This window comes from Pseudobutyrivibrio sp. (genome assembly GCF_017471675.1).
GTDB lineage: Bacteria > Bacillota > Clostridia > Lachnospirales > Lachnospiraceae > Pseudobutyrivibrio.
In genome coordinates, this window is record NZ_JAFUSK010000049.1 from 1 (window position 1) to 45,587 (window position 45,587).

30 protein-coding genes and 4 tRNA genes are annotated in these 45,587 nt (G+C 40.6%); 5 read left to right on the forward strand and 29 right to left on the reverse strand.

Annotated features, from left to right (window positions below; genetic code table 11):
• Positions 1-10 precede the first annotated feature (10 nt).
• The 22 genes from IJ535_RS08275 to IJ535_RS08380 all read right to left on the reverse strand — a co-directional run bounded on the left by IJ535_RS08275 (position 11) and on the right by IJ535_RS08380 (position 23,495).
• Positions 11-84: transfer RNA gene (locus tag IJ535_RS08275), tRNA-His, on the reverse strand.
• An 11-nt stretch (positions 85-95) separates the two neighbouring features.
• Positions 96-169, reverse strand: a tRNA-Arg gene (locus tag IJ535_RS08280).
• A gap of 25 nt (positions 170-194) precedes the next feature.
• Positions 195-265: transfer RNA gene (locus tag IJ535_RS08285), tRNA-Gly, on the reverse strand.
• 22 nt (positions 266-287) lie between these two features.
• Positions 288-362: transfer RNA gene (locus IJ535_RS08290), tRNA-Pro, on the reverse strand.
• A 306-nt stretch (positions 363-668) separates the two neighbouring features.
• Positions 669-1,100, reverse strand: a complete 432-nt coding sequence (locus IJ535_RS08295) for a flavodoxin (RefSeq protein WP_294301189.1) — start codon at positions 1,098-1,100, stop codon at positions 669-671.
• A gap of 24 nt (positions 1,101-1,124) precedes the next feature.
• Entirely contained in the window at positions 1,125-1,739 is a 615-nt protein-coding gene (locus tag IJ535_RS08300; protein WP_294301192.1) for a DUF3793 family protein, read from the reverse strand.
• A gap of 130 nt (positions 1,740-1,869) precedes the next feature.
• Positions 1,870-2,226, reverse strand: coding sequence for an ArsR/SmtB family transcription factor (locus tag IJ535_RS08305; RefSeq protein ID WP_294301195.1), 357 nt, complete (start codon positions 2,224-2,226; stop codon positions 1,870-1,872).
• A 362-nt stretch (positions 2,227-2,588) separates the two neighbouring features.
• Positions 2,589-4,460, reverse strand: a complete 1,872-nt coding sequence (locus tag IJ535_RS08310) for a heavy metal translocating P-type ATPase (RefSeq protein WP_294301198.1) — start codon at positions 4,458-4,460, stop codon at positions 2,589-2,591.
• 238 nt (positions 4,461-4,698) lie between these two features.
• Complete coding sequence (locus IJ535_RS08315; RefSeq protein ID WP_294301201.1) at positions 4,699-4,917, reverse strand: cation transporter; 219 nt, start codon at positions 4,915-4,917, stop codon at positions 4,699-4,701.
• Between the two features lie 894 nt (positions 4,918-5,811).
• Positions 5,812-6,513 (reverse strand): GDSL-type esterase/lipase family protein, encoded by a 702-nt coding sequence (locus IJ535_RS08320; protein ID WP_294301203.1) that lies wholly within the window; start codon positions 6,511-6,513, stop codon positions 5,812-5,814.
• Between the two features lie 96 nt (positions 6,514-6,609).
• A complete protein-coding gene (locus IJ535_RS08325; protein ID WP_294301268.1) occupies positions 6,610-7,797 on the reverse strand; it encodes an ABC transporter permease subunit in 1,188 nt (395 codons plus the stop codon).
• Positions 7,798-7,809: 12 nt separating this feature from the next.
• Positions 7,810-8,979 carry a multiple monosaccharide ABC transporter permease gene (gene mmsB / locus IJ535_RS08330; RefSeq protein WP_294301206.1) on the reverse strand — a complete coding sequence of 390 codons (1,170 nt, stop codon included), beginning with the start codon at positions 8,977-8,979 and terminating at the stop codon, positions 7,810-7,812.
• Between the two features lie 14 nt (positions 8,980-8,993).
• A complete protein-coding gene (gene mmsA, locus IJ535_RS08335; RefSeq protein ID WP_294301209.1) occupies positions 8,994-10,520 on the reverse strand; it encodes a multiple monosaccharide ABC transporter ATP-binding protein in 1,527 nt (508 codons plus the stop codon).
• 103 nt (positions 10,521-10,623) lie between these two features.
• Positions 10,624-11,757, reverse strand: coding sequence for a multiple monosaccharide ABC transporter substrate-binding protein (gene chvE / locus IJ535_RS08340; RefSeq protein WP_294301213.1), 1,134 nt, complete (start codon positions 11,755-11,757; stop codon positions 10,624-10,626).
• 286 nt (positions 11,758-12,043) lie between these two features.
• Positions 12,044-13,072, reverse strand: coding sequence for a sugar ABC transporter substrate-binding protein (locus IJ535_RS08345; RefSeq protein WP_294301215.1), 1,029 nt, complete (start codon positions 13,070-13,072; stop codon positions 12,044-12,046).
• Between the two features lie 19 nt (positions 13,073-13,091).
• Positions 13,092-14,681 carry a response regulator transcription factor gene (locus IJ535_RS08350; protein ID WP_294301218.1) on the reverse strand — a complete coding sequence of 530 codons (1,590 nt, stop codon included), beginning with the start codon at positions 14,679-14,681 and terminating at the stop codon, positions 13,092-13,094.
• Between the two features lie 70 nt (positions 14,682-14,751).
• A complete protein-coding gene (locus IJ535_RS08355; RefSeq protein ID WP_442961387.1) occupies positions 14,752-16,227 on the reverse strand; it encodes a histidine kinase in 1,476 nt (491 codons plus the stop codon).
• On the reverse strand, positions 16,217-17,263 hold the full coding sequence (locus IJ535_RS08360) for a sugar ABC transporter substrate-binding protein (protein WP_294301225.1): 1,047 nt from the start codon (positions 17,261-17,263) through the stop codon (positions 16,217-16,219). The genes IJ535_RS08355 and IJ535_RS08360 overlap by 11 nt, the downstream gene beginning before the upstream one ends.
• Before the next feature lie 20 nt (positions 17,264-17,283).
• Complete coding sequence (gene hisS, locus IJ535_RS08365) at positions 17,284-18,543, reverse strand: histidine--tRNA ligase (protein WP_294301228.1); 1,260 nt, start codon at positions 18,541-18,543, stop codon at positions 17,284-17,286.
• A complete protein-coding gene (gene hemZ / locus IJ535_RS08370) occupies positions 18,534-19,973 on the reverse strand; it encodes a coproporphyrinogen dehydrogenase HemZ (protein ID WP_294301231.1) in 1,440 nt (479 codons plus the stop codon). The genes hisS and hemZ overlap by 10 nt, the downstream gene beginning before the upstream one ends.
• A 515-nt stretch (positions 19,974-20,488) precedes the next feature.
• Positions 20,489-21,115 (reverse strand): MBL fold metallo-hydrolase, encoded by a 627-nt coding sequence (locus tag IJ535_RS08375; RefSeq protein WP_294301235.1) that lies wholly within the window; start codon positions 21,113-21,115, stop codon positions 20,489-20,491.
• A gap of 76 nt (positions 21,116-21,191) precedes the next feature.
• Positions 21,192-23,495, reverse strand: a complete 2,304-nt coding sequence (locus IJ535_RS08380; protein WP_294301238.1) for a RelA/SpoT family protein — start codon at positions 23,493-23,495, stop codon at positions 21,192-21,194.
• Positions 23,496-23,661: 166 nt separating this feature from the next.
• Here IJ535_RS08380 and IJ535_RS08385 point away from each other — a divergent pair, with 166 nt between their 5' ends.
• Entirely contained in the window at positions 23,662-25,299 is a 1,638-nt protein-coding gene (locus IJ535_RS08385) for an ABC-F family ATP-binding cassette domain-containing protein (protein ID WP_294293505.1), read from the forward strand.
• A 33-nt stretch (positions 25,300-25,332) separates the two neighbouring features.
• Here the strand turns inward: IJ535_RS08385 and IJ535_RS08390 are convergent, their stop codons facing one another.
• Together IJ535_RS08390 and IJ535_RS08395 are read right to left on the reverse strand one after the other, a co-directional pair.
• On the reverse strand, positions 25,333-25,464 hold the full coding sequence (locus IJ535_RS08390) for a hypothetical protein (RefSeq protein WP_294293502.1): 132 nt from the start codon (positions 25,462-25,464) through the stop codon (positions 25,333-25,335).
• Between the two features lie 130 nt (positions 25,465-25,594).
• Positions 25,595-26,050 carry an NUDIX hydrolase gene (locus tag IJ535_RS08395; protein ID WP_294301240.1) on the reverse strand — a complete coding sequence of 152 codons (456 nt, stop codon included), beginning with the start codon at positions 26,048-26,050 and terminating at the stop codon, positions 25,595-25,597.
• A 587-nt stretch (positions 26,051-26,637) separates the two neighbouring features.
• Between IJ535_RS08395 and IJ535_RS08400 the strand changes: the two genes are divergently transcribed.
• Positions 26,638-26,892: a DUF4160 domain-containing protein gene (locus tag IJ535_RS08400; RefSeq protein WP_028242787.1), complete on the forward strand. Its 255-nt coding sequence runs from the start codon at positions 26,638-26,640 to the stop codon at positions 26,890-26,892.
• 9 nt (positions 26,893-26,901) lie between these two features.
• Positions 26,902-27,339, forward strand: coding sequence for a DUF2442 domain-containing protein (locus IJ535_RS08405; protein ID WP_294301248.1), 438 nt, complete (start codon positions 26,902-26,904; stop codon positions 27,337-27,339).
• Positions 27,340-28,307: 968 nt separating this feature from the next.
• Here IJ535_RS08405 and IJ535_RS08410 read toward each other — a convergent pair.
• The gene (locus IJ535_RS08410; protein WP_294301251.1) at positions 28,308-30,836 is read right to left on the reverse strand and encodes a hypothetical protein; all 2,529 of its coding nucleotides are present in this window, start codon (positions 30,834-30,836) and stop codon (positions 28,308-28,310) included.
• A 250-nt stretch (positions 30,837-31,086) separates the two neighbouring features.
• On the opposite strand from IJ535_RS08410, the gene IJ535_RS08415 reads away from it, so the two are divergent.
• Together IJ535_RS08415 and IJ535_RS08420 are read left to right on the forward strand one after the other, a co-directional pair.
• The gene (locus tag IJ535_RS08415; RefSeq protein ID WP_294301254.1) at positions 31,087-31,293 is read left to right on the forward strand and encodes a helix-turn-helix domain-containing protein; all 207 of its coding nucleotides are present in this window, start codon (positions 31,087-31,089) and stop codon (positions 31,291-31,293) included.
• A gap of 188 nt (positions 31,294-31,481) precedes the next feature.
• Positions 31,482-34,037 (forward strand): RICIN domain-containing protein, encoded by a 2,556-nt coding sequence (locus IJ535_RS08420; protein ID WP_294301258.1) that lies wholly within the window; start codon positions 31,482-31,484, stop codon positions 34,035-34,037.
• Positions 34,038-34,144: 107 nt separating this feature from the next.
• Here the strand turns inward: IJ535_RS08420 and IJ535_RS08425 are convergent, their stop codons facing one another.
• The 4 genes from IJ535_RS08425 to IJ535_RS08440 all read right to left on the reverse strand — a co-directional run bounded on the left by IJ535_RS08425 (position 34,145) and on the right by IJ535_RS08440 (position 45,525).
• A complete protein-coding gene (locus IJ535_RS08425) occupies positions 34,145-35,878 on the reverse strand; it encodes a methyl-accepting chemotaxis protein (RefSeq protein WP_294301261.1) in 1,734 nt (577 codons plus the stop codon).
• Between the two features lie 507 nt (positions 35,879-36,385).
• On the reverse strand, positions 36,386-37,801 hold the full coding sequence (gene pyk / locus IJ535_RS08430; RefSeq protein ID WP_294301263.1) for a pyruvate kinase: 1,416 nt from the start codon (positions 37,799-37,801) through the stop codon (positions 36,386-36,388).
• A 270-nt stretch (positions 37,802-38,071) separates the two neighbouring features.
• A complete protein-coding gene (locus IJ535_RS08435; RefSeq protein ID WP_294301265.1) occupies positions 38,072-40,009 on the reverse strand; it encodes a LamG domain-containing protein in 1,938 nt (645 codons plus the stop codon).
• Positions 40,010-40,026: 17 nt separating this feature from the next.
• Positions 40,027-45,525, reverse strand: a complete 5,499-nt coding sequence (locus IJ535_RS08440; RefSeq protein WP_294301267.1) for a family 43 glycosylhydrolase — start codon at positions 45,523-45,525, stop codon at positions 40,027-40,029.
• Between the last annotated feature and the right edge of the window lie 62 nt (positions 45,526-45,587).

Genomic DNA, 45,587 nt, shown 5'->3' on the forward strand with positions numbered 1-45,587 from the left:
ATCGCAACAGGGTGGGTAGAGGGGTTCGAACCCTCGACCTTCGGAACCACAATCCGACGCGCTAACCAGCTGTGCCACACCCACCATAAAATACATGTGCCAGAAGGGATTCGAACCCCCGACCCACGGCTTAGAAGGCCGTTGCTCTATCCAGCTGAGCTACTGACACATATTCAACAACTTGGCAAATAAAAAGCGGGTGATGGGAATCGAACCCACGTATTCAGCTTGGAAGGCTGATGTTCTACCATTGAACCACACCCGCATATTAATTATTTATTTCTAAGTCGGGGTGACAGGATTCGAACCTGCGACCCCCTGGTCCCAAACCAGGTGCTCTAGCCAAACTGAGCCACACCCCGCTAAGTGCTGTCCTGCGTTTCGTATCTGTCCCGCGAACAAAAAGAAGTATATATTAGAACCGGCTTAATGTCAACAACTTTTTTGAAATTTAATTGTTAGAATTTAACATGAAATATCTGACATTCTAACAAATCACTATATGCCCAATTCAACAGGGCTCACAGCTATATAATACACACTTAAATATACTAAAAATTCCTCCAGGCACTGGCATACCTGGAGGCTGTAAAAGGAGTCTAATAACTTCCCCAAGAAACCCGGTTAGAAACTCAGGGAAAGGAAATAAGCAAATTTAACAATAACAATTAAATTGCAGCAAGAGCTTTACCTAATTCTTTGCACTCTGCCTCTGCTGCTCCATCTGGAGCATCCTGGCAAATAACGCCCTCACCATTTACTACTGTTGCGCCTGCAGCTGTCATACGATCAACCCAATCGCGCATCCACTGTCCATCTCCCCAGCCGTAAGAACCGAAAAGACCGATAGTCTTACCTGAAACAAAGCCCTCTAAATCTGCAACAAATGGCTCCATTTCACCTTCTTCGAGCACCTCTGCACCCATTGCAGGGCATCCTAAAGCAAAAGCCTTAGCAGATTTAAGCTCATCTATAGAAGCATCGCCAACATAAACTACGTTAGCCTCGCCGCCAGCCTCTGTTACACCAGCGCCGACTGCATTTGCCATACTCTCTGTATTTCCTGACTGTGACCAAAATACAACATTAACTTTACTCATGATTTTACTCTCCTTAAATAAAAATCAAACTGCTACATCTGTAGCGCCTGTTGCATAGTACGAAACTATACTTTTAATCGAGTATCCTTTTGATACCATGCGAACCATGTCATCCTTTACAACATCAAACTTTTCAAATAACCCCTGTGCCTCAGCCACATCAGAATATACTTTCCAGTAGCCGGACAACAAGAAATTATCTCCCCCATTTTTGATAAAGCCTTCCACATCACCAAGTGGGTATCCTAAGAACACACCCATTTCGTGAGGGAAATCCTTTCTACAATGAACATAGGCATCATAGCGCTTTTGAAAATGTCTTAGACAATAGCCAAAAGCATCTGTCCTATATCCATATTTAACAAGAAAATCTCTAACCTCATCCTTTGAAAGATAACTCATAAGCATGTCCCTGTTAAAGACTAAAAAGATTACCCGTTTCTTGTCATACACCAGGCGGTACCCCAACAGCCCGGAGTGTCTTAAGACCATTCTGACTTTATCCTCTAAGTCTTTAGGAACAATGAGAAGATTGGATGTCTTAAGTCCCGCGATTGTAGGTGCACACTGCAACACCAGCTGCAACTCTATTTTTCGCCTGTCCATGGAGCAGATCATCTCAAATACTTCTTCGCACATGTTATCGTCCTCTTTCTAGGTTAGCTCTTGCTAACTGTGGTTATAATACTCTACCAAAAGTTCGATGTCAACACTTTTTTCACAAATTTTTATTTAATGAGAAATTGTTTCGATAACAGCTAATCTGAAGCTATTCCAATATATGATTTAATCCCTGGGCAATGATTGTTACTACATGTTCATCTGCAAGGCTATAGTATATCTGCTTGCCTTCACGGCGGCTTTTTACCAGCTTATTAGTACGAAGAATCTGAAGCTGATGTGATATGGCAGATTGAGTCATATCAAGAGCTTCAGAAAGGTCGCATACGCAAAGCTCAGATTCAAATAACGCAAATAATATTCTTACTCTTGTGCTATCCCCAAAGACTTTGAAAAGCTCCGCAAGATCATACAATGCATCCTCATCTGGAAGCTCATCAAGTACTTTGTTTACCAATTCTGTATGTACACATTGCTCATCGCAACACTGAGCATGTTTTTCCATGTCTACCTCCTGAGTATATCTCGCTTGTTACGCAAACAATAATAAATATTCTTTCGTCTACTGATGTCTCCTTCAGAAAATTTATTATTGTTTACTACAAGCTATCTTTACTCTTCTTAATCATTGCTTATTACGCCATCTAGCATCGCATGGGTGTTATCCAAGTGTTCCGTGCTCCCGCAAGCCATCTCCCATTTCAGTCAAGGTAACCTCCCTAAAGGGTCCCTCCTTAACTGAATGGGGGTCTCCGTTCCACTTCGGTCGTTGCTAAACAAAGGTCCACTGGACCTTTAGCAACCTCTTGCTCGCGCCTGCCATGGTTGAGTAAACACCCTTGTCCTAGCTATACAGCTGTGTCTATTTTACACGTTATGCACACGTAGGGCGCGGATTGCGTTTAATACGGCAAGTACCATAACGCCTACGTCTGCAAAGATTGCAAGCCACATATTAGCAATACCTATTGCACCTAAGATTAGGCAAGCTACCTTGATGCCTATTGCAAAATAGATGTTTTCGTATACTATGCGCATGCATTTCTTAGCGATATTTATGGCCTTGGCAATCTTCATTGGGTCGTCGTCCATAAGGACAACATCAGCTGCTTCTATGGCTGCATCAGAGCCTAATGCTCCCATGGCAATACCTATATCGGCCCTTGATAATACAGGGGCGTCGTTGATTCCATCCCCTACAAATATAAGCTGTTCATTTTCATTTTTGTCAGCAAGAAGCTCCTCCACCTTTGTAACCTTGTCAGCTGGAAGAAGCTGTGAATATACCTTATCTAAGCCTAAATCATTAGCAACGATTCCAGCTACCTTGTCACTGTCACCTGTAAGCATTACTGTTGCTCTTATTCCAGCCTGCTTCATGGCTTTTATGGCAGACTTTGATGTTGGTTTAAGCTCATCTGATATCAGGATATAGCCTACATATTTGTCATCAAATGCAACATGAATAACAGTTCCTGCGGCAACCACCGTGGCAGGCTCTACACCTACATTTGCCATGAGCTTTTCATTACCTACATTTACTGTAGTATCTCCTACAATAGCCTTTATGCCATGACCAGATATCTCCTCTACATCAGACACGCGGCTGGTGTTAATTGGCTTACCATAGGCTTCCTTAAGGCTCTTTGATATAGGATGATTAGAGTAGACCTCAGCCATTGCTGTCTTCTCTAGAAGCTCTTCCTTGGTAATACCTACTGGAACAATTTCTGTAACCTTAAATACACCCTTGGTAAGAGTACCTGTCTTATCCATGACAGCAATCTTAGCCTTTGAAAGCATATCAAGATAGTTAGAGCCCTTTACGAGCACACCTTCCTTACTAGCTCCACCGATTCCTGCAAAGAATGTAAGAGGGATGCTGATTACAAGAGCACATGGGCAGCTGATTACAAGGAAAGTAAGAGCTCTGTATACCCACTGTCCCCATCTTGGTTCTAGCCCTATAATCAGGCTGACTACAGGTGGAAGTAAAGCCAGACCAACTGCGGCATAGCACACAACTGGAGTGTATATTCTTGCAAACTTTGAAATAAAGTTCTCCGGCTTCGATTTCTTAGATGAAGCATTCTCCACCAAATCAAGAATCTTAGATGCAGTAGACTCACCAAATTCCTTGGTAGTCTTAACCTTGATTACGCCAGACATATTGATACAGCCTGATATTACCTCGTCAGAAGGCTTTACGCTTCTAGGTACACTTTCACCTGTTAAGGCTGCTGTATCAAGGGTAGATGTGCCATCTACAACCACGCCATCAATTGGAATCTTTTCTCCTGGTTGAACGATTATCTCGCTGCCAACCTCCACCTCGTCTGGATCAACCTTTGTAACCACGCCATCAATCATCACATTAGCAAAATCAGGTCTTATATCCATAAGAGCAGAGATGTTCCTGCGGCTCTTTCCCACCGCGTATGACTGGAAAAGCTCACCAATCTGATAGAACAGCATAACTGCCACACCCTCGGTGTACTCTCCAAGTGCCATAGCACCTACTGTTGCCACAGCCATAAGGAAATTTTCATCAAACACCTGCTTATTCATAATCCCCTTAAAGGCTTTTCGCAAGATGTCATAGCCTATTGTAAAATAGGGAAGTAAAAACAATATAAACCTGAGTATACTTTTTTCCTCAAGTGGTAACAGCAACAACACAATCATCATAAGCGCTGCTGCAATTATTCTGTATAAAACCTTCTTTTGTTTCTTATTCATAATTGGTCTCCTAGTTAGTCTCCTAGTTGGTCTCTCGCTTGTTACGTTAACAAGAAAAATATTTCTACGCTCAACATAGAAAGTTTCGCTTAAGAAATATTTTCCTTGTCAACTACAAGCTATTTTCGCTGTGCATAGATAGCCTGTAGCAGACAATTCTAAAAGAAATTAACCGAGACATTAGTCGAGTGTATTTTTTTAGGATTGTCTGTGTAACAGGCGAGCCAATAAACAGAACTTAGATAAAGATTTCGCAGTCGTCCTCAACCTTCTTACAATTAGCAAGAACCTCTGCCATAACAGCCTTAACATCAGCGCCTTCCTCAAACTCCACGTTCATCTTAAGTGCCATGAAATTAACTGTGGCATCAGCTACACCAGCAGTATTCTTAGCTGCCTGCTCCATTTTGTTAGCATAGTTTGCACAATCAACATCAATCTTGTAAGTTTTCTTCATAGTGATTTCCTCCGTCCCCAATGGGTTATTTTTTTAATTTTATATATGAGCATTTGTTCATATGTTTGATTAAAATATAAACCTGCAGACAAAATATGTCAACAGGTTTAATGATAAATAATATTAATAACCATTTATTTGTTACTATTCACGGACATTCTAAAATTTTATACATGTGGATTTAGCTAAGGGGGAGCATAGTGCACTCTGGGGACTTGTTAATGAATCAACAGAATGAGCCCGCTAGAAGCATAAATCCGTCGCCCTAGACTATTGCACAATCGAAGAATTACTGATTTTCTAAATGCCACAACTCGCATCTTTTATTACACGTGTTCTTTCAAGGTTTGACAATTCTGTCGCAACTGTATGTATATCGCATACACACTCAACCTAAAGAAATAGCAGTGGCAGCAATATTAGTATTAATTGCATGATTTTGGAATGAGCCTAGTAGAATCTTAAAGTAGTTTTTAAATGTTTTCGTATGGGCTGCCACGGACGGCAGCCCAAGGCTGATAGCGAAACGGACTGAGCTTGAAGCCGGTACGAAAAACATCCAAAAACTGCTTTTAATTCTACTTGGCGAATGTAATATGAATGCAATTAATACTAATATTGCTGTCACTGCTATTATTTAAACATAACAAGTGTATGCGATAGACATACAGTTGCTTCGAATAGTCAAAGCCGTGAAAGGACACGTGACGTATGCTCATTTGTGGCATTAAGAAAATCAGCAATTCTTCTCCAATGATGCAATAGTCTAGGGCGACGGATTTACGCTTCTAGCGGGCTCACTTCATATAAGAACAGCAAGTCCCTAGAGTGCACTACGCTCCCCCTTAGCTAAATCCACATTCTATAAGAAAACATGTCCGTGAATAGTAACAATTATTTTATAATATCATAGATATAATCAGCGATAATCTTGTAGCCTTCGGCGTCGAAATGGATTCCATCACGGTAGCGTTCTTCTTTGCCTACAGTAACGGAATATAAATCGATTACCTCTACCCCCTCTTCTGCCGCTACCTTTTCCACAATATCTCTAATCTTACCGGCCACTACCTTAGGCTGAACCTGATATTCTGCAATATCAGAACCGTCTAACGAAAAGCAATATGGTGAAATCATTAGATATACTGTAGGGTTAGTGTCCAGATTCTTATAAGTTTGAACCAGGCTTTTAATGCCCTCTTCGTAAGATTTAGCATTCCAATTGTACGTCTTGGAATCGTTGGTGCCAAGCATGAGAAGAACGATATTTGGCTCTGATTCCAGTGATTTTTTGTACTGGGCTGAATCGATGTATGGCAAATCTCCATCAGCCGATGCGGTGGCATTTCTCAAACCAAAGTTGGATACAAGATGTGATGTACCAAGCTTTTTTTGAAGTTTGGCAGGGTAGGAATCCACCTCCCTGGTTTTAATCACTCCACTTCCGTATGTCAGGCTGTCTCCCACACAGGATACCCTGATTCGCTCATCATTTCCTCCGAAAAAACCAGAGTTAAAAAGTACAAAAAACACCAGCACTACTGCTGCAAGTAATATAACCATTTTTCTTTGAATTAATCCTTTTATTAGCTCCATATTCTATATACTATCACTTATAAATAAAAACTAAAAGCCCGCGATAATAAATACCGCGGGCAAATCTAAGAGAATATGATGAAGATATTAAACCTTCTATTTAATAGCATTCTTTCTATTATTCAAAATCTCAAAAACTACAGCGCCAAGAAGTACGACTCCCTTTACAACCTTCTGCCAGTTGGCATCGATGCCCATGAGGGACATACCAAGGTTGATTACACCGATAAGTGTAGCACCGACAATCATTCCAAATACAGTACCGCTACCGCCATAAGCACTAACACCACCAACTACGCAGGCTGAAATTGCATCCATCTCGTAGTTTGTACCAGCTGTAGAGTTTGCAGCTGAGAAACGTGACATTGTAAGGAATGCAGATATAACTGTAAGCACTGCCATGTTAAGGTATGCAAGGAACATGATTTTCTTTGTGTCGATACCTGAAAGACGAGTTGCCTCTGCGTTACCGCCGATTGTGTAGAAGTAACGTCCTACATCTGTCTTAGATGTGATAAAGCTGTAGATAAGAACGATTACTGCCACCCAGATAAGTGCATAAGGAACACCACCTGCAAGTGAGAACTTATATGCAAATAACATAATTACAAAATCGATAAGAACGCATTTAACAATAACTGTAACTAGGCTGTCGGCAACATATCCCTTCTTAAGCTTTGTTGCACGGCTTCTAAAAAGAAGAAGTACAACAATAACTGAAGCAATAAGACCGATTACAATACTTGTCATATTGTACTGAACACCATTAATTCTTGGGCCACCAAAAAGGTCATTCATCTTGCCTGTGAACATTGCACAGAACTCCTTTGGAAGTGGGCTGATGTTAGATGCGCCATGCATTAAAGCTACGCCCCATCCACGAAGTGCAAGGAAACCTGCAAGTGTTGCAATCCATGGTGGAATATTGATGTAAGCAATTACAAATCCAAGTAGGCAACCGTAGATAACACCAATAAGAAGCATTACAAGAATACCTACAGGAGTAGAAGCTCCATTTGTTACCATTACCTTAGCACCGATAACACCTACAAAGCAAACGAATGAACCGCAGGACAAATCGATGTTACCACCAGTAAGCATACACATCAGCATACCTGTTGCAAGAACGTATACATAAGCGTTTTGTGTGATAAGTGCGTTAAACTGGCTTGGAAGAAGCATTGTACCATTTGTCATCACATTGAAGAAGAGGACAACAAGGACCAGTACAATGAGCATTGTGTTTTCTTTGAATATTTTTAAAATTTTGTCTTTCACTTTTATGATCCTCCCTTCCTACTTCTTTTCTCTCTTTGATACTACGTCAAAGATAACTGCTACAAGAAGTACAAGTCCCTTTACTACCTTTTGGTAGTTGGCGTCTACACCCATGATTGACATACCCTGGTTGATAACACCCATCAGAAGGGCACCGATGATTGCTCCGAATACAGAACCTGTTCCGCCGTATGCACTTGCGCCACCAATGAAGCAGGCACCGATTGCATCCATTTCATAGAACATACCATAAGTAGGCTGAGCACTTGCAGCTCTTGCTACAGTAAGGATACCAGCGATAGCTGTTAAGAATCCCATATTCGTATATGCAAAGAAGTAAACTTTCTTTGTGTTGATACCTGAAAGCTGTGTAGCCTTCTCATTTCCACCTACTGCATACAGGTAACGACCCATTGTAGTTTTTGTGGTGAAGTAATGGTATGCAAGAACTACGATGATAATCCAGATAAGTGATGTAGGAATACCCTTGTAGCCTGCGAGCTTGTATGTAACAAAAAGGATTACTGCTGATATAAGTACAAGCTTAAGATAAAATCCTACAGCTGATGTTGTTGCATATCCTTTTCTTGATGCTGCAATTCTGTTTCTTAAGGAACCTATTACAAATATAGCAACTCCGATGATTCCTGCTAGCATACATGTAATATTGAGCCCATTTCCATGGAAGAAATCTGGAATGTAGCAATCAGCACCACCACCGAAAACATTAAGATATGTTGGGTTTGTGATAGAAACTGCATAACCATTAAGTACTACATTTGATAAACCTCTGAATGCGTACATACCTGCAAGTGTTGCAATAAATGGTGGGACATTTACATAAGCTACCCAAAAGGCCTGCCATGCACCAACTGCCACACCAACAAGAAGCATTACAAGTACTGTAAACCATACATTCATTCCCTTGCTCATCATAACAGCGCCGATACCACCGATGAAGCACACTACCGAACCAACGGAAAGATCGATGTTACCACCTGTTAAGATACAAAGCAGCATACCAGTTGCAAGAATGAATACGTATGCATTCTGTGAAAGCAGGTTGTTAATATTCTGTGGCAAAAGAATTGTTCCATTTGTTCCCACATAGAATATTCCAATGATGACCACCAGGGCGATAACCATGGTGTATTTTTTGATGACTTCTGATAAATTGAATGAAACCATGTTTTCTCTCCCTTCTATGATTTTAAGATGCATGACATGATGCTTTCCTGAGAGGCTTCCTCACCTGCCATCTCACCTACCATCTTGCCTTCATTCATAACGTATATACGGTCTGACATGCCAAGAACCTCTGGAAGCTCTGAGGAAATCATAATTACTGATTTTCCTGCTGCAACCAGGTCATTGATGATGCAATAAATCTCGTATTTAGCACCAACATCAATACCTCTCGTTGGCTCATCAAGAATAAGCACATCAGGATTTGCAAACATCCACTTAGCAAGAAGAACCTTCTGCTGGTTACCACCTGAAAGATTACCAACATTCTGTTCAACTGTAGGACACTTTGTTTTAAGCTTATCCCTGTATTCCTCAGCAACCTGATATTCCTTATCCTGGTCAATTACATGCTTGCTGCAAATCTCTGAAAGATTAGCAAGTGTTGTATTAATCTTAATAGGATTTGTAAGAACAAGTCCGTTGCCCTTTCTATCCTCTGTAACGTATGCAATCTTGTGCTTGATAGCATCCTTAATATTCTTAAGCTTAACCTCTTTGCCGTTAAGGATAAGCTGGCCTGAAATGTTAGTTCCATAAGCCTTACCAAAGATACTCATTGCAAGCTCGGTACGTCCTGCACCCATGAGACCTGCGATACCAACAACCTCGCCCTTGCGAACGTTCATTGATACACCATCAACCACCTTTCTTTCAGAAAACTGTGGATGATATACTGTCCAGTCCTTAACCTCCATTGCGATATCACCGATTTTCACATTTTCTCTCTTTGGGAATCGGTCTGTCATTTCACGACCAACCATGCCCTTAATGATTCTATCTTCAGAGATATCATCAACGGTTTTATCAAGTGTTTCGATTGTAGAACCATCACGGATAACTGTAATATGGTCTGCTACATAAGATACTTCATTTAGCTTGTGAGAGATGATAATAGACGTCATACCCTCCTGCTTAAACTTAAGTAGCAAATCGAGAAGTGCCTTTGAATCAGTCTCGTTAAGAGATGATGTAGGCTCATCAAGAATAAGAAGCTTTGCATGTTTTGCAAGAGCCTTTGCGATTTCTACCAGCTGCTGTTTACCAACACCGATATCCTTTATAAGAGTACGGCTACTTTCTGTTAAGCCAACCATTTTTAGGAACTTATCAGCCTCAGCGTATGTTTTATCCCAATCGATTGCCGATTTTCTTCCCTGCTCATTGCCAAGGAACATATTCTCACCAATGGACATGTAAGGAATAAGTGCAAGCTCCTGATGTATGATTACGATTCCTTTTTCCTCGGAATCCTTTATTTTCTGGAACTGACAAACCTCACCATTGTATACGATGTCTCCTGTGTAAGAGCCGTATGGATAAATACCACTTAAAACGTTCATAAGAGTAGATTTTCCCGCACCATTCTCACCTACAAGGGCATGAATCTCACCTTGCTCTACCTTAAGATTAACGTTATCAAGGGCCTTTACTCCAGGGAACTCTTTGGTGATGTTTTTCATCTCAAGTAATATATTTCCCACTTAAGTCTCCCTCCTTATAACTTAATACTTTGTTTAGCATCTTCAAGCTATTCTCTTCTTTAAAATAGGGCGAGCATTGCTCGCCCCACTTAAATCTTTATTATTACTTTAACTGATCCTCTGTGTAGTAACCAGAATCGATAAGTAATTCTTTGTAGTTGCTAGCATCTGCGAATACAGGGTCGCAAAGGTATGAAGGAATTACAGCATTACCATTGTTGTATGTCTCTGTATCGTTAACATCTACTTCTTCACCGTTAAGAATCTGACCTACCATCTTAACAACCTGTGAAGCAAGTGTACGTGTATCCTTGAATACTGACATAGACTGCTTTCCAGCGATCATGTTCTTTGTATTTTCAATATCGCAATCCTGACCTGTTACGATTGGATACTCGCCATTGTAGTTAGCTGCAAGAGCGTTCTCAACACCAAGTGCTGTAGAATCGTTTGAGCAGAGGCAGATGTCAAGGTCTGTTCCATCAGCATAGTAAGAAGAAAGGATATTCTCCATACGTGACTGTGCTGTCTCTGTAGCCCACTGTGCTGTAGCAACATCAGAGAACTCTGTCTGACCAGACTTAACTGTGATTGTTCCATTGTCGATGTATGGCTGAAGAACATCCATAGCACCCTGATAGAAGAAACCTGCATTGTTGTCGCCTGGGTCACCAGCTGTGATTTCCATTGTGAACTTTTCAGTTGTATCCTTGAGTTTTAATTCCTTCTCAATGTACTCGCCCTGAACTGTACCAACCTTGTAGTTATCGAATGTAGCGTAGTATGAAACAGCGTCTGTGTTCATAATCAAACGGTCATAAGCAATAACAGGGATACCAGCCTCAGAAGCCATATCCATTGCCTCACCAAGTGATGAAGCCTCGATAGCTGCAACTACAAGTACGTTGCATCCTGAGTTAATCATGTTCTCAATCTGAGAAATCTGTGTCTGCACATCATTTGAAGCATACTGAAGGTCTACTGTGTAGCCAGCTGCCTCAAGCTCCTTCTGCATGTTAGCGCCATCCTGATTCCATCTCTGGAGATCCTTAGTAGGCATTGCAACGCCAACCTTTGTTCCACCTGCTGCACCACTTCCTGTGTCTGTAGACTCAGTAGCTGTGTCCCCACCTGTAGCAGCTCCTGTGTCTGTTGTCTCTGTGCTTGTGCCGCAGCCTACAAACATTGAAGCTGCAAGAGCACCTGTTAATAGTACACTTAATAACTTTTTCTTCATTTCTGAAAAACCTCCCTTTCGTTTAGGTGTGTTTGATACTAAAGATAATGTACCATTAAGAGGTCTAAAAATGGTTGCTACTTTCTTCACATTTTTGTCATACTTTTTTAGGACACAAAAATAGGACTAGCACTTTTTTGTGCTAGTCCTGTTTTACAATCACAATTTTTTACTAATACCCTCATCCGCCCCTGCGGGGCACCTTCTTCTCCGCTCTGCTCCGGTCGGCTCAAAGCAGAGGTCCACTGGACCTCTTTCGCCCCTAATTTAGGGGAAGGCTAAGGGATCATTCCACATTCATATACACATCCTCATGTGAATGAAATCCCCCGGCAATAATCACATCATCGATATTTTCTTTATTAACTGCCACTGGATCTATGGTGACATATGGCACATCAAAGGAGCCGTCACTTATGGTGGTATCCACTGATAGTGAATCCCCGGTGGCAAGCTTATATGAAAGCTCTGCTGCCTGTTTGGCAAGCTCACCTACAGGCTTGTACACAGTCATTAGCTGGGTGCCCTCCACTATGTGCTGGCATGCTGGTAAATCCGCATCCTGGCCTACTACAGGGATGGCTCCAGCCAGCTGACTTACTGCAAGGGCTCTGATAACAGATGTTGCCACATCATCATTTCCACACATGATTGCATCTGCCTGCCTTATTGTGTCCATGTTGTCGTATACATAGGCGCCACCAAGCTCAGCCTTCCAGCCGTCACAGTAATAGGTATCAATTATCTCTACCCCATTTTCTCCTACTACAGAATCAAAGCCATCGCTTACAAGGGACACATTATTATCTGTATGTGGACCGCAAATCTTTACTACCTTTGTGGCGCCATTCTCTACTAAGGCTTCCCCTAGCATCTGGCCTACCATATTGTTATCAAAGGATATGTAAAGATCAGTGTTGGCATTTGGTATCAATCTATCATAGGAAACAACTGGAATATTATTTTCCTTGGCAAGTGCTACTGCATCACCTAGCACATTTCCATCTACAGGGATAATAACCAGGCAATCTACACCTTTATCCACCAGATACTCTATCTGCTCTATCTGCTTATCCACATCACCGTTGGCATTTTGAACATTCACTGTAGCTCCAAGGCCTGAGGCTGTGTCCACAAACACATCTCTGTCCTTTTCCCAGCGTTCAATTACAAATGAATCGAAGCACAAGCCTATTTCTATGCCTTCATTATCCTTGACACTTGGCTTATCTGCCGTGGCTTTCATACTGCCGCAGGAGCAAAAAACCAGGGTAGATGCTGCCACAAGCGATATTATTTTTGTAAATCCTCTCATACATTATCCCCTTTTTATCTTATCCCTTTGCGTAATCAGTAGGTGTTTTTCCTGTATATTTCTTAAAGTTTCGTGAGAAATAATTAGGGTCCGAATATCCTACCTCAAGTGCAATTTCCTTCATGGATTTATTTGTAGTCTTTAGCAGATTCTTGGCTGCCTCAATCCTAAGCTTAGTCAGATAATCAATGAAGTTTTCCCCTGTCTCTTCCTTGAACACCTTAGAAAAATAGTAGGAGCTTATGTTTACCACTCTGGAAACATCATCTAGTGTAAGCTCCTTCATGTAGTTTTCATCTATGTACTGCTTAGCCTTATTCACAGCACTCATGGATTGCTCTTCATGCTTGTTAGATACCCAAAATGCCGCAGCCTTTATCTTTTCTACAAACCATCTGCCTACATCGGATAAACCAGCCAGGCTAAGAAGCTCTGACAGATAATTAGATCTGCTTTGAAACTCGTACATTCTACCTGTCTTTTCGTATGCTAAATGCTCTGCCCATAATACAAACTCCAAGCATTTCAGCCTGATGCTGTCATTATCATGAGAATAATTCTCTTCCATCCATTCAAAGAAGGTCTGAGCCAGGGCTGTAGATTCGTTTACATTTCCAAGGGTGACCTCGTTAAACAAGCGTTTTTCCAAATCCATAGGATAATCTTCTTCATATCTGCAGGCCACAGGCATATCATCCACATGGGCCACATGGCTGGTGGTAGATATAAGCACTGAGTTGCTTTCCTCATAGGATTCACTCATTCGCTCTAGGGGCTTTACCGAACCAAAGCCGATTCGAAAATCCATATCAAATCGTTCTGAAAGCTTTCTGCAAAGGGCTCTGGCGTTTTCCACCACCTGATTTCTTTCATTATAAGAAAGAGTTGGCGAATCAGTAGGAATCAGAATTGGGATTTTGTTAGACATAACAGCCCCCATGATTCCCTTAATATAATCCTCTGTGATGGTGTGGATTTCACGGTAAGCCTTCTGGGCTTGGATTGATACGGCTACAGCACTGGTCATGTAGTTGCCTACAAGCTCTCTACCAAACACCATACATGCCATGTAACCATATTCCGAATCAATGCCAAGAAGTGTCTTGTAGTTATCAATATCTTCCTTGAAATATTCCTTAAAAAGCAAATCCTGAATAAGACCATTTTCTATAATAGGAACAACTGTCTCAAGCTTCTCCCTAACCTGTAAATCGTTGCTACGTTTCCTTCGTTCTCCATCGATTTGATTCATGGCCTTGCCAAGCACATCAAGGATAGCTTCCCTGCTAACAGGCTTATTTAGATAATCAAGCACTCCGATAGAAATGGCATCCTTGGCATAATCGAATTTGTCATAGGCTGTCATTACGATGAACACCACATGGTTGTTAGTGCGCCTGATTTCCCTCATAGCTTCGATGCCGTTAATTCCTGGCATTTGGATATCCATAAAGGCAATATCCGGCTGAAATTCTTCTGCAACCTCGATTACCTGACGGCCAGTTTTGGCTGTGCGGATGTCGCATTTGCTTCCGTATTCTTTTTCTATTATGAATTTAAGTGAATCGATGACGATGCCTTCGTCATCGGCTAGTAGTATTTTGTACATGTTTAAAAACCCTCATCCGTCGACTGCGTCGACACCTTCCCCCTTACAAAAGGGGAAGGCTTCTTTTTTATCATTTTGGTAGATATAGGATGGTTTCGGTGCCTTTATCTTTTCCTTCTGATATGATATCAAGCACGTCGTCCCTTTCATAGAAAATATTTAACCTTTCTATGCAATTATTTAGACCAACTCCGTTGGAATCAGACTTGTTAGGATTGCTTACAAAGCTTCCATTTAGGATTTTATCTAAGGTTTCCTTTTCTATGCCTGCTCCGTTATCCTTCACACTAATACAAACGTAATCTCCCAGCTCATATACAGATAGCTTTATCTTTTTAGCCCATTCTATATTGCGCAAGCCGTAGTTGATACTGTTTTCAACTATAGGCTGAAGTATCATGCTTGGGATTTTGATATCAAGCAGGCTTTCGTCTATCTCCTTTGTAAACTGGATTTCTCCAGCAAAACGAACATTTATTATGTAGATATATATATCAACCAGCTCAATTTCTTCCTTCAGGGTAACTACGTCCTTGTTTTTCTTAATATTGTATCTGAAGAAATCTGCCACACGCTGAATATAGTTACTGGTTCTGTCCGCCCCTTCCATCATGGCAAGCTGTGCACCTGCATTTAAGGTGTTAAACAGAAAATGAGGATTAATCTGAGACTGCAAATATTTAAGCTCCGCATCCTTTACATGGTTTTCCATAATAAGCTCGTTCTCCCTGAGCTTTCTTGTTGCTTCCATAGATTCTGTGAGCTTTGCAATATAATCCTTGATAGAGATAACCATCTTGTTAAAGGCACCTGTAACAACTCCCACCTCATCATTACTTCTAACAGGTGGAAGTGGTACATCAAAATCTCCCTTGGATACACTATCCGCAGTAGCTGCAAGCCTGACAAGAGGACCTGCAATGGTAGATGCTATAAGCACAACAAACGCCAGATTGGCAAGACCAATGATAACTAATGTAATAATATTTAGCCGCTCTATTGTCTGCAAAGCCGCCATCATAGCCCCATAAGATTTAGAGTTATTAACAAACTGCTTATTATTAAGACTATTAATACTACTTTCTATATAGCTAAATGTCCTTGTTGCCTCTTCGTAAATGTTTTTGTATTTTTCTACATTACCTCCACGCTTACTTTCCACAGCCTGGTTGGTAAGCTCTAGGTAGTTTTGAGACATGTGCCTAATGTTGCGCTCCATGACACGATTTTCATTGTCATCCTTGTTATCGTCTAAGGCTACTAGCATATCGCTATATTCCTGTTCTCGAATGTAATATTGCTCTAATGCATCGCTGGTCTTAGTATTCAGATAACCTTCTGTAGCATTTTGAAGGCTTTCCAATGCTGTATTAAGCTGATTCAAAGCATTGTTACTAGAATAAACAACGTCCAAGGAATTAAGCACCCTTGTGGTACCAAGGTATAACATCATATTTACAAGAAAAAGCAATATAGTAGGCAAACAAAAAGCCATTATCATCTTTTTTCTTAAGGACATGGATTTGATACTTTTTTTACTCACCATCCACCTCCTGAAGCTCATCTGCTACATTGCTTGCATCAATCAGCTTAGCCTCTACACTGACATAATCAGAAACATTACCTGCCTCCTTATATTCAATAAAAGCCCCTGCTGCTGCCTGGCCCAGTGCCTTAGAATCCACATACACTGAGCTTGCAATAACCCTCTGTTTGATACCTGTTAGGATGGTTGAGGATTTATCACTTCCGAAAAGTAATATTGAACCTACCTTATTGTAGTCAATCATAGCCTGATAAAATGAAGCTGTGGTCTTTTCATCAAGACAGATTACCACCGGTGCCAAATCGTTTTCCTTAAACATGTTCTGCACATATTCTTCTATGGCAAAAGGCCCTGTTTCTGTAATAGCTCTGGCTTCAAATTCTAAAGGAGCATTTACTATATCAGCCCCTGTAAGTGCTGTTTGGATATTGTTAATAAAAGCATTTTCATCAGCAACACTTACACTATCAGCCCCTAGCACCAATACCTTCTTTTGCTTTACAAGATTGTCCACAAGAGATGTGCCGTAAAGGCTTGCTATAGAATAGCTGTTAGCACCTATGTAACTGATTCTGCTTTCAGCTTCCACATCAGTACCTAAGGCAAATACCGGAATCCCCCTTTGACTTGCTCTGGCAAGCATTTTTGTAGTTTCTTCACTGTCATCCCCTTCTATAAAAATAGCATCGCAGTCCGACTCAATAGCCATCTCAATAAGCTCTGGCTTGCTATAGCTTTCATCAATAGACTGAGAAATCATGTCTATATAGACACCATTCTCCTTACCGTATTCCTTTGCTGCTTCGTACACCTGCTTCCAAAAGGTTGAATCATCATCAGAAGAAATCATTACCACATAGGAATCGTACTCGTTGTAGGTAGTTTCTGCCATCAGTCCCACTGCTTCATCCATTCTCTGCTTGTACAAAACAGTGCTTACAATTGTAGCAATAAACATAAAAGCAACAGCGCAGCCTGCTGCAATAGCAAGCGCACTGTTGCTTCCTAATTTTCTTTTGCCCCCTAATAATCCCATAACATTAACCCTACAATATCTTACCTATTGAAAAACTCTACGAATTCCTCATAGCCTTCTGCTGAAAGCTGCTCCTTCTGGAACTTCTTATTCTTGTTCATACGTACTACAAGAACTGTCTCACCATTTGCACGGGCTGCCTTAGCCTGCGCCATAACCTCTGTAAGCTTATCTGCTGGATACCCCTTCTCAACAAGATAAGCCACTTTCTTGTTAGCACCTGGCACCTTGAAGCCCTGCTCCATAAGAAGAAGGATAATACGCTCAAATCCAATTGAGAAACCACATGCAGGAGTGTTCTGACCTGTAAAGTTACCAATCATCTTATCGTAACGTCCACCGCCGCCGCAGCTTCCGCCAAACTCTGGAATAGCAATCTCAAAGATTGTACCTGTATAATAGCTCATTCCACGTACAAGTGTAGGATCAAATACAAGCTCAAACTCAGCTTCCTTAGTAGCATTAACAGCTGTTGCAATCTCACGCATCCAGTTAGCTACTTCTTCATCAAGGAACTCACCAAGCTTAGAAAGTAAAATTTCCATGCCTGCAGCAACATCCTTAACATTATCAAGTGCGTCAAACAAATCTACATATTTATCGATAGATTCCTGTGGATAACCAGCCTCAAGAAGCTCCTTAGAAACTCCATCAAGACCAATCTTATCCATCTTATCAAGTGTAATGAAGATTGAATCGTAATCCTCCTCAGCAAAGCCTGCGTATGCAGCCATAGCCTTAAGGATACGACGCTCGTTAATACGGATTTCAAAATTCTTAAAACCGATGCGGCCAAGTGTAGTAGTGGTTGCAAGGATAAGCTCTATCTCTGCAAGGTTGCTAGGCTCGCCTAAAATATCGATATCACACTGAGTGAACTGACGATAACGACCACGCTGAGGTCTATCAGCTCTCCAAACAGAACCAATCTGAAGTGACTTAAATGGTGAAGTAAGCTCGTTAGCATGGTTAGAATAGAAGCGGCAAAGAGGTACTGTAAGGTCGTATCTCATACCAAAATCTACAACATCCTCCTCAGTAGTAGCCTCTGGGATGTTAAGCTTCTCGCCACGCTTCATTACCTTGAAGATAAGCTTTTCGTTCTCGCCACCCTGCTTATTTGAAAGATTGCCAATAGACTCCATTGCTGGTGTCTCGATTGGTGTAAATCCAAATGAGCGATATGTCTCCTTAATAATAGAAGTAACATAATCTCTAACTTCCATTTCATAAGGAAGTATATCCTTCATTCCGTTAACTGGTTTCTTGTTTAAAGCCATTTTAAATCCTCTCTAAGTCTTTCTCTTTTTCTTTCTATCATTTCATCAATTCTGTCCATGTAAAGCTGAACATCCTTGACATTCTCACATCTTGTAACTGTGGCACCATGGTCTGCAACAAACTTACATGAACAGCCTGCGCCAAGTGCCATTATAGTTTGTTTTTCTTCCATTATCAAGATATTATAGAGTCCTTCTTTGTCAGAAGTTGCATATCCTATGTTCTCAAGGTTAGCAGCCATGTTCTTTTGCCTGTATAGATAGTAAGGCTTAAGGTTGAGCTTATTAGCTGTTTCAAGGCATGCATCCATGTGAGCCTGTGAGTTTTCGATTAAATAATCATCATAAGCTTCCTTATCTATGTTAAGCCTTGCAGAATGCTTCAAAGCCAGTGAATGGACAGTCAGATTATCTGGGGACAGCTTTTCAATCTCTGATAATGTGTATCTTACATCTTCTATTGTCTCACCTGGAAGCCCAAGTATTAAATCCATATTGATATCATCAAAGCCAAGCTCCTTGGCCCAGCCATATACCCTGTAGATATCCTCCACCTTATGGAATCTTCCTATTAAATCCAAAGTCTTTTGATTCATGGTCTGTGGATTAATAGAAATCCTGGTGATAGGATGATTCTTCATAATTTGAAGCTTCTCGTAGGTGATGGAATCTGGACGGCCTGCCTCGATAGTGTATTCCAGCAAATCTGTGGTGTTGAAATATCTATCAACCAGCTCTAAAAGCTTCTGTAAATGCTCTTCATCAAGGGATGTTGGGGTTCCCCCACCAATATAGATAGTGGTAAGCTTTTTATCCTTACATGCCTCAGCGGTAAATGCAATCTCCTTTTCAAGAGCATTTAGATAATCATCTAATTTCTTCTTCCAAAGACCTATTGGATATGAAGTAAACGAACAGTAAAGGCAGGTGCTTGGGCAAAATGGAATTCCAATATAAACAGAATACCCATTGTCATAATCAATTCCTGATAAAAGCTCATGCTCCTTGTGTGAAACCTGAAGGCTCAAGGCTATCTTTTCATCTGATGTAAGGTAGGTCTTTTTCATGTAATCAGCTACCTCTTCATCTGATGCGCCCTGTTCTATCATGCCAAGGCTAATTTTGGTAGGACGAATGCCTGTAAGTGTCCCCCAAGGCAAAGTCTTTCCTGTGCGCTTGCTTATGCTTTCATAAATAGCAAGCTTAAGACGATTCTTAGTATCAGGCCTGTTGGAATAATCTATCTCAACCTCCCTGCCATCTAATGTAAGCTTGTAGTCTGCGTATTTAACGTCCATGGTAAATAAGATGTCCTCATCAGTCGGTGCATCCGCAGTGCCGATGCGCACCTCCTGCTTAGGATAAAATGCCTTTACCAGGGAATAAATGTCGTATTCAAAATTATCTTCGTTTAACTTTACGTATATCATATCTTTGTTCCTAATTATCTATGGAGCTTACTATCTGTGCATACTTTTTGTTATCAAGATAGTAGTGCTCTCTTGCACTTTTACTATCTGATTTTGATTTTCAATCTTAGATAGTAGTATGCTGTGGACTTATTACTACCTATATTTGATTTTTTATAATGGATAGTAGTAATATTCATATTTCTTACTATCTAAATCATTTTTTCCTTCGCAGATAGTAAATGTTTGTCATTCAGCTACTACCTCAGCTCAAAATTTCTTACTAGATAGTAAATAATTGTTAAGTAACTACTATCTCAACTCTAATTGTCTTATCAGATAGTAGTTCTGTTCTTATTGGCTACTATCTAATATTAAATCTTTCTTTTAGATAGTAATTATAGGTTTTTGATTTTCATCAGAAAATCAAGAACCGGAGATTGACCAATATTTTCTAAAAGAAAATATTGCTTGGCAAAGCCAAGTTCTTGTGGGCTTTTTCCTTAAGTAGCCCACAAGAAGTTATAGTTCTGATTTTAGCTCAAATAAGGATTGTATAATCGTTCTTCGCTAATTGTGGTTGGTTCGTTGTGGCCTGGGTAACAGATGGTGTCGTCATCCAACACTAGAAGCTTACTCTTAATGCTACCTACCAACTGGCTCATAGAGCCGCCTGGGAAATCAGTGCGACCAACTGAACCTGCAAACAGTGTGTCCCCTGTAAACACAATGCCTTCTTTTTCAAAATAGAAGCAGCAGCCACCTGGAGTGTGACCTGGTGTAAACAGACACTTTACCTTAAGTCCTGCCAGCTCTATTACTTCATCATCCTTTAGAAAGATATCTGCCCTGTATGTTTCGCTGCTTCCATACATATCTGCAGATAGATTGATAGATGGATTTTTAAGCTCGTCGGCGCAGGCCTCATGTGCGTATATCTTAATCCCGTATTCATCTGCAATGGTAGCAGCCTCACCAGCATGGTCAAAATGCCCATGAGTAAGAAGCACTGCCACAGGCTTAGTGCCAGTCTGTGCTACTGCAGACTTTACCCTATCTGCCGCAGAGCCTGGATCGATAATAATAGATTCTTTTGTTTCCTCATTAATAGCCAGATAGCAATTCTCCATCGCTGCTGGCAACATCACTTTTGCTACTTTCATATTCCTCTCCAAAATAGTAGAACAGCTATCTACTTTGAAATAGCTGTTCCAACCGCCAAATTTATTAAGTTCTATATTATCCTCTAGGGCGTTCAACATCTATGATTGATTCAACCTGCTTAATCTTCTCAACTAATGAGCGAAGCTGTTCACGGCTCTGGGTGCCGAACTTGATGGTGATTGTAGCAACGCCCTGCTTGCTGGTCTTAGAATGGATTGAATCGATATCGATTTCTCTTTCAGTAAAGATACGAGTAATATCTACAAGAAGTCCTGTACGATTGTTGCCGTAGATATTGATTTCTGTAAGATATACGCCGCCCTTCTTGCCTTCATCCTCAGAATCTGTAGCCCACTCTGCCTCGATTAATCTTTCCTTTTCAAAATCAGGTAGGTTAATCATATTGATGCAGTCAGTACGGTGGATGGAAACACCACGACCTCTGGTTACGAAGCCAACGATTTCGTCACCTGGCACTGGATTACAACACTTAGAGAAACGAACTGAAACATCATATATACCGCTTACTGTAATGCCGTTCTTAGATTTAGGCTTAATCTTTTCGTTGCCACCTGAATGCTCAGCAAGAACATCCTCATCGGTCATCTTAATAGGATGATCCTTCTGCCATTCAGAATACATTCTGTTAATGACAGCGCCTTCCTTGATAGCGCCCTGGCCTACAGCTGCAAGACAATCATCCCAGCTGTGGAAGCCGTATTTATTCTTGATTAATTCCTGATATTTAGGCTTGTTTACCTCTCCAAGGTCTACTCCCTTTTGCTTAGCAGAACTGATGAGCAATTCCTTACCCTTAGCAATATTCTCATCCTTGGACTGGCTTCTGAACCACTGATTAATCTTGTTCTTAGCCTGTGAACTCTTAACAATGCTAAGCCAATCACGGCTAGGGCCGTTTGTGTTCTGAGAGGTGACGATTTCGATACGGTCACCATTTTGGATAACGTAATCAATTGGAACAAGCTTGCCATTAACCTTAGCACCAATCATGCGGTTACCTACAGCAGAATGGATGGCATAGGCAAAATCGATAGGTGTAGAGCCGTTAGGCAAATTCTTAACATCTCCTGATGGAGTAAAACAAAATACTGTATCCGAAAACAGATTAAGGTCTGATTTAAGAAGGCTTGAAAACTCCTTATTATCGGAAATCTCCTGCTGCCACTCAAGGATTTCACGAAGCCAGGAAAGCTTCTCTTCCTCGCCCATAACTGTAGAGCCTTCGCCGCTTTCCTTGTATTTCCAGTGGGCTGCGATACCGTATTCACTGGTGCGGTGCATTTCATAGGTACGAATCTGTATCTCAAAAGGCGAACCGTTAGGACCGATAACAGTAGTATGTAAGGACTGATACATGTTAGGCTTAGGCATAGCAATGTAGTCCTTAAAACGTCCTGGAATTGGAGTGTACATCTCATGGATTACACCAAGGGCTGCATAACAATCCTTGATAGAATCAACAATAATGCGCACTGCGAACAAATCATATATCTGATCGATGGTCTTATTCTGATTAACCATCTTCTTGTAAATGCTGAAGAAATGCTTAGCTCTTCCGTATACCTCTGCATCAATATCAGCATCCTTGATATGCTTAGCCACATCATCTACTAAAGAATTAATATATTCGTTACGCTGATTCTTTCTGAGGGCAACCTTCTCCACTAAATCGTAGTAGGCTTCTGGCTCAAGATACTTAAGTGATAAATCATCAAGCTCTATCTTAACCTTGCTGATACCAAGACGCTGTGCCAAAGGAGCGTAAATTTCCATGGTCTCCTTAGCCTTTTCCTTTTGCTTCTCAGGGCGCATATACTTAAGCGTGCGCATGTTATGAAGCCTATCTGCAAGCTTAATAAGGATAACGCGAATATCCTTAGCCATAGCAAGAAACATCTTACGAAGGTTCTCAGCCTGGATTTCCACCTTATCCGCATCGTAATTCAATTGACCTAATTTGGTAACGCCATCAACAAGCTCTGCTACTTCCTCAGAGAACTCTGTTGCTATTTCTTCCTTAGTATATATGGTGTCCTCCACCACATCATGAAGAAGCCCTGCAACGATAGTCTCTTTATCAAGCTCAAGATCTGCAAGAATGATTGCAACGCAAAGAGGATGAATGATATAAGGCTCCCCAGACTTGCGAACCTGACCCTCATGAGCCTTGCTGGCAAGCTGATAGCCCTTTTCAATCATAGAGATATCAGTGTTAGGATGGTACTTGCGAACCCTATCGATAAGCTCACGGTAAAGCACATCAGGGTCAACAAAATCTTCCGTAGCGATGACACCATGTCCATCCATAGCAATCTTGTTCTCAAGCTGTTGTAAATCGGCCTGATTGTAATCTGACATGATATCACCACCTTTCCAAAAATTTTTATTAAATATTATATAATTTAACAGGGTAAAAAGCAATAATGCCATGCTGAAACTTTTGGCAAAATCTAGACATTTTTATGTTTTTTTGATAAACTATTTCAGGTTTATTTTAATTGAGTTTTTGAAAGGACTATTTTTAATGATTCAAGCAAATAATGTCACTCTTCGTTTTGGCAAGAAAGCCTTATTTGAAGAGGTTAATATCAAATTTACAGAGGGTAACTGCTACGGTATCATCGGTGCTAACGGCGCTGGTAAGTCTACATTCCTTAAGATTTTATCAGGTCAGCTTGAGCCTACCAGTGGTGAAATCACTATGAGCCCTGGCAACCGCCTTTCATTCTTAGAGCAGGACCACTTCAAGTATGATGAGTTCACAGCTCTTGATACAGTTATCATGGGTAATCAGCGTCTTTACGATATCATGAAGGAAAAGGACGCTATATATATGAAGGAAGACTTCTCTGACGAGGATGGTATCCGTGCTGCTGAGCTTGAGAGCGAGTTTGCAGAGATGGATGGTTGGAATGCAGAGTCAGATGCAGCTACACTTCTTAACGGACTTGGAGTTGATACAGAATTCCACTACACATTAATGAGCGAGCTTCCTGGTGCTCTTAAGGTCAAAATCCTTCTTGCACGTGCACTTTTCGGTTCACCAGATGTTCTTCTTCTTGATGAGCCTACTAACCACTTGGATTTGGATGCTATTGCATGGCTTGAGGAGTTCCTTATTAACTTTGAGAACACAGTCATCGTTGTATCCCATGACCGTTACTTCCTTAACAAGGTATGTACACAGATTGCAGATATTGATTACGGTAAGATTCAGCTTTACGCTGGTAACTATGATTTCTGGTATCAGTCATCACAGCTTATTATTCAGCAGCGTAAGGAAGCTAACAAGAAGAAGGAAGAACAGATTAAGGAATTGCAGGAATTCATCCAGCGATTCTCTGCTAACGCTTCTAAGTCTAAGCAGGCTACATCTAGAAAGCGTGCATTAGAGAAGATTCAGCTTGATGACATCCGTCCTTCTAGCCGTAAGTACCCATACATCGATTTCAGACCAGCTCGTGAAATTGGTAACGAGGTTCTTTCAATCGAGAATCTTACAAAGACAATTGATGGAGAGCTTATTCTTGACCATCTTACATTTAATGTTGGTCGTGAAGATAAGATTGCTTTCGTTGGTTCTAACGAAAAGGCAAAGACAGTATTATTCCAGATTCTTGCTGGTGAGATGGAGCCAGACGAGGGAAGCTACAAGTGGGGCGTTACTACAAGCCAGTCTTACTTCCCTAAGGACAACACTAACATCTTTAATACAGACCTTCTCATTGTAGATTGGCTTACACAGTTCTCTGAGATTAAAGATGCTACTTATGTACGTGGTTTCCTTGGCCGTATGCTTTTTGCAGGTGATGACGGTGCTAAGAAAATGAAGGTTTTATCCGGTGGTGAAAAGGTACGTGTTCTTCTTTCACGAATGATGATTGAAAACAGCAATGTGCTTATGCTTGACGAGCCTACTGACCACTTGGATATGGAGTCTATTACAGCCTTAAATACAGGACTTCAGAAGTTCTCAGGCGTAATCCTCTTCTCTTCTCGTGACCACGAAATCGTACAGACAACAGCTAACCGTATTATTGAGATTCTTCCAAATGGACAGATGATTGATAAGATGACTACATATGATGAGTACCTTGAGTCAGATGAAATGGCTAGAAAGCGTACCGTACTAGAAATGTCTTCAAATGATTTAGATGACTAAAATTAAAAGCCTTGCCAACCGGCAAGGCTTTTATTAATCTATGCACACAACCTTTAGTGCACAATTAGAAACAAATTCAGTGACAATCCCCTTATCTTTTAGCTCGAAAGCCTTTCTAATAACCTCGTCTACTGTACAGCAATTAATGATCTGTCCTACTACCATTTTTTCATACCTCCTAAATTTGTGTTTGTTTTTGTTTCTGAAAAGATAATACCATGTGATTTGTCACATAAGTGTCACACAGGATATATTAATGATTTTTGAGATTCACATTCAATTTCATATTCCAAAATCATTCGGTAAAGTAGTCAATTAGATTATCGTCACAGTCATAAATTAACTTAACAGTAAAAAAGTCTTTATTTGTATTTAAAAGCTCCAGGAAAACTTTATCCCCCTCCCACAGGTTTAGCTCCAGCACTTTATCAATATCTACCCACTGCAGCTCGCCCTCATCACACTCCGCCTTCATCTCTCCAGTGAAATCATCACAAGTGTAAAGAAAAGTATGCTCTGTCACATCACCCATTACAAATGTAATAAATCCCCTGGCTGTGATTTCGCCAGCCATAAACCCAGTCTCCTCATATATCTCTCGCCTAATGCAATCCGCTGGTGACTCTCTTTCTTCCACATGTCCACCTACACCAATATACTTCCCCGCGTTAATATCATGCCCCTTCTTAGTGCGATGCAGCATTAAATATTTATTATCCTTTATCAAATAGCACAGTGTTGTAAATGTCATGAGCTTCTCTCCTTTTCTTTCGCCTTAGCCTAATTATATCATCTTCGGCCATTGTTTTGGCTCCCGCATTTCTTTTGCTTAACCAGGGTGACAGCCAGCGGCGGGGTGCGGTGGTTATGCCTATTGTTTTTGTTGTGGTTTTTGTATGGCTCTTCAACCGTTAGTTGTACTTTAGCCTTTTGAGTATGACTATATGAGGATTCTGATGTTGTCATACTTGAAAATTGTTGGATTGTGGCATTTTGTATAGTTTTAAGTATGACTTTTTGCTTATTTCTATGGTGTCATACTCTGAATGAAGATGAAGCGTACCTCCATCAGTCATTCTGCGTATATTTTCTTAGATTTCGCCAAAAGTCATACTTTAAAATACGATATCACCCTTGAATACCTTGATATGAAGTATGACTGAAGGATATAGCCACATTTGTCATACTTTATTTTTTCAGCATTCAAATGTGAACAGCCAGCGGCATGATGCGCGGTGGTTATGCCTATTATCTTTTATGCCAGAGATAGCAAAATCTCTATGTATATCAGTTGTAAATTCACGATACCGTGATATAATATTGACAAGGAGTAATGTTATGCCAGTTATATCAAGATTTAATGGTATTGTGATTAGAATGTATTTTCTTTCCAGTGAACACAATCCACCACATATTCACGCTATTTACGGTGATCAGATTGCAGCTATTGATTTTCAAAAAAACGAAGTTATAGAAGGTGATTTACCTTTACGCGTACTTCAATTAGTACTTAAATGGACTTCTTTACACCGAAATGAATTACTGAAAATATGGGAGACACAAGAATTTGTAAAAATTCCCCCATTAGAATAGGAGGCGTTTATGTTTCATAAAATTAAAGATATTCAAGTCACTGATGATTATAAATTAAATGTCTTGTTCGTCGAAGGTCAACGAAAACTATACGATATTAAAGCACTTGCTGAAAAATATCCAATGTTCAATGAGCTAATTGCTAATTCCACTTTATTTAAAAGTGCAAAAATTGATATTGGTGGATACGGCATAGTATGGAATGATGAGCTAGATATTTCATGTGATGAACTATGGGAAAATGGTTTGAAAATTAATTCTCCTTTTGACGGACTTATGGCACTACGAGATGCCACTGAAATGTGGGGATTAAACGAAAGTACCCTCAGGCATGCCATTATGTACGGAAAGTTCATTCTAGGAATTGATGTATGTAAATTTGGAAAACAATGGGTCATTTCATATGAATCTATGAAAAGAGTATACGGTGAGCCAAAGGCTAGCTAATTTAAACAATGCGGAATTACCTTCAAGTATGGCAATTCTGCATTTTTTATTTTTTCTAGCCAGCGGCACGATGCACGGTGGTTATGCCTATTTATATGTGTAGCTAAGGAATTGCGAAGTGATTAACTTATTAAGAGACCTGGCATAAACACGCAGATGGATAGGCTTCGTTCTCGTGCGTGTATGGATTAGTTACTTATGACACGCACATGGGTGATTCTTGCTCTCCTGCGTGTCGGGATGGGACGCTTGTGACACGCACACAGAAGACTATTGTTCTCCTGCGTGTATGAGGTAGCTGATTAGGACACGCATTGGGAATACTTTGGCTCTGGTGCGTGCTTTTGCTTTTATTTTACACTGGTGACAGAGGAATGGATGCGCGGGATGTATGCCTATTTATAGGTATGTATGGGTTGGGTATCACTATAGAGATGAAGGACATAATAGGTGATGGAATATGTGGTTTCTATAGCTTGTCGTGTCACAGAGGCAACGAGTTAATTGCATTTGTAATAGACTGTGTGACAGTAATCAGGTGAACTAGTGCAATTTCTGTCACAGGCTGTACGTAATTATAATGTTTCTTTGAATCTGTGTGACAGGATTCGAGGATTTCGGACATGATTCTGTCACAGATGCAATGTTTTTTCTGAATTTGTGGCAATAGCTGTGACAGAGTTTTGATGTATTTGCTCTTGTTCTGTCACAGCATAAATGTATTTATGGGATTTGTAGATTTTTTTGTGACAGAAAATAGGTCTATGGATTGGATTTCTGTCACAATGTCGACGTAATTCAGAGATTTTCTGGGGTTTCTGTGACAGAATCCATACATAAAGCAGGGCGACAGCTAGAGAAGGATGTGCAGGAGCTATGCCTATTTTTATGCACATATAGCAAGAGCACCCCGAAGGGTGCTCCGCCTATAAAGGAATTAGTATTGATATGAAAGTATCTTATCAAGATTAAGGTGTTGTAGTTTCCTCTGTCTCTGTAACTCTGATGTTGTTAACTTCTCTAACCTGACCATTTGCTGTATCTAGCTGGCTCTGCGCTGTGTTTTCCATAGTTGTTGCATCATACAATGCCTTGTCAGCATCAGATTTGTTTGTTGTAGCAGTCTCTACAGCCTTATCAGCAGTTTCGATTGCGTCTTCATCTTCCTTAATTTGGCCATCAATATCCTCTAGAGCAGTTTCCTTAGTAGCCTTGTCTTTAGCTAAAATGTCGTTATCTGCCTTCTCTTTGTCAGCATCGTATTCACCATCAGTATCTTCGCCATAACGCTCTTTAACCAATAAAGACCTTTCAAACTTAGCGTCATCGACTGCCTTAGTAGCTGCATCTACTTTTGCCTGCTGCTCAGCCTCTACTTTTGCCTTATTATCAAGAGCAGCATCTGTTGCCTCCTTTGCTTTTTCTACTGCTGTAGTCTTGGTTGCAACATCTTCTTGTTTTGTTTTAAAATCATTTGCATTGTTTGCTGAAGTAGTTGCTTTACTGTAAGCAGTATTATATGCTTTATTTAAAGCCTCTATTGCAGCAGCTGCAGCTTCTCCAGCAGTTGTTCCAACTTGCTCAGCTGTTTTGTAACCAGTTAGCTTTGAGACATCTGCTTCTGCAGCTGTTTTTCCATCCAAAGTTGCTGGAGTAGTAATAACACCTGCTGTCTTTAAATTAGTTTGTGCAGTAGATAATGCCTCTTTTATAGAATCATCTACAGCAGCATCTGCTGAAGTACCAAGCTGTCCAAATGCGTCATTATAAGCCTTTACAGCTGTTGCATAATCTGCTATCGCTTGTTCAGCTGCTGTTTTAGCACTTTGGTATGCAGAATCAGCTGCCGCACGTTCTGCTCTAGCCAAAGCCTTGTCATCTACCTTACCATCAGATGCAACACCTGGTACGGCCTTATTCAATGCAGTTTCAGCTTCTGTAACTGCCTTTGCATCCTTAGTAGCTACTGCGTCAAGATACTGCTGGTATAGTTCTACAGCCTTATCTGTTTCAGTTCCATCATCTGCAATATATGCATCTGTTGAATCTTTCTTAGATTCATCTATCTTGATTCCTGCTTCATAAGCCGCTTTGTATGTAACTTTCTCAATTGCTGTAACCAATGCATCTGTTGCAGTCTTAAGATCCTTTACAGTACCTACATTTTCATCAACTACAGCATTTCCATCTGTATCTGTTTTTATCGAACCATCAGTTCCTTTTTCATATGCAAAAGCTTTCTCAGCCTCAGTTACAGCTGCAGTAGCTACCTTCATAGCATCAGCCATATCCTTTTTAGCTTTAGTCTCAGCCTGCTTTGCTTCGTCAATGGTTGCTTGAGCATCTGCAAGGTTCTTATCACTTACAGCAATTTGATTATCAATCGCATCTATATAGCTCTGAGTAGCTGTCTTTTCAGCAACTGCAGCATCCTTTGCATTCTTTGCTGCTTCTGCTGCAACCTGGGCAGCTTTTAATGCTGTATCCGCCTTATCAACTGCTTCTTGAGCTGCTTCCTTATTTTTCTGTGCAGCATCAAGTGTTTTTGTAGCCGAATCTACAGCACTTGCTGCAGCATCTGCTGCTGCACTCTTGTTAGCTGCTGTAGGATGTGTTTTTGCTGTAGTTATTGCTGTTGCAGCTGCATCTACTAGCTTCTGTGTATCATCTACCGCTTTTTGTGTGGTTGTATTAGAACCTTTATCTCCTGCAATGGCATCTACTGCATCACTAACAGTTTTATTTGCTGACGCTAAACTAGAAACATTTGCTGCAGTTAAAGCTGCCTGTGCCTCTGTATTTGCAGTATTTGCAGTAGCTAAAGCCTTAGCTGCAGATTCAGTTGCAGCCTTTGCTGTATTGTATGCCTGCTCTGCTGCAGTTGCTCCAGGTACAGCTGCGCTTGAGCCACCGCTTGCTCCGCCTGAGCTGCCGCCAGAAGATGAACTAGAGCTGCTGCCTGCTGCCGTCTTTACGCCACCTGGGAGGATGTTCTCAGCTGGGAAGCCGCCGAGGGTACGGTGCTCCTTGATACCGTTTGTAGCGAAGTGCTGGTAGTAAGATGCTGTGTTGTCGCCAAATGCTGCTGCAAGGTCAGGGTAAGCTGCCTTGTATGCATTTACATCAAAGTACTGGTTAATCTTACGGCCTTCGTTGATACCAAATGCCATGAAGTGCTGGAATAATTTGTCAGCGTCTGTTCCGAATACTGCTACTACGTCTGGATAGAGCTGAGCATAAAGCTTAGCATCAAAAATCTGGCGAAGTGGCGAATTAGCAAGGTCTTCAGCACTAGCTGCTCTACCTTCTTTCTTACCGAATGTGTTGTAGTGATTCTCCAAAGCCTTTGGAGTAGTTCCTACTACTGCTACTACATCTGGGTTCTGCTTTGCATAGTAACTTGCATCAAATGCTGCAAATGCAGGCACTGATGTAGCAACTGTTGTTGCAGCAACTGTAGCTGCCATAAGTCGTACAAGTTTCTTGTTTCTAGTCATAGTGTAAAGTCCCTCCTGCTATTATTATTTCTCCCTCATGTAACCATTAATACCACCGTTTGGTAGCACGAAAGAGTAAAATTTTTTCGCCACCGTTTGGTAGCATCTTTAAATGTACTATACCACTGTTTGGTAGCATTGTCTAGAGAAAATCAATTATTTAACATATTTTTCACACTTTTAAGCCTTACATCACCTCTTTTACAGATAACTCAGCTATTAATATGTTAAACAACAGAAAGGAACAGCTATGCTACTAAGACGCCTGGAAGATTTAAGAATAGACCACGACCTGACTCAACAGCAAGTTGCAGATATCCTATTCTGCAAGCGAGAGGTCTACAGAAGATATGAAAAAGGAATAAGGGAACTGCCACTATCCTACGCCATTATGCTTGCGGATTATTATCAGGTTTCTCTAGATTACCTTGTAGGCAGAACAGATAAAAAGAATTAAGAGATGATTTGAAATTTCACACAAATTCATCTCTTATTTTTTTGTGCAATTCGTGGAACTTGTGGTAAAATACAGGGTCAAGTCTTTTTCTCCCACCCCTATCTGCTACAATATCTATGTTGCTTAACTGAGGGGATAAGGGGAGTAACTGAGTTTTGAAGAAAATTCAAAACAAGGAGAACAATGAAGTGAAGAAGAAGTTAAGAAAGGCATTGGCATTATCGGCTGCACTGGTATTTACGGTAATGTCATTTATAGCTTTTCCTGTGCTAGAGGTAAACGCAGCAGCAGTGACACCTGAAACAGGAAACATCTATTACATCAAAAACAAAAACAGCGGTCTTTATCTCACAGTAGAGAATGACTCGGCTACAGCTGGTGCCAATGTGGTTCAGGCAACTGGCACTGGTTCATTAGGACAAAGATGGATTCTTGAAAAGAATTCCTCTACAGGAAACTACAGAATCCACCCTGCCACAGATATGACCGGAGGCATATCGCTCGATGTGGCAAACGGTTCATCTGAAAACAAAACTAACATCCAGATTTGGAGCAACAATGGCTGCTCAGCTCAGAATTTTGCACTCAAGCCAGCAGATTCTAACCTGGGCTACTATATAGCTACAGAAGTAAGCGACTTCAATTCAGTGGTTGATGTAACAAGCGCCAAGACAACTACTGGCGCCAATGTACATCAATATGCAAATACTGGAGCAAATAATCAAATTTGGTATTTCGAGCAGGCTCCATGGCCTTCTAGCAACAGTTCAAGCAGTTCTAGTAATTCAAACACCTCATCAAGCAGCAGTTCATCAAGCACATCAACATCATCATTACAGACAGGTTACATTTCCGATGGTTGGTACTACATCAAAAACGTCAACAGCCAGAAATATGTAGAGGTAGCTGACGGCAAGGATGAAAACGGCGCCAACGTACAGCAATACCAAGGAAATGGTTATCCATGCCAAAGATGGTATGTAACTAATGTAGGTGATGGATATATTACCCTGAAAACCGGTATGTCCAGCGGAAGAATGATGGATGTTACCGGAGGAAAAGCAACAGATGGAACTAATGTAGAGCTCTACAACGAAAATGGCAAAGACCCTCAGAAATTCAAGCCTATAAAAACATCTACTGACGGAGTCTTTTGCCTTACAACAAAATGTTCAGGTGATAAGCAGGCTGTTGATGTATATGGTTGGTCTACAGCAAACAAGGGAAATATTAACACATGGACATATAACGGATTAGCTTGTCAACAATTTGTATTTGAAGCCATTAATACCAGCAGTTCTTCAAGCCAGAGCTCATCTGCAGCTTCAACTACAACAAGCTCATCACTTAGCACTGTATACCCTCAGCAGCAGCTCAATTTTGTAAATTGCAGTGATGGAAAATATGTAAATGACAATGGTACAAACGGTGGAGTTCTTACTTCAAATGGCACTAGTGCCACATCAAACAGATGGGTTCTTTCATATGTAAGTAGCGGTGTATATAGAATCATCAATGTTGCTACCGGCTATTGTTTCACACCATTTTCCAGCAGCGTAACATCTGGCAACGGTGTTGCCGCAGCCAAGGTGGCATCTGGCGACAAATCTCAGTACTGGAAGATAGTTGCTGTAAAGAATGATGCTAATGGCATTGCCCTCAATTATAAGATTGTAAATTACAACAATTCAAATCTTGCACTAACACTTTCTAATGGCAGCTATAAGCTGACAAATTATAATGGTTCTACCAGCCAGTGTTTCAGAATAAATTCCTCTGGAGTTGAAGGCTTTGCTGGATATTCAAAGGATATGTCAGGACGAGAAAAGGCATGTATTACAGGTGGTGTTTTTGGCCAGACTGTAACTGTTAATTCACTTAGTGACCTTCAAAAATATGCAGCCGGCTCTACACCTTACACTATCGTTATCGGTGCAAACATGTCACAGAATGCTCTTACAAAGGTAAACGTAGGAAGCAATAAGACATTTGTAGGCTCTTATAATGCCCACACACTAAACAATATACACTTTAGAAACATTCAGTCATCAGGTAATAACATCTACAAGAATATTACGTTTACACACTCTGTAAGCATTAACAATAACGATGATATTCAGATGTATATTTCAGATGGAAATAATTTTTGGCTGGATCACTGCTCTTGGCCAGGACATGATATGAATAGAGATGCAAGCATTCATCATAATGACACTGACAAGTTCCTCTATGTTGGACTTAAGGCAAACTTTGTTTCAGTTAATGATTGCTTCTTTGGTGGGCACAAATATGGATTAATTCTAGGATATCCTGGTGAAGACGGCCATGGTACATACACAGGCTACCCTTGCATGACCATAAGCAACTGCTACTTTAAGCAGACTCTCACCCGTGCGCCTGGATTGATGCGCTATGGATATTTCCACTGCTATAACAACTATGTATACGATTTTGACTTAGGCTATACACCTTATACTGACTGCAATATCTATTCAGAGAAAAACTACTTTGAAGCTGGCAGCCACAAGGGATGTGTTGTAAATGCAATGGATTATATAGGAAGATTCACAGATAGTGGTAGTGTATTATCTTGGGATATTTCTACAGCAAAGATTGCTGGAGCATCTAGCTTTAGACCTGGCAATAATTATGGGTACAGCACACGAGACCCACAATCTGCAAAGAATTGGGCTGTAAAATATGCTGGGGCACAGAGTGGTGCTTTGACATATTCTAGTAATTAAAAAAAGCCCCCTCATCAGTCAGCTGCGCTGACAGCTTCCCCCCAGGGGGGGAAGCCTTTTGAGGGGAAGCCTTTTGAGGGGAAGCCTTTTGAGGGGAAGGCTTTTTTTTAGGCTACAGTGCCTTCTATATTAAAGTAATTCATTTTATCATTTAGATTAACTGCTAAATCTCTAAGTTCATCGGCAGCCTGTGTAATAATTGCAAATGTTGCATTTAATTCCTGCATAGAAGCTGTTGTCTCTTCTGATGATGCTGCGTTCTGCTGAGAAATTGCAGAAAGCTCAGAAATAATATCATTAAAGCTCACCTTTAATCCATTTAATAGCTCTACCTTATCAGCGATAGTCTTTGTGCTAGAATCAACGCTATTTACATTCTTAACCACATAATCCATATCAGACTTTGTTGAATTAAGCTGGCTGTTCTGCTGATTAAATGCTACGTTAAGCTTTTCAATAGTCTCAACACTCTTCTCTGACTCAGCAACAAGCTTTGCAACAATATCATTGATTGATACAGAAGCTTCCTTAGACTGAACTGCAAGAGAACCTATTTCTGTAGCAACTACCGCGAATCCTCTTCCTGCATCACCAGCACGGGCAGCTTCAATAGAAGCGTTAAGTGAAAGAAGATTTGTCTGGTCTGAAATAGATGTAATTGCGTTAGATGCTTCTGCAATATTCTTAACCGCATCATTTGTAGCCTGAATCTGAGTATGAATTTCTGCCATTGCAGCCATAACCTGCTCATTTTGCTGCATAAGCTCATTAATAGCATCAACAGTCTTGTTAGCATCCTGAAGCATCTCTGTAGCAGCCTTTGAAAGCTCTAATACGCTATCAGAAATATCCTCGATGCTTTCGCCCATCTCCAATGTATTGTTAAGAGAATTCTCAACACTTTCAGCCTGTGATACAGCGCCCTTGCTAATATCCTCAACAGCATTTGAAACCTGATCAGCAACATGTAAAGCTGTATCAGCACTTGAAGCAAGATTTTCACCTGCATTTGTTACCTGGTCTGAAAGATCAATAGATGTCTTAATTACATCCTGGAGCTTATCACGAAGCTCCGCTGAAGTCTCAGCAATAACACCAATCTCATCTGTTCTATCAAATGCATGATCTTCAATATAAAATGATAATTCACCATCCTCAAGCTTCTTAAGTCCAGCCACAATTTCATCTATAGCATTTGTGGATTTCACAATCATTCTATGACCTAAAATAAAAACTAATACAACGAAGAAGATGTAAACACCAATCATAATTAGTCTTGCGTTAAGTAAAGCTGAGGCAACGGAATCTGTTTCGCGGCCTGCAAATATCATACCTACAACTGTTCCGTCAGTATTCTTAAGTGGAATATAGTATGCATACCACTTGCTATCACTACCATTAATATTAAAGTTAGTTGCGAGATAATCCTCACCACTTCCAACAACCTTAGCTACAACTTCTTCAGATGCCTGTGTACCTTCCATTCTCTGACCACTTTCATCTGTAAGTGATGTGATGTATCTAGTTTCCCCGTAGAAAATAGTGAAGCTTACACCAGTCTGCTCATGTAATTCATCTAACTGAGCCTGAAAATCATCATGTAGTGCATAGCTTCCTTTAAGAATCTTTCCTGAAGATGTTACTTCCCAGTCACCATCCCACTGGCTGTTAAGTGCACTCTGAAGGAACATAGCTGATGTATGTAATTCCTCTGAAAATGAATCAAAATATGCCTTCTTAACATAGCTCATTCCAATAATTGCAATTGTAGTAGACATTAATAATGCAAGTACAGCTGCAAACCATAATATCTGTCGAACTAGTTTCTTGTTCTTCTTCATAATCTTACCTTTCTTAAAAACCCGTTCACAATTAATTCACAAAAACAAGCAAGATTATAAAGGGCAAATAATCAAATTGCAAGCAATATGTTATACTTTAATAATATTTATTAATATTGGATATTTTTATAATGTTATCAAACTATTCCTTAGTACATTTTGCACTTATAAATATAACGTGGGATTAATAAGAAAAAGAAAAAATCCGCAAAGAACCTATATAATACGAAAGAGACGCCAGCGGAGCGTCTCTTTCAAAAGGGAGAATAATGTTATGAAAAAATTGTATCTCTTTCGAGATGAGTATATATTAACTGAAAATTTTGTCAAAGTAGTGTAAATAGTGTGAATAGTCTGTGAAAAGTATTCCCGTTCAATACTCTCCAAAACAGCCACCTGCTTATACCAATTATTCAACGTACACTAGCTATGACAGCTTCCCCTTTAGTTGGTGTAAAACAAAGATCCACTGCATCTCTTTCACTAAAAGGAAGAAGCCTTCCGTATTTACTGAATTGTCTCAACCTTGATTGTGTTTGTATTACCAACAGTACCATCGATAGGACCACCTGTAAGTACTACCATATCCCCGTTTTCGAGCTCAAGCATCTGCTGTACACGCTTTGTAGCATGGTAGAACATAACATCAAGTGACTTAAATTTATCAACAAGAACTGGTGTAACACCCCAGCTAAGAGCAAGTCTTAACCAAACCTTCTTATCAGTTGTCATAGCAATAACATCTACTGGACAACGGAAACGGCTTACACGCTTTGCTGTGTAACCAGACATTGTGCAGGCAACGATAGCCTTAGCATTAACATCAATAGCCATAGAACATGTTGAATGGCAAACAGCATCTGCTGTAGAAGAAATTTCCATTTCTTCCTTGTGGAAACGTCCCTCGTAATTAATATCATTCTCAGTTGTTTCAGCAATTTCTGCCATTGTTGCAACTGCCTGTACTGGGTATTTACCCTGAGCACTCTCACCTGAAAGCATGATTGCACTAGTTCCATCATATACAGCATTAGCAACATCTGAAATCTCTGCACGTGTAGGACGTGGATTAGAAATCATAGACTCAAGCATCTCTGTAGCAGTAACTACACTCTTACCAAGTGCACGTGCTGTAGAAATAAGCTGCTTCTGAACTGCTGGAAGATTAACGAATGGAATCTCAACACCAAGGTCACCACGAGCAACCATGATACCATTAGCAACTTCAAGGATTTCCTTAACGTTATCAACACCTGGCTGATTCTCGATCTTAGCGATAACAACGATATCCTTACCACCGTTCTCGTCAAGGAATGTTCTAAGTTCTATCATATCCTGCTTTGTTGAAACAAATGAAGCAGCGATAAAGTCAATGTCATTTTCGATACCGAATAAGATATCCTTCTTGTCCTGCTCTGAAAGGTATGGGCCAGACATAACCTTGTTAGGGAAGCTCATAGACTTCTTATTTGACATAGTACCGCCAGATGTACACTTTGTGATAACATCGTGACCCTTGATTTCTGTAACCTCAAAAAATACGATACCGTTACATACTGAAAGTGTATCACCAACAGATAAATCCTCATGTAGCTTCTTATGGCTAACTGATACACGTGTCTCATCACCTTCAACATCATCTGTTGTAAATGTGAATGTGTCACCTTCTTTAACTGTAACAGAACCATCCTTAAATGTACCAATACGATACTCAGGTCCCTTTGTATCAAGGAGAATAGCAATTGGAAGGTTAAGCTTCTTACGAACCTTCTTAACTAAGTCCATCTTCATACCCTGCTCCTCATGGTCGCCATGAGAGAAATTCATACGGGCAACATTCATACCAGCCTTTGCCATTGCTGTAAGGGTTTCCTCGTTCATGGAAGCTGGTCCAATTGTACAAATAATCTTTGTCTTTCTCATTGTATAACTCCTTCTATATAAACAATAACTACTATAACTAAAATTTAACCCAATTTATATTAACACCAAATAGTGGGTTCGTAAACTAGAAAATAGAGAAAAATATTGGGAGAAAAAAATAAATGAAAAAAACATATACTTGGTATAACTTAGCATGCACTTAGCATACCCTCATCAGTCAGCTGCGCTGACAGCTTCCCCCTACTAAAGGGGAAGCCTAAAAAAGGACTGTGGTCTAAAAAGACCACAGTCCGATTAATTAAATAGAATTTATAGTTTTAGGATTCCAAGTTTGGCTAGGATTGCAAGAATTGCTGCACCTATAATAACTAAAGCTGCAATTATAACAACAACCGGGCTTGTTCCAGAAGACTGTCCGGCTTCTGGTGTTTGCTCATCTGAGATTGTTGTCTCTGATGTAGTATCATCTACTGTCTCCTCTGATTCATCTACCACATCATCAGAAGCTTCATCAACCACTTCATCCTCAACAATTGTCTCATCAGAATCTTCAGTCTTAGTATCTACCTTATCATTCTTAGGCTTTGTAGACTGGTTGCCGCCTGCTGCAGGAACCTGAGCATCAGGAATCTGTGCCTGAGCACCAGTATTGCCAGCGACAACTGGAGTAGTTGCTGCTGCACCTGAACCAGTGCTGCTTGAAGAGCCTGAGCCGCTGCTTGAGCTTGAACCACCACCTGAGCTTGAGCTTCCGCCTGAGCTTGAGCCACCGCTTGGTGCTGGTGTAACAGTCTCATCCTTAGCAACCTTTACTGCTGTAGAATAATCCATAGCAAATCCATCGCTAACGGCTGTAACCCTTGCTGTAACAATAGCCTTTCCAACTGCAATTGCTTTAGCCTTGCCAGCTTCAAAGCTTACTGCTTCATCATTAGATGTATACTCTACCTTAACCATCTTTTCGATAGCATCTGGAAGAACGAATAATACCTGCTCCTCACCTGGCTTCATGGTTAATTCAACCTTTGATTCTGGAATCATATCAAATGGGTCTTCGTACTCATCTGCTGGTGTAAGTGCCTTGATTGAGCTTTCAATGTGAAGTGTTGCATTGTCAATCTCATCGAAGGATGTTGCAGCCTTTGCTTCTGCAATAGCACTGCGAAGTCTATCTGCAGATTCCTCTGTCATAAATGAAAGGTCATAACCCTCAGCAGTTTCGATAAGTGCGTTTAATGCTGCTTTATCAAGTGCGTCAACTACAAGCTTAAGCTCTACATGTCCCTTTACACCATCAACCTTTACGTCAGCTGTAAGGGTAATGTCATGCTTCTTATCATCGATAGTAACTACACCCTTATTTGAAATCACTGATTCATCAGATGACTTCCATGTAATGTTGCTTCCAAGAAGTGATGTAGGAAGTGAAAGGTCATATCTAATCTGACCTGCCTCTGTGTTGCTGCCCCCTATTGCATCAAAACTACATGCCAGCTCTAAGCTACGCTGAACTCTGCTTTCTTTAAAAGCCTCTGCAATTTCCTCAACAGTACCTTCGCTCATAGCCTTGTTGTAGATTTTGATGTCATCAACCTTTCCATCAAAGCATGCATCCCAATTGTTAGCACCAAAAAGGATAGAATCGTTTTCACTTCCCAATGGATTGTTAGAGATGCCACTTACAACCTTTTCACCATCTACATACATGGTGATGTTACCATCAGTACCAACAAGTGCTACCTGTGACCAAACACCGTTTGGAACTGTTGGATTACCTACTGTTGTCCAGCTCATTGGCTTGGCATTTCCAATAGTCTTTACTCCATCTGTTCTTCCCCAGAGCTTGTACTCCTGGTCTGCGCCATCACCTGAAAGTGCCAGCCAGTGCTCCTTATCATGGTAACCAAGTAACATCATTACCTGATTGTCAGCCTGAGATTTGTCTGGGCAAACAGAAAATGTAATTGTAAAGTCGGTTCCATTAACCTTGTTTCCAAGATCCAAACCAAAATCGTTGAAATCCACAGCCTTGCCATTGATTCCATCTACGTATGTTATTTCACCATTATAGGCTCCCATACCCTTTACAATAGCCTTGGCATCACCAATACCATCTTCAAAGTCATAGGATGCCACTAACCCCTGGAACATATCAGCCTTTACAATACTTACTCCTACAAAAGGTGTAGCCAAAGCAAGTAAAGTGACGCCAGCTATCAGCCCATAAAATTTCTTTTTATTTTTCATCATCATTCTCCTTGCTTCTAATCCTTGTAATCCTTGTCTACTACATTGATAACAATTGTTGCTTCGTATTCATTACCCATGTAAGAATATGTCACCTTAAGCTCCTTCTTGCCTGTAGCCGCTGTTACATCTACTGGAAGGTCAAGCTTAATACCGTCCTTGATTGTTACCTTGCTTCCGTTATCAAGAGTAGCTCTGATTCTGATATCATCAGCCTCAACTGTCTCGCCTACTGCATACATTCTTACTGTCTTGCGAACCTTTGCTGACTTGATAGTCTCTGCTGCAATCTGTCCGCCCTCAGCAATCTTTTCTGTATTGAAGCTTGCTGCATTCTTATCAGGTGTTTCTGTAAGGATGAGCTTGCCACCTACTGAAGCGATATAGAAGCCATGGTAAAGAGCACTTTCAAATGTTACGCCTCTACCATTTAATCCCTTGATTGTTCTGAAGGTCATAGCCTTTGCTTCATCTGTGGTTCCATTTACATCCTGTGAAAGAACAAGATTGTAGCTTCCATCAGATAAAGCCTTGCCAACTGTAAGGTACATACCTGGCTTGTAATTTGATTCAAGTGAAACAAGAGCTTCATTGTTCTTATTAAGCTTGCCAGGATTGATTTCCCATTCAGCAGTTTCACCATCATATTTGCTGTCACAGCCAACCTTCTTTCCAGTCATTGGATAGTCGCTGTCGCTTAATGTGTTTTCAAACTCCTGAACGTAGATAGGATTCTTGTAGTAATCGTAAATCTTGCTTACTGTTCCTGTTAAACCTACTGCAGTCTTTTTGATGTATGGGATTGAGCCATCCTCATTTACCTTAAACTCCTCGCAGCAGGCAACTCTTCTGAATCCACTACCGTGTGGAAGACTTCCATCGTGGTAAACGAAATATGTGTGTCCCTTGAAATCAAATACTGCCATGTGGTTTGTGTTAGATGTAGCTGAAGGCTCCATAACAACGCCGCCGAAGGTCCATTCATTGTTAAGGAAATCTTCTAAGCTGTCACAATATGCATAAGCCATCTGCTCACGCCAATCGTAAGCGAAGAACATGTAGTAACGATCCTTGCCGTTTACGTTATGCTTATAGTAATAAGGAGCTTCTGTATACTGATGTCCTGAAGGCATTCCCTTGATTACACCAACCTTGATATCAGCATTCTTCTTGTCAGATGCCTTCTCAACTGAAAGCTTATCCTCATCACCATCCTGATCCTTGATAGAAATCATGTCCTCGTTTAATTCGCAATTGAAGAAACGAACATTACCCCATCCAAGGATTCTATGCTCTACTCCCTTTTCATCCTTCTCAATCCAGAAGGTTGGGTCGATATCTTCCCAAGTAGATACACCATTGTAGGTATCTACATTCTTAACAAGTGGATGTCCAATATCCTTAAAGCCACCTGTTGGTGAATCAGATACTGCAACACCGATGCACTTGCCACCGCCGTAGCTGCTCTTTGCCTCTGAGCAATAATAGAAGTAATACTTGTCACCGTACTTAACCACCTGACCAGCCCATGCACTGTTCTTATCCTGTACCCAGCTGATGTCAGAATCGTTAAGATATTCGCCCTCATACTTCCAATTCTTCATATCCTTTGAAGAATAGCATCTCCAATCAGGCATCTTGTAGCTTTCTGTTGTAGAAGTGTCGTGGCCAACGTAAGCATATACTGTATCACCATCAACTAAGATAGATGGGTCACCACCGTAAAGCACATCACCATTTTCATCAAAGCCAAGCATTGGGTTGCCTGATTTACTCTTTTCTAATGTAACTTCCTCGGCATCCTCAAAATCATTCCAATCACTTCCAGTAAGTGCTGAATATTCATCAGCTGTTATTGGCATTACGTAACCATGACGATATTTAATCTTGTTGTATGAACCGAGCTTATCATCAGATACGAATTCAAAATCACCTGATGCCAAATCTGTAGTTACTACTGGATAGTAGCCCTGTCCTCTTGCAAATCTATCGATGAGCAAGCACCACTGATCCTTACCTTCTTCATTCTTCTCATTTAACTTGAAGATGATAGGTCCTTCTACTGCACCAACCTTTCCAGGTAATGTCTTATCTAAGAACTTAGAACTGATATCTGTAAACTGACCAAGTACGTTGTCAGCAACGTCAATCTTGATTGAGCCGTTTGACTCGTTCTTTGTGTAACGATAGTACTTGCCATCGTTACCCTTAATCATTGTTGAATCGATTACCTTAATTATCTTGCCACTCTTATCTCTTCCGCCCTCGTGATAAAGCTGTGGTTCTGTGAAATGAACAAAGTCACGAGTCTTTGCATAGTAGATTGCATGGTTCTCATAATCCTGAGTAATCTTTTCATTTTCATCTACTTCAAGTGTTGTTGCAGACCAGTAAACAACGTACTCACCTGTTACATCGTCATAGACAAACTCTGGTGCCCATGTACATCCAGCATTTTCTGGAGCTATTTCTGCAAGCCATGGCTTAGACCAGTGAACTAAATCGTTTGATTCCCAAACAACAATGCTGTGGCTACCGTTGCTACCAGCCTGACCCCAGTCTCTGTTATGATAGATGCTAAGATCTGTAGAAATCATGTAGAACTTGTCTCCCTCTGGAGTACGAGCAATGTACATGTCTCTAAGTCCACTTTCACCGATTGTGCTTTCGATGATTGGATTGTTGTTGTTCAAATCCTCCCAGTTAAATCCATCCTTTGAAACTGAGAAGTAAACCTGCTCATCTGTAGCTGCCCCTTCTGTTCCTGTGAAATGAACGAATAGATATCCTACATATTCATCAACAGCCTTTGGTGCAGCAACAACTGTACAATCGTAAGCCTTTGTTACTGATACATCATTCTTCTTAAAGGTCGCTGTAAGAGTTACCTTTGTGTCCTCAGACTGTCTTGTTACAACACCTGCTGGGGTGCTGTCATAACCCTTATTTGCCTTTACCTTTGTGCTGATTACTTTTTCATCAGATGATGACCATGAAACAGATACTCCATTAATCTCATCTGGAAGGGAAATGTTACCCTTGATTTTGTTCATATCAGGAATCACGTAATTGTTTGCTACATATTCAACATCACCGATTTCCTGTAAGCGTGCAACCTTACCTGCTGTGTAAAGTCGTGCTACATCATCTGCCTTGTAGGCTCTTTCGTATACCTTTACGTTGTCAAAATATCCTCTGAAATAAGCATCTCCTGAGTAGAATGACTTGCCAAGGTAACCTAACAAATCCTCTCCTAATTCAGAAACCTTAACACCTGTGTTTTTGTTAACACCGATAAGCTTGCCATCTCTGTAAAGTGACATCCTGTTTCCATCCATTACGATGGTGATGTTGATCCAGGTTCTTGATGTATTTGGATATTTAGCTGATGCCTCAACCTTCTTTTCGCCGCCACTGCTTTCTTTTGTAATAGCAAGCTTTTCAGCTGTTGGCATTGCTTTGTAGAATAAATACTTTGCATTATCCTGACCAACTGTAAATGTAAAGTAATTTCCTGTACGTGTAACCTCGTTTACATCGAAGGAAATAGTCATCTTATCTCTGCCATCAAAGAATCCCTTAGGGAATTCAAGATAAGCATTGTGACCACCAACTGATGTGTCACCGTCTAAGTAAAGAACCTTGCCGTAATCCTTGTCCTCTACTACCTGTCCCTTTACAACCTTACCATCATTGCCATTTCCAGATGCATCCTTGATGGCGTTCTTTGTAAGACCATCGTTAAAGTCATACTGAAGAACTGGTTCAGCCTTTATCTCTTCACCTTCAACTACAACATTTACCTTGAATTTATCTCCATCCTTGATGAAATCTGTATCACTAAGATTAAAGATTGGAAGTCCATCCTCATCAAATAGAACTGTCTTTACATATGCATTTCTGCATGGGTCGTAAAGTGGGTCACCTGAATGAGTGGCATGTGTCTTTGATTCTCTTGCGTGATATACAATTACAAGATTTCCATTTTCATCATAGGTAAATGAGTTGTGGCCAGGACCTGAAACCTCATCATCAAAGTCAGAGCTTGTAAGGATTGGATAAGGAAGCTTTGTCCAATTGTTAATATCAAGCAAATCTGCCTTTTCATCTGCATACATAAGACCTACGCAATATTCAGAACCTGTACCTGATGCAGAGAAGGTCATGTAAACCTTTCCATCCTTTTTGAATACTCCAGGTCCTTCGTTTACTTTATATCTAACAAGCTCCCAAGCAAATTCTGGCTTTGTAAGAAGCTTTGCCTTGCTTGTAAGCTGTGTAGGATTTTCAGGGTCTATGCTTGCGATGAATAAGTAGCTAAGTCCATCTGGGTTCTGAGAATTCTTTGTCTCGTCAGCCCAAATGAGATAGTGCTTTCCATCTGCCTCAAAATATGTCATATCAAGTGACATTGCATTTAATACATTGTCACCGCTAACTGGCTTAACCAGCTCTGGCTCACCCCATTTGTCAGCATCTAACATGCTTTCCTTCTTAGGGTTACCTTCAAACTTAATCATAAATGGTCTGATGTTAAAGGTAGTGCCGTTTCCTGTGTTAAGACCTGCTGTTGCAACAAGATACCAGCTGTCGCCAATCTTGTGCATCTCTGGTGCCCAGATAAATCTGCCAAGAGATTTTGATGTGTTCTCATCCCAAACTGCAACCTCCTCAGCTGACTGAAGACCTGCAATTGTCTTTGCTCTTCTAAGAATGATTCTGTCGTAACCATCCTTGTCGCCGCTTCCTACCATTGGGTAAGATGCTGTGAAATAGTAGTATCCATCGTCCTTGTTATAAACAACATATGGATCTGCTCTTTCAGGAACAAGTGGGTCAGCTGCGTCTGTAAAGTTTCCAGAACCGCCAATCACACCTTCAAGTGTGTAGGTGCCAGGAAGCTCAAGGTCAACATTTTCAATGCTATCCTCTGTGAATCTAAGAGAATATTCCTTCTTTGTTCCATCTGAATACTCAGCCTTTACAGTGTTCTTCTTAATATACTTTGAAAGAATCTCTCTAAATTCTTCCTCTGAAGTAAGAGCATCTACCTTTATCTCATCTGTAGGAAGGCTTGAAAGAGATGTGTTATAAGGATTGGTAAATTTCTCTGTAAGATTATCATATTCTGACTTAGTAAGTCCTAGAATACTTGTGCTTACAGCATCCTTTGGTGCAAGACTTTTTTCTTCAAAGCTGTAGCCTTCAATTAGCACTGCCTTGTCAAAGCTTTCCATATCCTTTGATGTTACAAGATATGTGCCATCATTTGTCTTCAGATAGATTTCATATCTTTCATCAGTCATATCATATTTAGCCTCAATCTGCTTTACATTTGAAACAGATGAACCAGTAGATACTGATTTTTCATTCTTATATGAAATCAAATCATCACTTTCGTATACAATCAGATTGCCAGAAGGGCCATCTGCTGCAACCATGTAAAAGCCCTCTCCATCTGCCTGTCTAAGTACAGTTGGACTCTGATATGCCTTGCTACCTAGGCTTGTGTACATAATAGGTTGATTCTTATGAAGTGCCTCAAAACTTCCATTCTTTTTAGCAGCAATCTTCATAC

Coding starts and splice junctions, on each gene's coding strand:
- IJ535_RS08375 (WP_294301235.1), bottom strand. CDS start 21,115: ATGAAAGTAGCAAAAGTGATGTTGCCAGCAGCGATGGAGAATTGCTAT.
- IJ535_RS08310 (WP_294301198.1), bottom strand. CDS start 4,460: ATGAATAAGAAACAAAAGAAGGTTTTATACAGAATAATTGCAGCAGCG.
- IJ535_RS08405 (WP_294301248.1), top strand. CDS start 26,902: ATGTTTCATAAAATTAAAGATATTCAAGTCACTGATGATTATAAATTA.
- IJ535_RS08350 (WP_294301218.1), bottom strand. CDS start 14,681: ATGTACAAAATACTACTAGCCGATGACGAAGGCATCGTCATCGATTCA.
- IJ535_RS08360 (WP_294301225.1), bottom strand. CDS start 17,263: ATGGGATTATTAGGGGGCAAAAGAAAATTAGGAAGCAACAGTGCGCTT.
- IJ535_RS08315 (WP_294301201.1), bottom strand. CDS start 4,917: ATGAAGAAAACTTACAAGATTGATGTTGATTGTGCAAACTATGCTAAC.
- IJ535_RS08400 (WP_028242787.1), top strand. CDS start 26,638: ATGCCAGTTATATCAAGATTTAATGGTATTGTGATTAGAATGTATTTT.
- IJ535_RS08435 (WP_294301265.1), bottom strand. CDS start 40,009: ATGAAAAATAAAAAGAAATTTTATGGGCTGATAGCTGGCGTCACTTTA.
- mmsB (WP_294301206.1), bottom strand. CDS start 8,979: ATGGTTTCATTCAATTTATCAGAAGTCATCAAAAAATACACCATGGTT.
- chvE (WP_294301213.1), bottom strand. CDS start 11,757: ATGAAGAAAAAGTTATTAAGTGTACTATTAACAGGTGCTCTTGCAGCT.
- IJ535_RS08345 (WP_294301215.1), bottom strand. CDS start 13,072: ATGAGAGGATTTACAAAAATAATATCGCTTGTGGCAGCATCTACCCTG.
- IJ535_RS08305 (WP_294301195.1), bottom strand. CDS start 2,226: ATGGAAAAACATGCTCAGTGTTGCGATGAGCAATGTGTACATACAGAA.
- IJ535_RS08440 (WP_294301267.1), bottom strand. CDS start 45,525: ATGTACACAAGCCTAGGTAGCAAGGCATATCAGAGTCCAACTGTACTT.
- IJ535_RS08385 (WP_294293505.1), top strand. CDS start 23,662: ATGATTCAAGCAAATAATGTCACTCTTCGTTTTGGCAAGAAAGCCTTA.
- IJ535_RS08390 (WP_294293502.1), bottom strand. CDS start 25,464: ATGGTAGTAGGACAGATCATTAATTGCTGTACAGTAGACGAGGTTATT.
- IJ535_RS08395 (WP_294301240.1), bottom strand. CDS start 26,050: ATGACATTTACAACACTGTGCTATTTGATAAAGGATAATAAATATTTA.
- hemZ (WP_294301231.1), bottom strand. CDS start 19,973: ATGATATACGTAAAGTTAAACGAAGATAATTTTGAATACGACATTTAT.
- IJ535_RS08425 (WP_294301261.1), bottom strand. CDS start 35,878: ATGAAGAAGAACAAGAAACTAGTTCGACAGATATTATGGTTTGCAGCT.
- IJ535_RS08410 (WP_294301251.1), bottom strand. CDS start 30,836: ATGACTAGAAACAAGAAACTTGTACGACTTATGGCAGCTACAGTTGCT.
- hisS (WP_294301228.1), bottom strand. CDS start 18,543: ATGGCTTTAAACAAGAAACCAGTTAACGGAATGAAGGATATACTTCCT.
- pyk (WP_294301263.1), bottom strand. CDS start 37,801: ATGAGAAAGACAAAGATTATTTGTACAATTGGACCAGCTTCCATGAAC.
- IJ535_RS08300 (WP_294301192.1), bottom strand. CDS start 1,739: ATGTGCGAAGAAGTATTTGAGATGATCTGCTCCATGGACAGGCGAAAA.
- IJ535_RS08415 (WP_294301254.1), top strand. CDS start 31,087: ATGCTACTAAGACGCCTGGAAGATTTAAGAATAGACCACGACCTGACT.
- IJ535_RS08295 (WP_294301189.1), bottom strand. CDS start 1,100: ATGAGTAAAGTTAATGTTGTATTTTGGTCACAGTCAGGAAATACAGAG.
- IJ535_RS08320 (WP_294301203.1), bottom strand. CDS start 6,513: ATGGAGCTAATAAAAGGATTAATTCAAAGAAAAATGGTTATATTACTT.
- IJ535_RS08380 (WP_294301238.1), bottom strand. CDS start 23,495: ATGTCAGATTACAATCAGGCCGATTTACAACAGCTTGAGAACAAGATT.
- IJ535_RS08355 (WP_442961387.1), bottom strand. CDS start 16,227: ATGGTGAGTAAAAAAAGTATCAAATCCATGTCCTTAAGAAAAAAGATG.